Raw genomic sequence first — 56,013 nt, 5'->3', positions numbered from 1 at the left:
CTGAGTAACAGCATTACCAACACAACACGAGATTCTGGAGGAACATCATGGGTAGAGTTGCATTGGTCACCGGCGGATCGCGCGGGATTGGCGCGGCCATTTCGAAGGCTTTGAAAGGCGCAGGCTATGAGGTGGCGGCCACCTATGCCGGCAATGACGAAGCCGCGGCCAAGTTCACCGAGGAAACCGGCATCAAGACCTACAAGTGGAACGTGGCCGACTATGACGAATCGAAAGCGGGCATCGAGAAGGTCGAGGCCGACCTGGGCCCGATCGACGTGGTGGTGGCCAACGCCGGCATCACCCGCGACGCGCCTTTCCACAAGATGACGCCCGAACAGTGGCACCAGGTCGTCGACACCAACCTGACCGGCGTGTTCAACACCGTGCACCCTGTCTGGCCCGGCATGCGCGAGCGCAAGTTCGGCCGGGTGATCGTGATTTCGTCGATCAATGGCCAGAAAGGTCAGTTCGCCCAGGTCAACTATGCCGCCACCAAGGCCGGCGACCTGGGTATCGTCAAATCGCTGGCCCAGGAAGGTGCACGCGCGGGCATCACCGCCAACGCGATCTGCCCGGGCTATATCGCCACCGACATGGTGATGGCGGTTCCGGAAAAGGTGCGTGACTCGATCATCGCGCAAATCCCGACCGGCCGCCTGGGCGAGCCGGAAGAGATTGCCCGCTGCGTCGTGTTCCTGGCATCGGACGATGCCGGGTTCATCAACGGCAGCACGATTTCCGCGAATGGCGGTCAGTTCTTCGTCTGAACCTCAGGCACATGCATCGAGGGGCCGTGCCGCGAGGCGCGGCCCTTTCATTTTGACGCTCAGCAGACCCGTCAGCACGGCCACGACCGCGCGGAAGGCCTCAGCCCGCGCGGCATGGGCGCGGGCATAATGCGATTGCATTTCTCCGGTGGTTGCAGTTTCCAGCATGGCGAACCTCATTTCGTTCAGAATTTCCTATGCGTTCAACATATTTTCCCTGTAAAGAAAGAACAAACGAGACTTATTGCTTCCATGGGCAAGAAATTCTTAATCATATGAGCGACCGCCTTCCACCCCTGACCGCCTTGCGCGCCTTTGATGCCGCTGCCCGTCACATGTCATTTTCCCAGGCTGCGGCCGAGTTGCATGTGACCCCGGCGGCACTGTCATTCCAGATCAAGTCACTCGAAGAGCACTTGGGCGCACCGCTGTTCCGGCGGCTGACCCGCCGCGTGGAACTGACCGAGGCCGGCCGCGCGCTGGCACCGGGTGCGAAGGACGGGTTCGAGACGCTGGTGGCCGCATGGCGGGCCGCGCAGCGGGTGCTGGACAGCACAACACTGACGTTGACGGCAGGACCGGCCTTTACCGCCAAATGGCTGGCGCCACGCATCTACGAGTTTGCCCGCGCCCATCCCGACATCGACCTGCGGTTTGCCGCCAGTCTGCGCCGCATGGATTTCGAGAGAGACGAAATCGATGTGGCGATCCGCTTTGGTTACGGCCCCGATCCGGGGCTTTATGCTGTACCGCTGCGCCGCGAATGGGTGACGCCGGTGATGACACCGGAACTGGCTGAAAAATACCCGACACCCGAAAGCCTGACAGGGGCACCGTTGATGTTCGACGATTCGATCGACTTCCTGGATCCGCCCTGCGACTGGCCGACGTGGTTTCGCGCCGTGGGGGTGAATTTTGTGCCAAAGCATGGCCCGCATTTTTCCCAGGCTGACCATGCTGTCGATGCCGCCGTGGCAGGTGCCGGCGTGGTTCTGGGGCGGCGGGCAATGGTCCTGAAGGAAATCGCCGATGGCCGCCTGGTCGCGCCCTATGGCGTGGCACTGGAATCGAAGGCGCGGTTCCGGTTCCTGTGCCGCGAAGGCGCAGAGACGCAACCGCGCATCGCCGCGTTCCGCGACTGGGTGCTTGCGGAGATCGAGAAAACCGCGTTTATCTCCGAGCGCCTGACCATCATCCCTGTCGAGGACATCCCTTCCCCATGACCCGGTCCACAGCCACGGCCATTGGCTTTGTCGCCGTCCTTCTATGGGCGTTGCTGGCGCTTCTGACGGTGGGCAGCGCGCCGACGCCGCCCCTTCTGCTGAACGCGATCTGTTTTGCCATCGGCGGGGCAATTGGCGTGATCTGGACCTTTGCCACCGGCGGTTGGGGCAAGCTGCGCGGCATCGGATGGCGCGTCTATGTCTTTGGTACGCTGGGGCTTTTTGGTTATCACGCGCTGTATTTCAGCGCGCTGCGGCTGGCACCGCCCGCCGAGGCGGGGCTGATTGCCTATCTCTGGCCGTTGCTGATCGTGCTGTTTTCCGGGCTGCTGCCGGGCGAGCGGCTGCGCGCGGGGCATTTTTTCGGCGCGGTGATGGGGTTTGCAGGCGCGGCACTGATCATCGGTGGTGGCGCGGGGTTTTCCGGCGGGGCCCTGCCCGGCTACCTTCTGGCGCTGGGCTGTGCGCTGACGTGGTCGGGATACTCGGTTCTGTCGCGCCGATTGGGCCATGCGCCAACGGAAACCGTGGCGGTGTTCTGCCTGGCCACGGCGGTGCTGTCCGCCGGGTTGCACATGACGATGGAAGAAACGGTATGGCCCAAAGAAACGCTGGGCTGGGCCTCGGCGCTGGGCCTGGGCCTTGGGCCGGTTGGCCTAGCCTTCTACGTCTGGGACATCGGCGTGAAGCGCGGCGATATCCAGCTTCTCGGCGTCGCGTCCTATGCGGCGCCGCTCTTGTCTACACTGATCCTTGTCCTGGCCGGCATTGCCGCGCCAAGCTGGGTTCTTGCCGTTTCGGCCCTGTTGATTACCGGCGGCGCGGCTCTGGCCGCGCGCGCCAGCATGACAGGCTGAGCCTTATTCCGCCGCCACGTCGAGGCGGGCGATCTCTTCCTTGATCCGCAACTTCTGCTTTTTCAGTTCGGCAATCTCGGCGTCCGAGGTCCCGGGCGCGCGCTGAAGCGCTTCGACCTTGTCCGAGAGGGTCTGGTGTTTCTTCTTCAGTTCCTCGACATGCGAACTCAAGCTCATTGGCATCCTCCTCTCATGTAAAAGCCATGTAACAAGTGCAGCACAAAATTTGCGACCTGTCACGCATGATCCGTATCCAATTCGCGGATACACTTTGAGATGTAGGTAAGATTTCAGCCGGGAAAAGGCAGCGCCGCGCCGTCACGCAGCACCAAGCGAATGTCTTCGCTGTAATTTTCGCGGTCGCCATCGTGCAGCGGGGCGTCATGCATGACCAGCCCGGCATGCAGGCGAAAGGCCGCGCGACCCTCCTTGCGGGCGCGCAGGATCACCAATTGGCTGTCGCGTCCGGGTCGGGGAATCAGCGGCAGGAGCTGAAGCGACCCGAGCCTGTCGCGCGCGGCCGCGAGGATCTCGGGCAGGCGGTCGGCGCGCTGGATGAGATGCAGGTACCCCTTCGGCACGAGCCGGCGCGCGGCGGCGTCGATCCAGGCCGAGAGCGGCGTGGGCCCCCCGAGCGCGGTTTCGCGGGCCCCATCCGGCGCGGCGGTGCCTGAGCTGCGGTCGAAGTAGGGCGGGTTCATGATCACGTGATCGAACCGCCGCGATTTCAATATGGCAGGCATCGCGGCGAGATCGCCCTCGACCACCTCGAACGGGATGTCGTTTTCAGCACTGTTGCGGCGGGCCAGGGCCGCGAAGGATGGTTGAAGTTCGAGCCCGACCAGCGTGAGCCCGGGCACACGCGCCCCGAGGCACAGCGCCGCCGCCCCTGCCCCGCAGCCCATATCGAGCACCGATTGCCCGAGCTGTGCATTCACGGATGCCGCCAGCAACACCGGATCGACCCCGGCGCGATAGCCTTTGCGCGGCTGGTAAAGCTGTAGCCGCCCGCCCAGGAACCTGTCGCAGGTCAGATCATCCATCGGTGTCGATGCCATTGTCGTGCATCACGCGCAGCGCCGCATCGAAATCGTCCGACGGCACCATCAGGCGGCGCGGCAGAATACCGATCGAACCTTCCAGAACGCTCATGTTTACGTCCATTTCAAAGGCCGCTATACCCTCGCCCTGAAGCAGCGCCTTGGCGAAGGCGATTATGGTCGGGTCATTGGTGCGCAGGAGCTGTTTCATGATGGGGACATAAGGGCATGGCCCGGCATTTGTCGAGCCTTGCGAACGGGAGTGTGATGGCCGTGGATCAGATGGTCAGCAAACCGCATGAACGGCTGGCGGCGCATCTGAGCGCCGAGATGGACGCCGTGAACACGTTGATCCGCGAACGCATGGCAAGCAAGCACGCGCCGCGCATTCCCGAGGTGACAGCGCACCTGGTGGAAGCCGGCGGCAAGCGCCTGCGCCCGATGCTGACGCTGGCGGCGGCGGATATCTGCGGCTATGGCGGCCCCTACCACGTGCATCTGGCCGCGACGGTCGAGTTCATCCACACCGCGACGCTGCTGCATGACGACGTCGTGGATGAAAGCGCCCAGCGGCGCGGGCGGCCCACGGCGAACCTGCTGTGGGACAACAAATCAAGCGTTCTGGTCGGCGATTACCTGTTTTCGCGCGCGTTCCAGCTGATGACCGACACCGGCAACCTGCGGGTCCTGCGCATCCTGTCGGATGCCTCGGCCACAATTGCCGAGGGCGAGGTGCTGCAGCTGACCGCGGCGCAGGACCTGCGCACCGATGAGGGCATTTACCTGCAGGTCGTCCGCGGCAAGACGGCGGCGCTGTTTTCGGCGGCGACGGAAGTGGGCGGCGTGATTGCCGGCGCCCCCGAGCCGCAGGTGCAGGCGCTTTACGACTACGGCGATGCGCTGGGCATCGCTTTCCAGATCGTCGATGACCTGCTGGATTATGCTGGCGACACCTCGGCCACTGGCAAGAACCTGGGCGACGATTTCCGCGAGCGCAAGCTGACCCTTCCGGTGATCAAGGCGGTTGCGAAGGCCGATGCCGAAGAGCGCGCCTTCTGGCAGCGCACGATCGAGAAGGGCGACCAGCGCGAGGGCGACCTTGAACACGCCATGGCGCTGCTCGACAAGCACGGCACGATCGAGGCCACGCGGGACGATGCGCTGATGTGGGCCGGCAAGGCCAAGGCGGCGCTGGAGCAGCTGCCCGCGCATGACGTGCGCGACATGCTGCGCGATCTGGCCGATTACGTGGTGGCGCGGATTTCCTGACGGGATGGTGGGGTGAAACCCCACCCTACGGCCTAGCTGAACGCTTCGGGTTTGGCCTCGCGCGCCATGTGGTCCAGCACGGCATTCACGAATTGCGCTTCCTTGCCTTCGGGGAAGAAGGCGCGGGCGACATCGACATATTCGGTGATCACCACCTTGGGCGGCGTCGTGGTTTGCGTGAGTTCCGCCCCGGCGGCGCGGAAAAGCGCGCGCAGGGTGGGATCAATCCGGTTGATCGGCCATTTCGCCACCAGGGCGCGGTCTGTCATCTGGTCGATGGGCGCCTGGTAGTTGACCGCATTGTCCATGATCTGGCGGAAGAGATTGACATCGCCCTCGATCATCTCACCCTCGTCATACTCGGCGCCAAAGCGGTAATCCTCGAACTCGGTGATCACCGCCTCGACCGTCTGGCCCGATTGCTCCATCTGATACAGCGCCTGCACGGCATAAAGCCGCGATGCCGATTTCATCTTGCGCTTCTGATTGCCCGAGAGCGTCATGCCTTGGGGGTGTCCTTTGTATCGCCTGCGATCTGGTATTCCTCGCGCTCGGGGATGAAACCCACCCCCTTGCGGGCGTTGCCCCACTTACGGGTGAGCGCGATGAGATGCAAGGCCGCCGCGGCCGCGCCCGCCCCCTTGTTCATCTGCGCCGGATCGGCCCGCACGTCGGCCTGTTCGAAGTTTTCGACCGTCAGGATGCCGTTGCCGATGCACAGGCCCTGAAGCCCGAGCATCTGGATGGCGCGGCTGCTGTCATTGCAGACGGTTTCGTAATGCGTGGTCTCGCCCCGGATGACACAGCCCAGCGCCACGTAACCATCGAAATTCGACAGCCGTTCGGCGATGCCGATGGTGGTGGGAATTTCCAGCGCGCCCGGCACCTCGACGATCTCGCAGGTGCCGCCGCCGGCTTCGATCTCGGCCGTGGCGCCCGCGATCAGGTTGTCGGCGATGTCGCGATAGAAGGGCGCCGCGACGATCAGCAATTTCACCGGTTTGTCGAATTCGGGCCGCGGCAGGGTGTAGTGGGATTCGGCCATGTCATGAGCCTCCGTTATGGATCGGGCGGGTGCCGACGATCGACAGCCCGAAAGCTTCGATCCCCAGGTAGCGCGTGCTGGGCGAGTCGGTGAGCAGGATCAACTCCTTGAGGCCCAGCGTCGCCATGATCTGGCTGCCAAGCCCCGTGCGCTTGACGATCTTGGGGCCCTGGTCCTCTTCGCCCAGATCCAGCTTCGGGTGCGGTTCGCGGAAGAGAAGCACCGCGCCGCGGCCTTCTTCGGCGATGATCCGCATCGCCCGGGGCAACTCGTCCGACGGGCTGGGCCCGAGGCCGAGGATGTCTTCGAGTTCGTTGAGCGCATGCGCGCGCACCAGCACCGGCTCGGGCGTGGTGATATCGCCCTTGATCAGCGCGATGTGATCGGTGCCGGTGATTTCGTCGGTGAAAACGCGCATCTGCCACTCGCCGCCATGTTCCGAGGTCACCGTCCGCGTGCGGGTTTCGCGCACGAGGTTGTCGTGCTGGTGGCGATAGGCAATGAGGTCAGAAATCGTGCCGATCTTCAGATCATGCCTTTTGGCGAATTCCACCAACTCGGGCAGGCGCGCCATGGTTCCGTCTTCGTTCATGATCTCGCAGATCACCGCCGAGGGGTTGAGCCCCGCCAGGCGAGAGATGTCGACGGCGGCCTCGGTATGGCCGGCACGGACCAGCACGCCGCCTGTGCGGGCGCGCAGCGGGAAGACATGGCCGGGCGTGGCCAGGTCGGCCATGGTGTTCTGTTCGTTTATGGCGGTCTTGATCGTCAGCGCCCGGTCGCCGGCGGAAATGCCGGTGGTCACGCCCTCGCGCGCCTCGATCGAAACGGTAAAGGCGGTTTCCATGCGCGAGGAATTGTTCACCGCCATCATCGGCAGGCCCAGCCGGTCGATCCGTTCCGCCGTCATCGGCAGGCAGATCAGGCCGCGGCCATGCGTGGCCATAAAATTCACCGCGTCGGCGTCCGCGAACTCGGCCGGAATGATCAGGTCGCCCTCGTTCTCGCGGTCTTCGTGATCGACGAGGATGTACATCTCGCCGCGGCTGGCGCCCGCGATGATCTCTTCGATCGGCGTGATCGCGCCGCGCAGGGACGCCTCGACGGCGCCGGGTGTGTCATAGGCTGTGGACATGGGTCTTCCCTTTCGCCCCGCCTGTTAGCGCAGGCAGGGCGGCTTGGCCAGAGCGTCCGAACGTCATGCGCCGGGCGTTCAGCCCCTGAACTGCCAGAGCGCGGGGATGAAGCGATACGCCTCCCCATCGCGCACCACGTGGCCCGCGCCCGGGAAGGGGAAGTGATACCCTAGGAGTGCGATACCGTCGGCAGCAGCCATGTCGAGCATCGCCTTGCGGCTGGCGACCGTCGCCTCGGGGTCGGCATCAATGCCGTTGTACCATTCGGGATGCGCGAAGTTGAGCCAGCCATGGCTGAGCGCGTCGCCCGTGGCGATAAGCTGTTTGCCCCCCGACTCGACCCGCAGCGACATGTGGCCTGCGGTGTGGCCAAAGCTGTTCATCACGCTGATGCCCGGGGCGATCTCGTCGCCATCGGTCACGAAATTCCATTCCACCCCGTCGACATTGATCGAATTCACCGCGCCCACGACGAATTGCTGATCTTCGGGCGCGACCTTGTTCGCCAGGTCATCCTGCATCCAGTAGGCATGCTCGGCCTCGCCGATGAAATACGCGGCATCGGGAAAGATCGCCTCGTCGAAATCATCGCGGATGCCCCAGATGTGATCGGGATGGGCATGGGTGATGAACACGTGGGTGATCGAGGACGGATCGATGCCCGCGGCCTCCATGTTGGCGACAAGCCGCCCGGTGGTCGAGAAGAAACGAGAGCCCGAGCCCACATCGACCAGCACCTTGGCGTCGCCCAGTTCCACGAAAACGTGGTTTGTATGGGCGTAATTCTGTTCGGAATTCAGGTAATGCGCCTTAAGGAAGTCGACCACCGCGCCTTCCCCTGCATTGACGCCCAGGCCATCGACGGGCTGGGTGAAAAAGCCATCCGAAATCACCGTGACCTGCGCCTCGCCGAGGGTAAACCGGAAATGCGCGGGGTTGGCGGCAGCGGGTGCCCCAAGCTGGGCCCGGGCCGCGGCTGGCAGCGCGAAGGCGGGCGCCACGGCGGCGAGTTTGAGAAGATCCCGGCGGGTTGGGCGAATGAGTGTCATGGCGTCTCCTCCTGTGAGCGTCAGCACATTATGAAGAGCCTGCGCGGCAACGCAACACGTTTCGTGAATATGTCCACGCTCGTGCTTCATCTTGCCGGAAATATCCCGGGGGTCCGGGGGCAGCGCCCCCGAGCTTCACGGCGTCACGCGCAGCGGCTCAGGAAAATTCCTGCAACCGCGCGACATAGCGCGCCAGCGTGTCGATCTCGATATTGACGCGGTCCCCCACCCTGGCCTGGCCCCAGGTGGTGGCTTCCTTGGTGTGGGGGATGAAATTGATGCCGAAATCGCTGCCCGACACCTCGTTCACGGTCAGCGAGGTGCCGTTGAGCGCGACCGAGCCCTTTGGCGCAATGAAGCGGGCAAGTGCCTCGGGCGCACGCAGCGTGACCCGCGTGCTGTCGCCCTCTTCGCGCATCGCGACGATCTCGGCTACGCCGTCGACATGGCCCGACACGATATGCCCGCCCAGTTCGTCCCCCACCTTGAGCGCGCGTTCCAGATTGACGCGCCGCCCGCGGTCCCAGCCGCCCAGGTTGGTTTTCGACACGGTTTCGGCGCTGATCTCGACATCGAACCAGTCCTCGCCCAGGGCGATCACGGTCAGGCAGACGCCATCGCACGCTATCGAGGCGCCGATGTCGATCGAGCCGGTGTCATAGCCCGTGGCGATGCGCGCGCGCAGGTCGCCCCGCTGTTCCAGGTCGCGAATGGTGCCGATATCTGTGATGATCCCGGTGAACATGCCCGTCCTCCTTGCTTGTCCGAGCACCTACCCCGCAACGCGCGCCGGTGCAAGAAAGCGCTGTTCAATCAGCCGTTTCAGGGCCATATTTTGGCCGAACTCGCAGGGTAGAAGGGAAAAACGCCATTCCGAGTTATGTGAGATCCATGGGTGTGATTACCGGCGAGCAACGCGTTTTCCTGTTCCTGCAAGGGCCGCACGGGCCGTTTTTCCACCGGCTGGGAAAAATGCTGCGCCTGGCCGGGGCCCGCGTGTGGCGCGTGGGGTTCAACGCGGGCGACCGCGCGTTCTGGCGCGATCGCGAGAGTTACATCCCCTATCTCGGATCACAGGAGGACTGGCCCGAGCGGTTCGACGAAATCCTCGCCGAAAAGTCCGTGACCGATATCGTGCTTTATGGCGATGTGCGCCGTATCCATGCCGAAGCGATAGCGCGCGCCAAGGCGGCCGGGCTGGGCGTGCATGTCTTCGAAGAAGGGTACATGCGGCCCTATTGGGTGACCTACGAGCGCAACGGATCGAACGGAAATTCGCGCCTGATGGAGATGAGCGTGGCCGACATGCGCGCGGCGCTGGCGCAGTCCGACCTCGATGCCCCTCTGCCGCCGGCCAAGTGGGGCGACATGCGCCAGCACGTGTTCTACGGGGCGCTTTACCATTTCTTCGTGATGTTCCGGAACGGCGGATATCGCAACTTCCGCCCGCATCGCGATCTGCCGGTCGCGCGCGAGTTCCAGCTTTATCTCAAGCGGCTTTTGCTGATGCCGGCACAGGCGATCGAACGGCGCATCGCCACGCTGCGCATTCGCGGCGGCGGGTTTCCCTATCACCTGGCATTGCTGCAGCTGGAACATGATTCAAGTTTCCAGCGCCATTCGCCGTTTTCGACCATGCCCGAGTTTCTCGACGTCGTGATCCGCGGTTTTGCCGAGGGCGCACCGGGGCATCATCACCTTGTGTTCAAGGCGCATCCGCTGGAAGACGGGCGCGTTCCGCTGCGCCAGGAGATTCGCCGCATGGCGCGCGCCCACGGCGTGCGCGACCGGGTGCATTACGTGCGCGGCGGCAAGCTGGCCCAGCTTCTTGACGATGCGCGCAGCGCGGTGACGGTGAACTCGACCGCCGCGCAGCAGGTTCTGTGGCGCGGCATCCCTCTCAAGGTTTTCGGCAGCGCCGTCTATGACAAGCCGGAGTTCGTATCGACCCAACCCTTGCCCGAGTTCTTCGCCAGGGCCGAACGCCCCGACAGCAGGGCCTACCAGGATTATCGCCGCTACCTTCTGGAAACCAGCCAGGTCGCCGGCGGTTTCTACTCGTCGCGGGGGCGCCGGCAGCTCTTGCGCATGGTCGTCGACATGATGCTGTCGCCGGAAGATCCCTATGATGCGTTGAAACAGGGCACCGCGGCGCCGCGGCAACAGTTGCGGTTGGTCAACTGAGCGACACAAGCGCTAGCGCTTTATTTTTCACGTGAGATCGGCTAGCTTGGCTTCAATTACAGCGTGCAAAACGTTGAATCCGAGGCAGAAAAATAACAGGTCGAGGAGACCGAGCAGTGAAACCCGTCAATTCCCGTTGGGCGAAGTCCGTCGCCTTCATCGCCGCTTTGGCGGTTGTTTCCTCCTGCGGGTTGCCGCGCGTCGGCCCCAACAAGCGCGAAATTTTCGAAGGTTCGGTGCAACGCAGCGGCGATGCTTTCATCGTTTCGGTGAATGACCGGGTGACGCGGGCCACGGCCGTGGTGCCGGCGCTGGGCTTTACCGACGAGTTCAAGAAAGCGGGCGTGATAGGGTCGGACACGATCCGACCGGGCGACACGCTGGGCCTGACGATCTGGGAAAACGTCGACGATGGGCTGCTGGCGGGCGAAACCGCGAACTCCACCATCCTCGAAGAAGTCCAGGTTGATGGTGCGGGTTTCATCTTCGTGCCCTATGCCGGCAGGATCCGCGCCGCGGGCAACACACCCGAGGCGATCCGCCGGATCATCACCCGCAAGCTGGAAGACCAGACGCCCGATCCGCAGGTCGAAGTCCGTCGGCTGGCCGGTGACGGCGCCACCGTAAGCGTGGTGGGCGCCGTGGGCGGCCAGGGCGTGTTCCCGATCGAACGGCCGACCCGGACCCTGGCGACCATGCTGGCACGCGCCGGCGGCATCACGATCGAGCCGGAAATCGCCCAGATCACCGTGATCCGGGGCAGGATGCGGTCGAAAATCTGGTTCCAGGACCTGTTCGAATATCCCGAATTCGATATCGCGCTGCGCGCGGGTGACCGGATTCTCGTCGAGGAAGACAGCCGGTCGTTCACCGCACTTGGCGCAACCGGCTCGCAAAGCCGAGTGCATTTCGAGAGCCAGACGCTGAGCGCGGTCGAGGCGCTGGCGCAGGTGGGTGGTCTTCTGACCGCGAGCGCCGATCCGACCGGCGTGTTCGTGTTCCGCAACGAGCCCGACGAGATCGCCAACACCGTTCTGGGCCGCAACGATCTGCAGGGCGCGCAGCGGATGGTTTACGTACTGGACCTGACGCAGCCGAACGGCATGTTCCTGGCCCGCGATTTCAGCATTCGCGACGGCGACACGCTCTACGTGACCGAAGCGCCGTTCACCCAGTGGAACAAGACCATTTCGGCCATCACCGGCACGCTGGGTTCGGTTGGCACGGTCAGTTCGGGCATCTCGACGTTGAGCGGCGAATAAGCCTTGGCCGACACGCCGAAAGACTTGGCCGCCGGGGCGGATACGCCCCGGCGGCTTTACTATTTCAACGCGGGCTTCCTGCGGCAGCGGCGCGTGCGCCGGATTGTCGAACTCGCCGGATACGAACTTCGGCTCGGCAAGCCGGCCGAAGACGACCTGATCGCGGTTTGGGGCCATTCACCTTATGCGCAACGCGGCGAGGCGGTGGCCGATGCGACAGGCGCCGGGATTGTGCGGATCGAGGATGCCTTCCTGCGCTCGCTTTTCCCCGGGCGCACGGGAGATATGCCGCTTGGATTGCAGATCGACCATCGCGGCGTGCATTTCGATGCCATGGAACCTTCCGATCTCGAACATCTGCTGGCCAACCACCCGCTGGATGATACTGCGCTGCTGAACCGCGCAAAGCGCGCGATCGCGCGGCTGCGCGAGGCGCATCTGAGCAAGTATTTCGCCTTCGATCCGGATACTCCGGTGCCAGACCCGGGCTATGTTCTGGTGATCGACCAGACCCGCGGCGATGCCAGCGTGAAATACGGGCGTGCGGATGCCAACAGCTTTCGCGAGATGCTGTACTATGCGCAGGAGGACAATCCCGGCGCGCGGATCGTGATCAAGACCCATCCCGAAACGGCCAAGGGGTTTCGCGAGGGTTATTTCGGGGCGGACGATGCCAATGACCGCATCAGCCTTTTCACCGACAGCGCCAGCCCCTGGGAACTATTCGATGGGGCGGTGGCGGTTTACACGGTTTCAAGCCAGATGGGGTTCGAAGCGATCCTTTCGGGGCACAAGCCCATTGTTTTTGGCCAGCCGTTCTATGCCGGATGGGGCCTGACCGAGGACCGCCACCCGCACCCCCTGCCCCGTCGCGGTCGCAACCTGACACGGGCGCAGCTGTTCGCCGCGGCGATGATCCTGCACCCGGTCTGGTACGACCCCTACAACGACGAGCGGTGCGAGCTGGAAGAGGTTCTGGCCACCGCCGAAGCCATGGCGCGCGAATGGCGCGAGGACAGGCAGGGCTGGACCGGGGAGGAAATCAGGCTGTGGAAGCGGCGCCCGTTCCAGCGGTTTTTCGGGCACCACAAACCGATGACGTTCCGTGGATCGGACGCGACGCGGCGCCGCATGATCTGGGCCGGCAAGGCCGAGGCCGGGCGTGACATCGTGCGGGTCGAAGACGGGTTCCTGCGGTCGCGCGGGCTGGGCGCCGAACTGGTGCCACCGCTGTCTCTCATCTGTGATGATCTTGGCATCTACTATGACCCGTCGCGCGAAAGCCGGCTGGAGCAGTTGATTTCGGAGCGCGCCGATCTGCGCCCCGATCAGCAGGCGCGCGCGCGGGCCCTGATCGACCGGCTGATCGAGGAGCGGGTGAACAAGTACAACCTGGGCGGTGAAACGCCAGCCCTGCCGAAAGGGCATCGCATTCTGGTACCCGGGCAGGTCGAGGACGACGCCTCGATCCGGCTGGGGGCGGGCGAGATCGACACGAACCAGGCCCTGTTGCAGGCAGCGCGGGCCGCGAACTCGGACGCGGTGATCCTCTACAAGCCGCATCCGGATGTCGAAGCCGGGCTGCGCGAGGGCGCACTGAGTGACGAAAGCCCTGCCGATCTGGTGCTGACAGGTGCCGATCCGCTGGCCCTGCTGGACGAGGTGGACGAGGTCTGGACCATGACATCGCTTCTGGGGTTCGAGGCCCTGTTGCGCGGTGTGAAGGTGACCGTCACCGGCGCGCCCTTCTATGCCGGTTGGGGGCTGACCCGTGACTTGGGCAAGGTGCCACCACGGCGCATGGCGCGGCCAACGCTGGAAGGGTTGGTGCATGCCGCGCTGATCGATTATCCGCGCTACCTGGACCCGGTGACGGGCCTGCCCTGCCCTGTGGAACTGGCCGTGGCGCGGCTGGCCACGGGGAACATCCCCCACCCGGGACGGGTGAACCGACTTGTTGCGAAACTGCAGGGCCTGTTCGCGGGTCAGGCGGGACTTTGGCGATAAAAAACCCGGGGCCGTTCCTCTCGGCCCCGGGCTGCACTCACCGTCCCTCGTGAGTGGTTTCAGAGATCGCCGTTTGCACCGGCTTCCATGATCTCTTCGAGTGCCTCGCGGATCTTGATCGCGCCTTCGCGCAGTTCGGGGCTGATCTTGTTGGGGTTGGGCGAGGTATCGAGCCAACGCACGTCCCAATCCAGCGTCATCAACCAGATATCTCCGTTATTGTCCTCGAGCACGGTGATCCGGCAGGGCACGAAGGCGCCGAACTCGGGCACGTAGTCAAGGATGTCGCGCATGGTCATCACGTCGCAGTAGCTGACCATTTCCAGCCGGGGCGAAGTCTCCCCCGTGATCGCCTCGATCACCTTGTGCGGGGTGTTGTGGCCCACCTTCTTCATGTTGAGGAAGTTGGCGCGCAGGTCCATCGACTCGATCACCTCGTCGAAGCTGAGGCTTGAGTCGGCCTTCTTCTTGGCCACCATCATGTTGATCATCTGGCGCAGCGACATGGGGTTCCCCATCATCGTCGACTGCATCATCTTCATCTTGGCCTCGGCGGTGATCACATCCGGCGTGATCTGATTGGCGGCGCGATCGGGATCGAGTGGCGGCGCCGGCATGGTCCAGCCGCCTTCGGGCACCCAGCCCGGCCCGACGCCCGCGTCGGGGCCGGCATAGGTGACCGAATTGTCATATTCCTTTTCCTCGGCCAGCGCCGGCTGAACGAGAAGCACGATGGCCGAGGCAGCAGCCGCAATCATTCTGGTCATGCAATGCATGGTCTTGCCTTTCGATAGTCTGTTGAAAACGGCGTGCCCCTCGGCTGCAGGAGCGCGGGCACGCCAGACCGTTCCGTCAGTTGCTGTCGTCGGTCTTGGGCGCCATGCCCTCGCCCGCCTTGGCCATCGCGGCGGGCATGGCCATCGACATCTGGAACATCGCCGTCATCATGCCGGCCATCATTTCGGGATCCATCATCTTCATCATGCTGTCCATGAACTTGGGATCCGTCATCATTTCCATGTAGCCGGCCATCATCTGCGGATCGGCGAATTTCATCATCGCTTCCATCATCTTGGGATCGAAGGCGATGCGCATCCACGCGTTCATCATTTCCGGATCGGCCATCTTCATCATGGCATCCCACATCGCGGGGTTTGCCATCATGCCGACCATGGTTTCCATCATCTCGGGCGAGGCGAAGGCCATCATGGATTCCCACATCTTGGGGCTCATGAAGACCTGCATCATGGGCTCCATCATCTCGGGGCTGGCGAATTTCATCATCGCTTCCATCATCTGCGGATTCATCGCGATGTTCATCCACTGCGTGAAGAGCTCGGGATCCATCATATCGCCCATCGAGGACATCATGGCGTTGACCATGTCGGGGTTGAACATGATCTTGACCCAGGCCTCCATCATCTCGGGGCTCATCATCTGAGTCATGCCCTGCACGAAGGCGGGGTTCGAAAACGCCTTGGCCCACTCGGTGGTGTTGGCATAGCTGTTGTCCGATTGGGCGTGCCCCATCGTGGCCACGCTAATGGCGATTGCCGAGACAACCCCCCGGGTAAAAGTCTTGATACGCATTCCAGTCCTCCCTGACGGGGGCAATCGCCCCCAAAAGTCGGCGCGGCCGGCTCCGTTCCTCCCTCGGAGTGCCCGGCGCACCTATCAAGACAAATTAATGCATATAGATAGACGAATTTGAAATAAAAAAACAGAAATGCGCCTTTAATCGTTATAAGTTGTCTTTTCGATACCTGTTTAATTGTGTTCCCTGACAACGACTTAACCTTGCGTCAAGCGCCTGCAGGATGGCTGAAGATGCGAAAGAATCCGCCTGAAACCATGCGCGGCACGGGCCGAAATCCGCGAATCCGACGTTCAGCGACGGCACCAGCGGTGCAGAACATCGCCCCCCAGCGCGCGTGTTTCGACCAGGTCGAAGCGTTGTGCCTCGTCCAGGGTGGCAAGGCCCATGGCGCCGATGGCCGGCAGCCCCTCGGCGCCGATGGCGAGACCGGCAGTGAAGCCAACGAGTTCGTCGACCAGATCAGCGGCCAGAAGCGATGACGCGATGGCGCCGCCGCCTTCGCAGAACACCCGGGTGATGCCCTGTGCGCCCAGCGCCTGAAGCACGGCGGCAAGATCGAGCTGGCGGCCTGCAAGTGCACAGGGCAGAAGCGTGGCGCCGATGCCCTCCCAGGCTTCTCTCAGCGCGCTATCGGCATCGGGGCCATGCACGAGCCATAGCGGAACGTCGCGCGCGGACTTAGCCAATTGGCTGATCAGTGGAAGATCGAGAAGCCGCGACACAACGATGCGCACCGGCTGATGCTCGACCCCGAGATCACGAACGGTCAGTGACGGATCATCGGCACGGGCGGTGCCGCCGCCGATCATTACCGCGTCGTGCTGGGCGCGCATCGCATGCACCGCGCGGCGGGCCTGTGGCCCGGTGATCCACTGGCTATGGCCGGTGGCGGTGGCGATCCGGCCGTCGAAACTGGTGGCCAGCTTGAGCGTGACAAACGGGCGTCCCTGTTCGGTGCGCAGGAAGAATCCGGCGTGATCGCGCCCGGCCTCGTCAACGAGCACCCCGGTGGTGACCGAGACGCCGGCGGCGCGCAGCATGGCAAAGCCCTGCCCGGCCACCCGCGGATCGCTGTCGGCCATGGGCGCGACTACGCGGGCAATACCGGCCTCGGCGAGCGCCGCGGCGCAGGGCGGGGTTTGCCCGTGATGCGCGCAGGGTTCGAGCGTGACATAGGCGGTGGCGCCGCGCGCGGCCTGGCCCGCCTGGGCAAGCGCGATGGTTTCGGCATGCGGCCGTCCGCCCGGCGCGGTCGCACCGCGCCCGACGATACGCCCATCGCGGACGATGACGCAGCCCACCGCCGGATTGGGCCAGGTTCGGCCCTGCCCGCGCCGGCCCAGCGAAAGGGCCAGCGCCATGTAGCGTGCGTCGGTCTGGTTCACTCTTCCGGTTTCACGTCGGGACGCAGTTCGCTGACGAATTTGTCGAAATCATCCGCCGCCTGGAAGTTCTTGTAAACGCTGGCAAAACGCACATAGGCCACGGTGTCGATCCGGGCGAGCGTTTCCATCACGATCTCGCCGATGACCTTGGACGAAATATCGGTTTCGCCCATGCTTTCCAGCCGCCGCACGATACCCGAGATCATCTGGTCGATCCGCTCGGGATCAACGGGGCGTTTCTGTAGGGCGATCCGGATCGAGCGTTCAAGCTTGTCGCGGTCGAAATCCTCGCGCCGGCCATTCGACTTGATCACCACGAGATCGCGCAGCTGCACACGTTCATACGTGGTAAACCGGCCCCCACAGGCCGGGCAGAACCGGCGACGCCGGATCGAAACATGGTCCTCGGCGGGCCGGGAATCCTTCACTTGGGTATCGATATTTCCGCAAAACGGGCAGCGCATGGCCGTCCCCCTTTATTCTTGTCTCTGCCTCGGTCATGGGGTTCGTGCCCCACTTATCCACAGGCACTATAGGGGAGCCTCAATAGTTTGGGTAGAGGGCAAATGATGCCCCAAGATGAAGGATAGTGGGATTGTTGCAGCGATGTTCCCCCAAAGGCGCGCAATCCGCCGAATTAGTCCGCCAGAAAATGCGCGGCAACGGTGCGCGTATGACGCGCGTCGCGATGTTCGAACAGGTAGATGCCCTGCCAGGTGCCCAGAACAGGACGGCCAGCGGATACCGGGATCGACAACGACACCGGCATCATCGCCGCCTTGATATGGGCAGGCATGTCATCGGGGCCCTCGTAGGTATGGGTCAGATAGGCCATCGACGGATCGGTGGTGGGCGGCACAAGGCGCGCGAAATAGGCGCGCAGATCGCTCTGCACTTCGGGATCGGCGTTTTCCTGGATCAGCAGGCTGCACGAGGTATGGCGGACGAAAAGCGTCAGCAGCCCGTCGCCCTGCCCCGCCACCCAACGCGTGACATCGCGGGTGAATTCGTAAAGCCCCTGACCGTGCGTCGATATCGAAAACCGGGTTTGCATGGAGCCAGAATGAAGCCTGATCCCCATACGCACAAGCCTGCGCGACACCGTCCGTTCGGGAAAGCTGCCTACTCTTGAATGCCTTGCAGGTAGTAGACGAGCGCCAGGATACGGCCCTGCACGATCTCTTCGGCCTTGATACCGGGGTGCACGGTGTAGGCATAGGAGTCTTCCTTGAAGAGCCCGCCCCAGACCGGCATCTCCGTACTGCCATGGCCCTTGATCTCGCGCCGGCCGTCAATTGCCTGATAGACCTCGGAGAACGGGAAAACACCATTGTTGTTCTTGGCCAGATGCTTCAGGTTTCCGGGTTTCTGCGCAAAGAGGTCGGCCACCGGTCCATCTCCGGCACCATCCGCACCATGGCAGACCGCGCAGTTTTCCATAAACGACGCCTTGCCGATCAGCGTCTCCTGCGCGACTGCGGGGGCGGCCAAAAGCCCCAGCGAAGCGGTTGCCGAGACGAGGGCGAATGCGAGTTGTGATTTCAAAGACATCAAACAGTCCTCCCGAGGGGTGTTTCTTTTCAAATGCAATCGGAAAAGCCGGGTGATGATCGGCGAATACTGACCACGGCATAAGACTAGCGCCCGCAGGCAGCGCAGGTGTTGATCGCGATCAATAGAAGACACGAAACCCGGACGCCCGCCCAACTCCGTGCAAAAGGGCGGTGAAGGCGTTCGGCGCTCAGCCGCTAGGGAATGTCGATCTCGTAGACATCCGCGCAGAAACTCTCGGCATGGGCGGTGCGCAGGTTGAAGCCCTCGGCGCGGATCCGCACCGAGTAATTTCCGCCCGTTCCGAGACGCGGCCCATTGGCAAGGTCCAGAGAGGGTTGCGTGGTAAAGGCAACCGCCCGGCGCCCGGGATGCGTGGTGCTGGGACCATAGGCGCGCAGGACATATACCCGGTCATTGCCACCAGCGCCCTGCATCTGGCGCGCATACTGACCGGCAGCGCACCAGAATTCCCGCGGGCCCGATCCAACACCCGAGACAACTTCGAACCCGTCCGGGACCAGGTTTACCGTGAGACCATTGACAGCGGTGAAGGCATGGCCGGGCGCGGCAAAGGCCGTGCCGAGGATGAGGGCGGCAGGCAGGATACGCATGGCAGTCTCCTGAACCGGGAAGGGACGGGTCTACTATCATGCAACGGGGCGGTTGCGTTCAAATCACTTTTCCTTTGGCACCGGGTCGAGCCAGCCGACATAGCGGATGAGCATCCCCAGAACCGGCGCGCGCGCCGAGACATCGAAATGGACACGGCCGTTTTCGCCAGCACGCTCATGGGTGGCGCTGCGCGGCAGCAGGATGCGCGGCAGGCGAACACCCATCACCCAAAGGCGCGTGATGGAGAAGTGCAAAGTATCGTCGCAGACCGTGGGGCGCATGGCCACGCGCAGCGCGCCGAAACGTTCGATCACCTCGCCCCGGTCGGAATCGAACCGCAAGGTGGACGCGGTGGGATGACCGCCGAAGCCCCGCAGCCAGCGGCTTTCCCCGGGACCGATATGCATGGCCAGCCGGATCGACTGATCCTGCGCGGCGGGGGGAAAGCGGCCCAGCCACAGCGCAAGGCGGATCAGGGGGCCACGGCCCCGCATGATCGTGCAGCGCCCGTGATAGCGTTTTTCGCCCGTACCGCCGTGAAACTCCAGCAGGGCGGGCGCAACGGACAGGCCATGATATTCGATCGCCTTCAGGAACGGATCCCCGCTCATCCCCATCCCCCGGGCAGAAAGCGGGCTTTCAGCGCATCGTCGGGAACAAGGCATTCGTCATATCGCCCGAATATGCGATAGCGATTGCGCGCAATCAGGTGATAGATTGAATCCTTGATGATCCGCGGCAGGAAGCGGAGCGGATAGAATGCCCGCCAGGGCCCGCCGAGTGCGCGCATCGCGTGGGCAAAGGCATCGCCACGCTGATGGATCTGGCCACGTGTGATGACGATGTTGGTTTCAAACTCGTCCACCGGCAGGTCGAGCGCCCGGTAAGGCCTTGATCCAAAAGGGGATTGCGCCAGGGCAAAAGAGAAACGCGCGGTCCGGTCATGGCGCAGGACAAAGCGGAAAAATCCCGAGCAGAGCACGCATTCGCCATCGAAAACGATCAGGTTGCGCGTGCCGATCTCGTCGCGCAGATCGGGCGGCAGTGAAGAAACCCGGTGCATGGGTACCGGGGTGGGCAGAATGCCCACCCTACTGGTCGAGGAAGCTTCGCAGCTTGCGGCTGCGCGACGGGTGCTTGAGCTTGCGGAGTGCCTTGGCCTCGATCTGGCGGATACGTTCGCGGGTGACGCTGAACTGCTGGCCCACCTCTTCGAGCGTATGATCGGTGTTCATGCCGATGCCGAAACGCATGCGCAGCACGCGTTCCTCGCGCGGCGTCAGGCTGGCCAGAACGCGGGTCGTGGTTTCCTTGAGGTTTTCCTGGATGGCCGAATCCAGCGGCAGGATCGCGTTCTTGTCCTCGATGAAATCGCCCAGCTGGCTGTCTTCCTCGTCGCCGATGGGCGTTTCAAGGGAGATCGGCTCTTTCGCGATCTTCATCACCTTGCGCACTTTCTCGAGCGGCATCTGAAGCTTCTCGGCCAGCTCTTCCGGCGTCGGCTCACGGCCGATTTCATGCAGCATCTGGCGACCGGTGCGCACCAGCTTGTTGATGGTTTCGATCATGTGCACCGGGATGCGGATGGTGCGCGCCTGGTCAGCGATCGAGCGGGTGATCGCCTGACGGATCCACCAGGTTGCATAGGTCGAGAACTTGTAGCCGCGGCGGTATTCGAACTTGTCCACCGCCTTCATCAGGCCGATGTTGCCTTCCTGAATGAGATCCAGGAATTGCAGCCCGCGGTTGGTGTATTTCTTGGCGATGGAGATCACCAGGCGCAGGTTTGCTTCGACCATTTCCTTCTTGGCCTGGCGCGCCTCTTTCTCGCCCTTCTGGACCTGGTTCACGATGCGGCGGAATTCGCTGATATCAAGGCCGACATACTGGCCGACCTGCGCCATGTCGGCGCGCAGTTCCTCGATCTTGTCGGTCGAGCGGTCGATCAGAGCCTGCCAGCCCCGGCCCGACTTGTCGCGCATATCATCCAGCCAGGTCGGATCCAACTCGCGGCCACGGTATTCGTCGATGAACTCGCGGCGGTTGATGCGCGCCTGGTCTGCAAGCTTAACCATCGCACTGTCGATCTGCATGATCCGGCGGTTGATGCCGTAAAGCTGGTCGATCAGCGCCTCGATCCGGTTGTTGTGCAGGTGAAGCGAGTTCACCAGTTCGACGATTTCCGAGCGCAGTGCCTGGTAGGTGGTCTCGTCCTTGTCCGAGAACGAGCCGTCCTCGTTCAGGGTGGCCGAAATCCGGCTGTCCTGCATCTCGCTGAGTTTTGCGTAGTCGCTGGCGATCCGGTCGAGCGTTTCCAAGACACGCGGTTTCAGCGCGGTTTCCATCGCGGCCAGCGACATGTTAGCCTGTTCTTCCTCGTCGTCGTCGTCTTCCTTGGCAATCGGGTTGCCATCGGCATCGAGCTCGGGCTCGTCCGATTTTTCCTTGGATTTCGGCGCGGCGGAGACATTTGCGGCTTCGACGACCGGTTCGTCGTCTTCGCCGTCCTCGTCCAGCTGATTACCAAAGGTGGTTTCCAGGTCGATCACATCGCGCAGAAGAATGTCCTCGGACAGAAGTTCATCACGCCAGATGGTGATGGCCTGGAAGGTCAGCGGGCTTTCGCACAGCCCCGCGATCATGGTGTTGCGGCCGGCCTCGATCCGCTTGGCGATGGCGATCTCGCCCTCGCGGCTGAGCAGTTCGACGCTGCCCATTTCGCGCAGATACATGCGCACCGGGTCGTCGGTGCGGTCAAGCTTTTCCTGGCTGCCCGAGCCGAGCGTCAGTTCGCCTTTCTGGCCAACTTCGACCACCGCGGTATTCTTCTGCTCTTCTTCCTCGGCCTCTTCGTCCTCGATGATGTTGATGCCCATCTCGCTGAGCATCGACATCACGTCCTCGATCTGTTCCGAGCTGACCTGATCGGGCGGCAGAACCTGGTTGAGCTGGTCGTAGGTGATGTAGCCCTTCTCGCGCGCCTCGGCGATCATCTTCTTGACCGCGGTCTGGCTCATATCCAGCGAAACTTCGGCGTCCTGGTCTTCGGATTTGCGGTCGTCAGTGTCCTTGGCGGCCATGAAATGCTCCTGCTCAGTCGATTCGGGCTCCGTCGCGGCGGACGGGTGATTCGCAATTATGGCGAATCATGGGGGCTTGGAAGTGATTCGGCCACCCGTTTACCCTGTTTTCTTTACCTATTCCTCACCAAAACGCGCTAGCGTTGCCGTTTGGCATTGGTGATCTTCTCCAAAAGGGCGTCAAAAGCGCTGCGTTCGTCACGGTTGATTCGCAGCCCGTTGTCTCCCACGTCGTATTCCGTCTTGTCCTCCTGCTGGCCGTGTGTGGCACGGTTGCGGGCTTCGGCGGCCTGCCCCAGGCGCCAGGTCAGGGCCTCGTCGGCGGGGCCTGAGAGATCCTCCGCGGCCTCGTCGATCTCGGCCTTGAGGCCGCGGATCGCTTCGAGCTTGGCAAGCTCCTCGGAGACGGTCATCCGCGCGAGATCGGTATCGCCGGCATGGCGCAGGGCGGGCACGACGCGGAGATGGGGCTGGGCGAAGAGTTTTTCAAGCGCCGCCTCGCCCAGTTCCGCAGACATTGCCTCGGGCCCCGGGGCAGTATCTTCGGCCAGGAGGCGCAGCATGCGGTTGCGCAGGGCGTCGTGGTCGGGATCCAGACAGCTCATCGCTTCGACCTGGGCCTCGAACTCGGGCGCGATCGACGGTTCGGAAATCAGCACGGCAAGGATCACCGCCTCGCGCAGATGGTCCTGCGCGGCATCGCCGGCGGCCACCAGAAGCGACGACTTGGTCGCGGTCTGCACCTGTGGCTCGGGGCGCCACTTGCCACGCGGCGTCCATTCGCGGCGGGGATTGAACAGCTGCCAGCGCATCTCCTTGATCGCCTGGCCGTAATGCTGGCGGATCGAGGGATCGCGGATCAGTTTTATCTTTTCGCGCAAGGCCTTATCCAGCGCCGCCTTGCGTTCGGGGCTGTCGAAGTCGCGGCCTTCCGTCTCGCGCTGCCACAGGAGGTTGACCATCGGGATGGCCTGGTCGAGCAGCTTCTGAACGGCCCCTGCCCCGCTCTGGCGGATCACGTCGTCGGGGTCTTTCCCCTCGGGCATGAGGGCAAAGCGCAGCGACTGGCCCGCCTCGAGAAGCGGCAGGGCGAGGTCGATCACCCGCATGGCGGCGCGCAGGCCGGCAGTGTCGCCGTCGAGCGCGATGATGGGTTCGGGCGCGATGCGCCAGAGCATCTGCAACTGGTGCTCGGTGACGGCGGTGCCCAGGGGCGCGACGGTGGCGCCGAAACCGGCCTCCGAGAGGGCAATCACGTCCATGTAGCCTTCGGCCACGATGAGCGGCGCGCCGCGCCCCGCGGCCTCGCGCGCGGGGCCGTGATTGTAGAGCGTGCGGGACTTGTCGAAGAGCAGAGTTTCGGGTGAATTCAGATACTTGGCGTTATCGTTGGGGTCCATCGCCCGGCCGCCGAAGGCGATGCAGCGGCCGCGCGGATCCCGGATCGGGAACATGATCCGGTTGCGGAACGTGTCATAGGGTTTGCCGCCCTCGCGGGTCGAGGGCTTGGCCAGGCCGGCATCGAGAATGAGCTGTTCCGCCACGCCCTTGCCGCGCAGGTGATCCCACAGGTTCTGCCAGCCATCGGGCGCGAAACCGATCTCGAACCGGTCCTGAGCCGCCTGGTCAAGCCCCCGTTTTTGCTCGATATATTCGCGGGCCGGGCCGGCGGCGCCGGTGCGCAGTTGCAGGCGGAAAAACTGCACCGCCTGCTCCATCACCTCGGCCAGCTCAGACCGGCGGTCGGCCTTTTCCTGCGCCTGCGGGTCGCGGGCGGGCATCTGCATGCCGGCCTCGTGGGCGAGGATTTCCACCGCCTCCATGAAGCCGACATTCTCGGTTTCGCGGACGAAGGAGACGGCATCGCCCTTGGCATGGCAGCCGAAGCAATAGTAGAATCCCTTGCGGTCATCTACATGAAAAGACGCGGTTTTTTCCTGATGGAACGGGCAAGGCGCCCACATGTCGCCCTTGGCCTGGTTGGATTTGCGCATGTCCCACATGACCTTGCGCCCGACCACCTGGGAGAGCGAGGTGCGGGTGCGCAGTTCATCAAGGAAACCGGGCGGCAGCGACATGGGCGATTACGAATTTTCTGCGAAAATTCAGCTCCTTACGGTTTGTAGGCGTTGCATTGTTCGATGAAGGCGGCGGGCACGTCCTGTTTCAGGTCCTTGCGGTTGAGTGTGTAGACGAAGCCGACGAGGAACGGCACGGCGGGGGCCATGCCCTCGTCTATGGTTTCGAGAATGGCCGTTTTGGCCTTCGCCTCGGAGCGGAATTTCTTACGCATTTCAACCGCTTGGGAAACGATCTCGCCCTGTGCGGCGCAACGCTTCTCGCGTTCCTTCTGGGTTTCCGCCAAGGCCGGCGCGGCCATGGACAGGATCGTGAGAGCGGTAAGAATACGGCGCATGAGACCTCCTGCAGGGGATTCGGATCAGGTTTGTTTTACCGCATAATATGGAGCAGCGCACGGCGGGGTTAAAGGCGCGGCGGCGCGGCAAAAACCGGGGGGTGACGCGCGGCTGACATCCGGCTGACATCCGTGCACCGCCGCAGCGCGGCATTTCTTAACCCGATATTCAGTAAATACGGCGCGCGCTGCGCCCACGACATGCGGGGGTGAACCCAGCGCACGCTTGACACCCGCCGGGACGGTGCGTTGACAACATCGAAACCTGCGCCTGCATGCGCGGGATCAGAGGCGACCCCGCGCCGCGACCGATTGCATCGCAATTTCCAGATCATGCACCAGCGTCGCCGCCATCGACCTGAACACCATGAGCCCGTAACGGTTTTCGCCCGTGCGCATGAGAACGCCGCCCATATGCGCGATTTCGGTGCGCGCGGCGTGGCCCTGTTTGAACACCGATGGCCGCAGATCGAGCGGGGTGAGCCGCGCCAGCACGTCGCGCGCACCGTCGCCTTCCAGCGCGACGCAGGTCCAGGCATCGGTCTGGTCGGTCATCGCCGCGCCGGGGATCGGCGCCAGCGGCGGGCCCAGCACCAGCGCCTGTCCGACCCCGGACCAGACCGCGCGGGCGTGCGCCTTACCGGTGGTGCGGTTCGGTTTCGGAAACGCCGCGCCCATCTGCACCTTGAGCGCGTCCGAGACGGCGCTCTCCTGTCCCTTGAACGGCGCGAGCGAGGTGATCGCATCAAACGCGATCTCGGTCACAGTGACGCTGCCGATGGTCAGCGGCAGGAGCCCGTCGCAGGGGGATTTGGCAAGAAGATCAGTCACGGGCGCGCCCTCCTTCCGGGTCAAAGAAGACCGGGTTGCAGACCTCGCAGGTGGTTTCCACACCGCGCAGGTGATCGACCATGCGGACGGTTTCGCCGATCCGCTCGGGCCCGCGTTTGAGGAAACCAAGCCCGATGAAATGGCCCAGCGTGGGCGAGAAGCCGACCGAGGTGACATAGCCCTGGTCGTTTTCGCGCGTGGCCTCGGCCCCGTCGTTGAAAAGATGCGCCCCGGCGGTGAGCTGTTTCACCGCGCCGGTGGGTTTGAGGCCGACAAGGCGTTCGCGGTCTTCGTCCATCAGCCCGGGCCGTTGCGAGGCCGTCTTGCCGATAAAATCCTTTTTCTTCGACATCATGCCCTGCAGCCCGACATCGAAGGCGGTGGTGCGGCCGTGGATCTCGGAATGGGTGATGAAGCCCTTTTCGATCCTGAGCACGTTGAGCGCCTCCATCCCGTAGGCGCCGCCGCCCAGCGCCTCGGCCCTGGACTTGAGCGTGCGGAAAAGGCTGTCGCCGAAGCGCGCGGGCACGGCGATTTCATAGGCATGTTCGCCCGAGAACGAGATGCGGAAGAGCCGCCCCGCGACGCCGCCAAGCGTGATGTCGCCGCAGCCCATGAAGGGGAAGCTTTCATCGTCGATCGGCGCATCCAGCAGCCCGTTCAGAAGCTCGCGCGATTTCGGGCCGGCAACGGCGAATTGCGCCCATTGCTCGGTCACCGAGATGATCTGCACGTCGAGATCGGGGCGCAGGCCCTGGCGGACGAGCTCAAGGTGGCGCATGACCTGCCCGGCGGCGGCCGTGGTGGTGGTCATCAGGTAGTGATGTTCGGAGAGCCGCGCGGTGGTGCCATCGTCCATCACGTGCCCGTCTTCGCGCAGCATCAGCCCATAGCGGGTGCGGCCGACCTTGAGCGTGGAAAACATGTTCGTATAGACGAAATCGAGGAATTCGGGGGCGTCGGGGCCCTGAATGTCGATCTTGCCCAGGGTGGAGACATCGCAGATGCCGACGGCATTGCGGACATAGCCCACTTCGCGATCGCAGGACTGGCGCCAATGCGTTTCGCCGGGGGCCGGGAAATAGCTGGGCCGGTACCAGAGCCCCGCCTCGATCATCGGCGCGCCGGCCTCCTCCGTGGCGGCGTGCGAGGTGGTGAAACGCTGCGGCGCGAAGCCCTTGCCCTGCGCGCCCGCGCCGATCGCGGCCATAGTCAGCGGCACGAAGGGCGGGCGGTAGGTAGTGGTGCCGGTTTCGGGAATGCTGCGCCCGGTGGCATCGGCCAGGATGGCGAGCGCGTTGACGTTGGAGTTCTTGCCCTGGTCGGGCGCCATGCCCTGGGTGGTGTAGCGCTTCATGTGCTCAACGGACGCGTAGGATTCCCTGGCTGCGAGGTTCACATCCTTGACGGTGACGTCGTTCTGGAAGTCGAGCCAGGCGCGGCCCTTGCCGGGCACGGACCAGAGCGCGGTGATGGAATAGGGGTCATCCTCGGCCTGCGGGATCTCGGGCTTTGCGGGCTTGAGGCCCAGATCGGCAAGCGCCTCTTGCGCGGCGTCGGCCCCCTGGGCGAGGCATTGCGCGGTGGAAAACGCGCCGTTGGCCGATCCGGCGGCGGCAAGGCCGGGGACCATGCCCGGTTTCGGCACGAAGGCGACGATCTTTTCGTCCCATGCGGGCCGGCCGTTCATGTGGCAGGCAATATGCAGCGTCGGGTTCCAGCCGCCCGAGACGGCCAGGCAATCGGCCTGCACCTTCTCGATGCCCGACTGGGTGGCGATCGAGACGGCTTCGAGCCCCTTGCGCCCCTCCGAGCCGCAGACCTGGCCGTGGTAGAACGGCACGTCGAGATCGGTTTTCGCGCCCGGGCGCGCGTCGATCAGGGCGGCGACGTTGATGCCGGCGGCGATGAGATCGGCGGCGGTGCGATGCGCGCTGTCGTTGTTGCCGAACACCGCGACCGAGCGGCCCGGCGCCACGTTCCAGCGGTTGAGATAGGCGCGCACGGCGCCGGCCATCATGATGCCGGGGCGGTCATTGTTCTGAAACGCGACGGGGCGTTCGAGGCTGCCGGCGGCGAGGATCGCGCGGCGCGCGACTATGCGCCAGAAACATTCGCGCGGGGCCTGGCCGGGGCTGGCGACATGCATCGAAACCCGTTCCAGCGCGCCATAGGTGCCGCCATCGAACACGCCGGTGACAGCGGTGCGGGGCATCAGGCGGACATTGTCCATTTCCGCCAGTTCGGCCACCAAGCCAGCGGCCCATTCGCGTCCGGGCTGGCCGCCGACCTCTTCGTTCTCGGCATTCAGACGCCCGCCCATGACCGTGTCTTCATCGGCCAGGATCACGTCGGCGCCCGCCCGCGCGGCGGTGAGCGCGGCCATCAGGCCCGCGGGCCCGGCGCCGACTACCAGCAGGTCGCAATGGGCAAAGGCCTTTTCATAGCGGTCCGCGTTGGGCTGGCCGGAGAGCGCGCCAAGCCCCGCGGCACGGCGGATCGCCGGTTCGTAGAGTTTTTCCCAGAAGGCGCGCGGCCACATGAAGGTCTTGTAATAAAAGCCCGCGCCGAAGAAGGGCGCGGCCAGATCGTTGAGCGCCAGCAGGTCCCAGTCAAGGCTGGGCCAGCGGTTCTGCGAGTGCGCCGCGAGCCCGTCGTGAAGTTCGAGCGTGGTGGCGCGGAGGTTGGGTTCCTGCGCGGCGCCGGTGCCCAGTGTCACCAGCGCGTTGGGCTCTTCGGACCCGGCGGTCATGATCCCGCGCGGGCGGTGATACTTGAAGCTGCGCGCGACCATGCGGATATCGTTGGCCAGAAGCGCCGAGGCGAGTGTGTCGCCGGCAAAGCCCTGGTAGGAATGGCCGTCGAAGGTAAAGCGCAGGGGTTTGCCGCGGTCGATGAGACCCCCGCCATTATGGCTGCCGCTGATCCTCATTTGCCCGCCCCTTTCACCGCGCTGGCCAGCTCGACCGCGTGGATGTCATGCGTGACGGTATCGCGCGTCACCACGAGCCACGCCGCGCAGCCGGTTTCATGATACCAGAGCTCGCGCGTGGGGCCGGCGGGGTTGTCGCGATTGTGGATATAGTCGTTCCACACGTCCGGCCCGGCCTCGGGATCGGGACGGTCGAGTGCCAGCGCATCACCCTGGTAGGTGAATTCGCGCCGGTCGCGGGGGCCGCAATGGGGACAGTTTATGCGCATCTGATTGTTTCCTTTCCCGGGCCTAGCACCGCGTCAGCCGGCCACCGGCCAGCATCTCGCGGCGGGCACCGTAGAACACGACCTGAATCTCGCCGCCCATATCGACGAATTTGCGGGTACCCGTGCCACGGCGGCAAAATTTCCGCCCCATGTCCTTGATGGCGATCTGCTGGAAATTGGCCTGTTGCCCGCGCGCATAAGCCAGCATCACCGGATCGACCACCGTCATATCGAACATCACGATATCACCATGCTGGCGCACCTTGCGCAGCACGATACCGTCGGCAATCAGCTTGCCCTCGCCCCTCTTGGCGTTGGCAACGACAGCTTCGATGATCATCTGAAGCTGAGGGCTGGACGCCTTTTCCCTTGCTGAAACCGGCGTCAGCAGAACGCAGGCAGCCAGCGCCACGGCAAGGACATGTCGGAACAGGGAAAACACGGGCAATCCTCCTTGGGCTTTACTCAGTGCAGGTTGTGCTGAGAGCCGGTGCCCTCTTCATCGAGAAGGCCCCTGCCCGTCTCGAACCGGTCGAGCCGGTAGCGCGCGGCAACCTCGTGCGGGGTGTCGGTGGCCATCAGGTGGGCCATGCACCAGCCGGAGGCCGGCACTGCCTTGAACCCGCCATAGCACCAGCCGGTATTCAGGTAGAGCCCCTCGATATGGGTGCGGTCGATGATGGGCGAGCCGTCGGGTGACATGTCCATGATCCCGCCCCAGCTGCGCAGCATCTTCGCCTTGCCGATCATCGGCATCAGGGTCATGCCGGCCTCGATCACGTGTTCGGCGGTGGGCAGGTTGCCGCGCTGCGCATAGGAGGCGTAGAAGTCGATATCGCCGCCGAAAACCAACCCGCCCTTGTCGGACTGGCTGATATAGAAATGGCCCATTCCAAAGGTCACCACGTGGTCGATCACCGGTTTCAGACCCTCGGTGACGAAGGCCTGCAAAACGTGGCTTTCGATCGGCAGGCGCATACCGGCCATCGCCGCCACCTGGCCCGAGCGGCCGGCGACGACCATGCCGACCTTTTTCGCGCGGATCGCGCCGCGGGTGGTCTGCACGCCGGTCACCTTGCCGTTCTCGATGTCGATGCCCGTCACCTCGCAATTCTGGATCAGGTCGACGCCGCGCTGATCGGCGCCGCGGGCATAGCCCCAGGCCACCGCATCGTGGCGGGCGGTGCCGCCGCGCGGGTGGTAGAGCCCGCCGTAGATCGGGAAACGCGCATTGTCGAAATCGAGATAGGGCAGCATTTTGCGCACACCTTCGCGATCCAGCAGGATCGCGTCGTCGCCCTGGTTGATCATCGCGTTGCCGCGCCGGGCCGCCGCGTCGCGCTGGCCGTCGGAATGGAACAAGTTGATGATGCCGCGCTGCGAATGCATCACGTTGTAATTGAGGTCCTCCTCAAGCCCTTCCCAGAGCTTGAGCGAGTGGGAGTAGAACTCGGAATTGCCGGGCAGGAAGTAGTTGGCGCGCACGATGGTGGTGTTGCGGCCCACGTTGCCGCCGCCGAGATAGCCCTTTTCCAGCACGGCGATGTTGGTCATCCCGTGGTTTTTCGCCAAGTAATAGGCGGTCGAGAGGCCATGCCCGCCGCCGCCGATGACGATCGCATCATATTCCGATTTGGGTTCGGGATCGCGCCAATGCGGGGTCCAGCCCTTGTTGCCGGTCAGCCCTTCGCGGATGATCTTGAGCGCGGAAAAGCGCATCGCTGCCCCCTGTCGTCACCATCGCGGCGGGCCTGCACGGCCCGCCTGTCGGGGGCAGGTTATCAGCCGTCCACGGCACTGCAACCAAGGTTTTCGACAGAAACTGGCCCGGGCGCGACAAAGCGACCGGACCATTGATTTAATCGTTTGCAACCAATACGAAACTTAGCGGCAAAGGTTGAGCGTGTTAGCCCAAACTATTTCAGTCGGACACGGACAATGCTTCGCTTTGTGCGATCCGAAAATATTGAGCATTGAAATTGTTTTCCATCCCAGCCGTGTTGCAGAATGCCATAACCATGTCTGTTGTGCCGGAGATTGTCCCGCCCGATATGATGGAAGCGCCTTCGATACCATTCGCGTCAGACGAAAACTGAACGTTGCCTTGCGCAATGATCTGGCCTCCGTACATGCTGAGGTATTGCGGGAATTCTACTCCACCATAGGTTACAATTTGCGCGTCGCCTCCAACAGCACAGCTATCATCACGACCGAGGCGTACACCCGAAGCACCAGTCACCGATTTTTCGGCAGTGTTTGAGTTGATAATGACTGCGTCTTCGAGGCTAACGTTTTCACCTAGCGCAAGATTGCAATTGGTTCTTATGACCACTTTGCTCAATTTCGTTGCAGCGTGAATTTTGGCAGACTGCCCAGACGACGTACAGTTGATTTCGTATATTCTCCCAGGGAGGAATACTGTGTCATCGAGCTTCTGTTGCCTGTCAACCGAAACCGGCGTGCTGTTGCTGATATAGCTTCTGTAATAAGGTGAAGTAGAATCTCCCACGCCCTCTGAAATTTCGTCGATACGATCGAGAATTCGGATTTGATATCCACCCTCGCGCAATGCCTGTTCAAGTCCTTCATTGGTTTCAAACCCATCGCTGGGCAACACAAGCTGATCGGTATCCGGCATCGAAACGATCGACCCAGCCTCAAACACGTTGTAGCTGTTGACCGAGACGTACGTATTTGAGTGCAGACAGAAGTAGGACTTGTATGTATTACTCGACGTCACGTTGATGACGTCCTCGGCGACAAACCCTTCGCGGAAGCAGGTTGGGATAAACGTTTCATAGACGGTGTAACGTTCCAAATCGAAGGCATCGAAACCGATGATTTTCAGAAGAAAGGTCGAAACCGCGTTGCCGCGTGCCCCACTTCGTGTTGCGACCACACGCACTGCGTCACGCGAAGACTCTTCAATCTTGAATGTCTCCGTCACTGGGTCCCATGTTCCGAAATCAATATCGCTTGTTTTGAGCGCGTCCCCGTGAATATCCGTTGGGAGCACTTTCGCTGCAACATCCATCGCCTGGGCAAGGGCATAACTCTGCGAATTCAACTCTCGGTTGTACAGGGCCGCATGTGCAACGGATTCGGTGGCGGCCTTCATACGAGTTTGACGCGCCATCCCATTGTTGAAATCAATCGCCAAACCGCTCAGTATCGACGCTATCAGCACAAGGAACAGCGACAAGATCGTTGTAGTTCCCCGCTCGTCGCGGCGGAAGCTGCACAGGATTGAGCAGAAAAATTTGGGCATATCTTCAGTACTCCACAAAGTGGCTCGAACTCACGCCTATCTTCGTTTCCGAAAAATAGTCGTCTAAGAGAGTGAACGGCATCAATTCAGTCGCCGGCACTGACAATTGTGTTGTGATGATCCCACTGGAAAGGTCTGTACTTATCGTGGGGTTAACGTTCATGTACGCGATTTTTTCAGCCACGTATTCAATAACACCCGCCTCCGTTCGGATGCGCCCCATTGAGAAGGACCGGTTTGCATCCTGCACGATGCGAAGCATCTGCGACTCTTTGTAGAACACCATCGAAACGTTCATCGTTATTATGATGATGAATACGAAAATCGGCATCCAGATAACGAACTCAATCGTCTGACTGCCGGACTCCGATTGCCAAAACCGGCGAGGCCATTGACTGATTTTCTTTACCAGAGTGTGCATTTTCGTTTCCTGAGCCTCCTGCGCAGGGACGCGACTTGACTTTCCAGGAAACTACGAGGGGTTTGTGGCGCGTTTCAGACCGAATAGAGATTTTTTTTAGCATCTGGGGAAATTGCGTGGCGCACCTTGACACAATCCTGCCTAATTCCAGATCGAAAAAGCGCAAATAAGGCAAAAAAAGGACGCTTCGGCAGCCAATTCCCAAGCATAATTCAAGGTCCCTCCTGGAGACCGTGGCAAAAGCTCGCTTAGTCATTTTCTACCGACACTGCATCAGATAAAGCTTCAAAGCCCCTTTGCGCGGTAGGAGGCTGCGACACGGTCAATCGCGACTAGATAGGCGGCGACGCGAAGATCGTCGACATCATCGCGGTCGTGCCAGACCTCGCGCATCGACTGGTAGGCGGTGCGCATCGTGTCATCGAGGCCCGAGCGCACGAGTTCGAGCTCGTCGGCGCCGCGCAGGTATTTGTCCTTGAACTCGGGCCGCAGGGTCCAGGCATCGCCGAGATAGCGATCGAGCCGCTCCAGCTCGTCGACGACAAGCTGGTGGCGCGCCTCTTCCTGGCGGCGCTGCATCCGGCCGAAACGGATATGGCTGAGGTTCTTGACCCATTCGAAATAGGACACGGTCACGCCGCCGGCATTCGCATACATGTCGGGGATGATGATCGTGCCCTTCTTGCGCAGCACCTCGTCGGCCCCGGCGGTGACAGGGCCGTTGGCGGCCTCGATGATCAGCGGCGCCTTGATCCGCGCGGCATTGTCCAGCGTGATCACCGCTTCGAGAGCGGCGGGGATCAGGATATCGCAGTCCTCTTCCAGAACGGCGGCGCCCTCGGCGGTGTGGGTGGCATCGGGGAAGCCGGCGACACCGCCATGCTTGGCCAGCCAGGCATGCACCGCCTCGACATCGAGCCCATCGGGATTGAACAGCGCACCGTCACGTTCGATGATGCCGGTGACGATGGCGCCATCCTCCTGCTGGAGGAACTTGGCCGCATGGTAGCCCACGTTGCCCAGGCCCTGGACGATCACCCGCTTGCCGTCGAGCGAGCCCGACAGGTTCGCCTTCTTGACGTCCTCGGGGTGGCGGAAAAACTCGCGCAGGGCGTATTGCACGCCGCGGCCCGTCGCCTCGACCCGGCCGGCAATGCCGCCGGCGTTCAGCGGCTTGCCGGTCACGCAGGCGCGGCTGTTGATGTCGGTGGTGTTCATCCGGGCGAACTGGTCGGCGATCCAGGCCATTTCACGTTCGCCGGTGCCCATGTCGGGGGCGGGCACGTTCTGGGCCGGGTGGATCAGGTCGCGCTTGACCAGCTCATAGGCGAAACGGCGCGTGATCAGTTCGAGCTCGTGCTCGTCCCATTCGCGCGGGTCGATGCAGAGCCCCCCCTTCGAGCCGCCGAACGGCGTTTCCACCAGCGCGCATTTATAGGTCATCAGCGCAGCCAGCGCCTCGACCTCGTCCTGGTTGACGGCGGTGGCGAAGCGAATACCGCCCTTGACCGGCTCCATGTGTTCGGAATGAACCGAGCGATAACCGGTGAAGGTATGGATCTGGCCGCGCAGGCGCACACCGAAGCGCACGGTATAGGTGGCGTTGCAAACCCTAATCTTTTCTTCCAAGCCGGGCGGCAGGTCCATGATTGCGACAGCGCGGTTAAACATCAGATCCACGCTTTCGCGGAAACTCGGCTCGTTTGCGGGGGACATGCAGGCCTCCTGTTTGCACAAATTTCGGACGCGACTCGCACCCGTGGGGTACAAAATGTCGCACCTTCGCGCAGAATTGCAAATCCGGGTTTCCAAGTGCTGAAGAAACACGGGCCCGCCCGACTCATCGACACACCCGGCGCGACACATTCGATTCCAATTGTCCGAATACCCGTGACAATCCGCGCGGCACCGGCGGGATTACCCGCCGCGCCCTGACAATGGCGCTATTAACTCCCTGTTTTTGACTAATTTCTGCCATGTTCCACGATCATATAGATACTCGGATTAATGCGTATCGACCGTGGGTGGGTCGACGCAGTTTGGACCAGGGTGAGAGTATGCTTGAACCTGCAAAGCACCGGATTTCGGCCCGGAACACGTCGTGTTCCGAAAACGGTCGTGGCATGGCCCGTACGAGGGTCAGGCGGTTTGCGCGCGACGAAAGTGGCGTGATGATCGCCTTTTCGATCTTCTTCTTCCTGATCATCCTGCTGATCGCGGGCATCGGGGTGGACCTGATGCGCTATGAAATGCAGCGCACGCGGCTGCAGGCGACGCTGGACCGCGCCGTACTGGCCGCCGCCGACATGCAGCAGGAACTGGACCCGGTATCGGTGGTGCAGGATTACATGTCCACCGCGGGGTTCGACGATGTCACCCTGAGCGATCCGAACGTGGCCGACGGGCTGAATTACCGCATGGTGGATGCCACGGCGACGATGCCGATGCAGACCCAGTTCATGCACATGATGGGGGTCGACACCCTGATCACCCCGGCCGTCGCAGGCGCCGAGGAAAAGATCGAAGGCATCGAGATCGCGCTGGTGCTGGATATCTCGGGCTCGATGAACTGGAACGATCGCCTGATCAATCTCAAGCCGGCCGCGCGCGAATTCATCGACACGGTCACGAGCCTGACCGAGGCTGGCGACGTTTCGGTATCAATCATCCCCTACAACACGCAGGTCAACGCGGGCGCGGCTCTGCTGGGCGAGTATAACGTGAGCGACGATCACGACATGTCGTACTGCCTGAACTTCGAGGCCGCCGACTTCAACACGACGGCAATGCCGACGAACCACACTTACGAACAGACGGCGCATTTCGACATGTTCTCGTATGCGACGGGAAGCTGGCCGCCGCAGGCCAGCGACATGCCAACACCGGTCTGCAACACGCAGACAGGTTCGGAAATCACCGTGATGGAGACTGATGCCACCACGCTGAAGAACAAGATCACCGCGCTCAGCGCCTATGGCAACACGTCAATCGATATCGGGATGAAATGGGCCGCGGCGTTGCTGGACCCCGGCACGCAAGGCGTCATCCAGAACCTGATCGACGGTGGGCATGTGGGCGCCATCAACGTCGGCCGCCCGGTCAGCTACACCGCGCCGGATATCCTGAAGGTGATCGTGGTGATGACCGACGGCCAGAACACCAACCAGTACATGCTGCCCGATGACAAGCGCGACGGGAACTCGGATATCTACGTGGACACGGCGACCGGCCGCATCTCGATCTGGAACGGCGGGCGTGACCGGTTCTTCTGGGTGCATGACAGGACCTGGAACACTAAGGCCTACGGCAACCATCTGTCGGGTAGCGATACAGCTCAGCGCCTCGATTACGATGAGCTCTGGGCTTACAACTCGGTCGCGACGAACGCCCGGTACAATTACGGCCCGATGTATCAAGCGCAGGGGTCATCTTCGAGCATCGCCTGGTCCGACTGGTATACGAACATGCCGGACATCAACCCCGGCACCGAGAAAGACATCCGGCTGCAGAACATCTGTCGCGCGGCCAAGGACAACGGCGTGATGGTCTATTCTATCGGCTTCGAGGCGACAGTGAACGGCAATGACCAGCTGCGCGCTTGCGCCAGCTCGCCCAGCCACTTCTTCGATGCGAACGGCACGAACATCACCGACACGTTCCAGGCCATCGCCGTGTCGATCGCACAACTGAGGCTGACCCAATGATGCGCTTTGCCGACATCCCCCGCAAGCTGCGCCGCTGGCGCCGCGACGAGCGCGGCACCGCGACGGTGGAATTCGCGATCATGTTCCCGATCTTCGTGACGCTGTTCCTGTCGGCGGTCGAGCTGGGCATGATCAGTTTCCGCCACTCGATGCTGGAGCGCGGGCTGGACATGGCGGTGCGCGACATCCGGCTGGGCACCGGCGAGGAGCCGTCCCACGACGAGATCAAGCAGGCGATCTGCGATTTTGCCGGCGTTCTGCCCAGCTGCACGGACAACCTGCGGCTCGAGATGATCCTGGTCGATCCGCGCAACTACACGCCGCCCCAGGCCGAAGCCGACTGCATCGACCATTCCGAAGAGGTCACGCCGCTGCGCAGTTTCGTGCATGGCCGATCGAACCAGATGATGCTGATGCGGGCATGTTACGTGTTCTCGCCGGTCATTCCGACCGCTGGCCTGGGCTATCACCTGAACAAGGATGGCGCGGGTAACGCGGCGATGTTCGCCACTTCGGCCTTTGTACAGGAGCCGCGCGGATGATGAGCCCCCTTCGCCTGTTTCGTGCCCGCCTGGGCGCCTTTGCCGCCGAGACCCGCGGTTCGGTCACGGTTGAGGCTGTGATCATGCTGCCGGCCCTGTTCTGGGCCTATTGCGCGCTTTACACATTCTTTGACGCCTACCGCTATACCGGCGCAGCGCATAAGGCGGCCTTTACCGTGTCGGACGCGATGTCGCGCGAGACCAACCCGATCAATGACGACTACCTGGACACCACGCACGAGCTGCTGGGCTTCCTGACTCGCTCGGGCAACCCGCACCGGCTGCGGGTGACGGTGGTGCGCTATGACGAGCAGACTGACGACCATTACGTGGAATGGTCGCAAACCCGCGGCCCAATTTCCGGGATCACCGCCCAGGACGCCAGCGACTGGGACGACAAGCTGCCCGGCATGGTGGACGAGGAGCGCCTGATCGTGGTCGAGACATGGACCGACTACCAGCCGCCCTTCAACATCGGGCTGAGCGAGTCGACGATCCAGACGTTCGTCTTTACTCGCCCACGCTTTGCCCCGCAGTTGCTTTATGACGCCAACGCTTAGTTTTTCGCCTAGGATAAGGAATGAACGCTCGGCGGCGCAACTTCCCGACCACGCTCCTCGGGCTCGTCATCGACCAATTCGGATGGGAAACCATCAGCCAGCACTTTGAGCCCCGTAGCCTCTTCCAACCGTTCGATAATGCGGTCCGACTGGGCGCGCTCGCCATAGCGCGCCTGGCCGTCGCGCATGATGTCGATGATCTGCGGGCTGATTTCCAATGGTACGCCATTGTCCTCGGCGATCTTCTGGAAAAGGCCGATATCCTTGAGCACCAGGTCCATGGTGAAATCGACACAGCGGGAGCCCGACAGGATCAGCTGGCTTTCGGTCTCGTGCACGAAGGACGTGCCCGAGCTGATCTTGATCGCCTCGTAGGTGGTGGCCATGTCGAGCCCCGCGGCCTTCATCGTCACCAGCGCCTCACACAGCGTCAGCAGGTTCGCGGTGGCGAGGTAATTGGTCATCACCTTGAGCGTCGAGGCCGAGCCCAGTTCGCCGGTATGCAGCACCCGCCGGCCCAGGATGGTCAGGATCGGCAACACGGTCTCAAACGTGGCACGATCACAGCCCGCGAAGATCGAGATGTTGCCGGTGGCCGCCCGGTGGCAACCGCCCGAGACCGGGCAATCGACGGCCGCGCCGCCCGTCTCGATCACCCGCTTGCCCAGCCGCGTCACCTCGCCCGCGTCGGTGGTGGACATTTCCAGCCAGATCTTGCCGGGACCGATATGCGGCAGCATCTCCTCCATCACCGCGGCGCAGGCCGCCGGGCTGGGCAGGCAGGTGATGACCACGTCGTTGTCCTGCATCATCTGCGCCGCACTGTCCGCCGTGCGCGCGCCCCTTTCGGCAAAGCCCGCCACCAGCGCCGGGTTGAGATCGTGCACGGCCAGGTCCATGCCGTTGCGCAGAAGGCTTCCCGCCAGCTTGCCGCCGACATTGCCCAGCCCGATGAAACCGATCTTCATGTTCCGTCCTCCCATCTCTTTCGCCGCAGACTGGCGGCAAGACCGGCGCGAAAACCGCCTGCTTGCGACGCTTTGCATGCCGGTTTAGCGTCATCGCATGACATGGCCGTCCAATGCCCCGCCCCGCCGCGATGGCGATACCGCCGCCGGGATCGAGATCACCGACGGGTTCGAGCGGTTTTCCCAGCGCAACGACATTTTCACCCGTGCCTTCTGGGACGACAGCGTGCGCAGCAGGCAGACGGATGCGTTCTTTGCCTCCTACCGGATGGAGGCCGCCCCGCGGCGCGGCGACGGGTTCACCCAGCGCGATTTCGCGCTCAGGAACGCCGCTTGGTATGTCTCGGACCTTGTGTCGAAGCGTTCGGCGGCCGAGGGCGTGCGCGAAGGCTTCCAGGCGCCGATCCGGGGCGACACGCCGCTGGCGCCCGAGCCGGTCGCGGTAGACGACCCGGCGGCGATGAGTGCCGAAATCAAGCGCATCGCGCGGTTCTTCGGCGCCGATCTCTGCGGCATCACCGGCTTCGACGAGCGCTGGCTCTACGCCGCCCGCGTCGATGTGCGCGATTTTTCCGAGGCGCCCAACGACCTGCCCCAGGGGATCACCTCGGTCATCGTTCTGGGCCACGAGATGGAGGAAAGCCTGGTCGCCACCTACCCTTCGGCGCTGGCGGGCGCGGCGACGGGGCGTGAATACAGCCACGAGGCCGCGATCGTGATGCAGCTTGCCGCCTATATCCGCAATCTCGGCCACGAGGCGGTGGCCTCGATGAACGACACCGGGCTGGCCATTCCCTACGCGGTGCAGGCGGGCCTGGGCGAATATGCCCGCAACCAGATGGTGATCACGCCGGAATACGGCCCCCGGCTTCGGTTTTCCAAGATCTTCACCTCGCTGCCGCTAGCCCATGATGCACCGCGCCGGCCCGGCGTGGCGAAATTCTGCGACATCTGCACGAAATGCGCCGATGCCTGCCCGGTCAAGGCGCTGCCTTATGGCCCGCCAACGGATGCAGGGCCCAACATCTCGGCCATCCGCGGCGTGCGGAAATGGACTTCGGACGCGGAAAAATGCTTTGGCTTCTGGGCGAAACTGGCCTCGGACTGCGCGATCTGCATGCGGGTCTGCCCGTTCAACCGCGATTTCCGCAAACCCCGCCACCGGCTCTGGCTGCGGCTTGCGCTGTCGCGGTTCCGCAGGCTCGCGCTCTGGCTCGACCGCAAGCGCGGCAAACGGGTGAAACCCTCGGAGTGGTGGCAGGCCCCCTGATCTCCAGCATCGATGACTTACGCCTCTGGTTCAGGGCAACAAAGCGCACAGCTTTCCTCTTCTCTAGTCGCAGTACCAAGTTGTCGCCACGATCTTGCCAAAGTTTCGCACGCTTCCACCTGTATCCAAGTTTCGCATCTTAGCGTTCCTTGTGCCGCCAAGCTGCCGTGGAGGCGACGCGCGATGCTCAGGTCTCAGGTTGGTTTTGAGAACAGTGGCACTGAAACGCCGCCAAGATCCGCCTCCTGAAACATTGGCTGCCTGGAAACCTGCCTATTAGGCCTTCCCAAGATTGAGAAGTCCGGCGCCAAGACAATGGCTGCTGGAGAAACAAATGTCTGCCAACGTTTCTTTTTTCAAAAGACTGCTAAGAAATATGTCCTTGTCGCTTTCGCTCGTGATGATACCAAGCGGCGTTGCCCTGGCCGAAGGTGGTCGGGATATTGCTGAACCAACCGTTAGCAAGGCGATCATTTCCACATCCAACACGCCGCGTGAACTTGAAAGGCGCTACGCGGCTGGTCCTCCCCGGCATATGAAAATCTATCTGACCGGATACAGCTTCTGGGATAACACCCCTCGCGGTACGGCGCGCATTGCCCACCCGGTTATCCACAAACATGCCGGCGGCATCGGAACCTACGACGACCCGGTCACGGTTGCTGTTGGACATAAGAAAGTCGGCAGTCGTAGTCGGCCTGATTTCCCTGTCGGTACGCGCATATATTTCCCGAAACTTAAAAAGTACGGAATTGTGGAAGATCTTTGCGGAGACGGTCCGAAACCGCAGAACGGACCTTGTCATTCGGGTTACCGCGGTCTGGTCTGGCTCGACATTTACGTTGGTGGCAGATCGCTTAGCGAAGCGGCAACGGATTTGTGCATGCGCTCGATTACAGGCGTACAGAGCGCCATGATGAACCCCGCGCGCGGGTTGCCTGTTCAAAAAGGCGAAATATCGCTGTCGAATTGCCGCCAAGGCTGAACCCCCTGTGCAAGAGCGCACAATACCCCTGCCCCGCGCGACATAGACGCAATCCCGCCGTCGCCCTATCTGTTCTCCACACGCGATCAGGACGGAGAAAGCCCATGTCCCTCAGACCCACCTTGGAAACCCGCAAGGCCATGCCCACGATGGAAGGCGCCGGGGTGCACCTGCACCGCGCCTTCGGCTTCCAGGACCCAAGCGAGCTGGATCCGTTCTTGCTCTTCGATGATTTCCGCAACGAACGCCCCGAGGATTTCCTGCGCGGCTTTCCCTGGCATCCGCATCGCGGCATCGAAACCATCACCTATGTTCTGTCCGGCACGGTGGAGCATGGCGACAGCCTTGGCAACAAGGGCACGCTGGGCGCGGGCGACGTGCAGTGGATGACCGCCGGGTCCGGCATCCTGCACCAGGAGATGCCCAAGGGCAACGCGCAAGGCCAGATGCACGGCTTCCAGCTCTGGGCGAACCTGCCCTCGAGCCTGAAGATGACCGCGCCGCGCTACCAGGATGTCGAGGCCAAGGAGATCCCCGAGGTGATTGACGACGACGGCACCCGCGTGCGCGTCGTCGTCGGCGAATTCTGGGGCAGGCGCGGCCCCGTGGACGGCATCTCCGCCGATCCGCAATACCTGGATATCTCGGTGCCGGCGGGGGTGAAGAAGACCTTCAAGGTCGACACCTATCGCCGGGCCTTTGCCTATGTGTTCGAAGGCGCGGGCGCCTTTGCCGACGCCTCGAAACCCACCGGCGTGCTCTTGGAAAAGGAAGTGATGGGCGAAGAGGTGAACATCCGCGACATGAGCGGCAACCGCACGCTCATCCGCTTTGGCACCGGCGACGAGGTGACGGTACAGGCCGGCGAGGAAGGGGTGCGCTTCCTGCTGATTTCCGGCGCGCCGATCCAGGAGCCGGTGGCCTGGCACGGCCCGATCGTGATGAACACCCGCGAAGAGCTGCAACAGGCCTTCCGCGAGCTTCAGAACGGCACCTTCATCAAGCCCGCGCATTAACCGCGCGCACCCGAGGCGCAGGCCCGGACCGGACCGGGCCGCGTTGACACGAGCCAATGCGGCCCGGAAACCGTTTGACTACCCTGTTCGGCACATCACGGTTCAGGCAGGGGCGTCGACGTCGGGCGCTTTTGCGACCCGGGAGGACGCGCCACGTGCAGATCCAGCCTTTTGAAATTCCTTGTTGTTTTACTGGCTATTCTGGTCGGCTGCGTCACCGCCCCCATGGCCCGCGCCTCGGATGCCGAAGACCGGCAAAAGGCCGTGCTGATCACCGGGGCCACCTCGGGGATCGGGCTCAGGATGGCCGAAATCCTGTCGCAGAACGGCTTTTTCATCTATGCCGGTGCGCGCAAGCCCGAGGACATCGAGCGCCTGAACCGCATGGACAACGTGCGCGCGGTGCTGGACGAGGTCCTGGAGGCCGAGCGCGCGGCCCGGGCCGCGCCCCCGGCCCGGGGGATGAGCCTGCATGAAGCCGCGTTCAGCGGCGATCTGGAGGCGCTGCGCGCCGCGCTGGCGCAGGGCGCCGATCCCGACGCGCCCGATGCCACCGGCGCAACGCCGCTGATCGTGGCGACGACCTTCGACCATCCGGCTGCGGTCGAGGTGCTGCTCTCGGCGGGGGCCGCGATCGACAAGCCGAACGGCGACGGCTCGACCCCGTTGCACATGGCGGCGTTGCTTTGCCGTGAAGAGATTCTGCGCACGCTTCTGGCCAATGGCGCCGACAAGACATTGCGCACGAAGTCCGGGTCGACCGCGCACGACATCGTGACGGTGCCCTTCGACCAGATCAAACCGCTCTATGATTACCTGGGCGCGGCGCTCGAACCCTACGGTCTGACCCTCGACCAGGAGCGGATCAGGACGGAACGCCCGGTTATCGCCGGGATCCTCTCGGCGCCCTAAGGCCCGGCGCGGGGCATGTTCTGCGATGTTCCCGGTTGATGAGGCGGCGGGTGGGGCGTTAACTCCGCAGAGATGAAACCCAAGATTCTAAGCACCCTGCCCGGCTATACCCGCAGCGCCTTCCTGGCCGACGCGCTGGCCGGTGTCACCGTGGCGCTGGTCGCGCTGCCGCTAAGCCTGGCGATTGCCATCGCTTCGGGCGCCGACCCGGCGACCGGGTTCGTCACCGCCATTGTCGCGGGCTTCCTGATCTCGGCGCTGGGCGGCAGCCGGGTGCAGATCGGCGGACCCACCGGCGCCTTCATCGTCGTGGTCTATGGCGTCATTGCCGCGCATGGCATGGACGGGCTGATCCTGGCGACGCTGATGGCGGGCGTGATCCTGACCGTGGCGGGCTATCTGCGCGCCGGTCGGCTGATCGCGCTGGTGCCGGAGCCGGTGATCAACGGCTTTACCATCGGCATCGGCGTCATCATCGCGGCCAGCCAACTGAAAGACCTGATGGGGCTGCGCATGGCCATGGTGCCGGCCGAGTTCCTGGCCAAGCTCGAAGCGTTGTGGATGGCGCGTGGCACCCTGTCCTGGTCCAGCCTGATGATCGGGGGGCTGACCATGCTGCTGATCGTCGTGCTGCGCCGGGCCTTTCCGCGGTTTCCCGGCCTGATCGTGGCGATTGCGGCGACATCGGCGCTGGTGGCGGGACTGGGACTCGAGGTGGATACGATCCAGTCGCGCTTTGGCGATCTGCCGCGGCACCTGCCCGCCCCGGCCCTGCCCGAGATCAGCTATGCGCGGATGGTCGAACTCTTGCCCTCGGCCGTGGTGATCGCCTTCCTGGCCGGGGTGGAATCGCTTTTGTCGGCGATTGTCGCCGACCGGATGGTGGGCGGCGCGCACCGGCCCAACGCGGAACTGCGGGCGCAGGGGGTGGCCAATATCGCCTCGGCGCTCTTTGCCGGCCTACCGGCGACCGGGGCGATTGCCCGGACAGCGACCAACGTGCGCGCGGGCGGGCGCACGCCTGTCGCGGGGATCGTGCATGCGCTGACGCTTCTAATGATCCTGTGGCTGGCCGCCCCACTGGCCGGGAGGATCGCCATGCCCGCACTGGCCGGCCTGCTGATCCTGACCGCCTGGAACATGAGCGAACCGCATCGCTGGCGCGGCTACCTGAAGGAGCGGCGCTCGGACATTTTCCTGTTGGTCATCACCCTGGCGCTGACCGTGCTGGTCGACCTGACGGTGGCGGTGGGCACCGGCGTTGCGCTGGGCCTCGCGCTGCGGTTGCGGCGGCGCGGCGTGCCCGAGGGCGAGTGGACTCCGCGCGACCACTAGGATCAGGGCGCGGTCGTCGCGCCGGCGTCCCTGCCCGGCGCCGCGCCCTGCACGACAAACGCCCCGCGGACCGGTCATCGCTTGCCCGGAAAAGACGGTAAAGCGGCACGCCTCGCAGGACATATCTCGCCTTCCCGCATCGGCAAATCCTTCACTCCGGGACATTTTTTCCGGAACGGGCGGAAAGCATGGTATAGTTGAACCGGGGTCAAGCTGACCGAGCCAGCGGGGACATCAACTGTGGGCACGCCCGGAAACGACCGGATCTATGTACTAACCCGGGTCGTCGCCGGCGTAATCATTCCGTTCCTGGTGCTGGCATTTCTCATCCTCTACTTTTTCCCGGAAGAGTCGGGAGAGAGGTTTGCCTACCGCATCACGCCCCCCGCGATGGCCGCCTATATAGGGGCGGGGTATCTTGGCGGCGCCTACCTTTTCGCGCACGTCCTTGCCGGGAGACGTTGGCACCGCGTGGCACTTGGGTTTCCACCGGTGACCGCCTTTACGATCAGCATGCTGCTCGTGACCTATCTGCACTGGAACCGCTATTCCGTCGATGACTTGCCGTTCCAGTTATGGCTTGGGCTCTACGTCGTAACGCCGGTGCTTGTCCCGGCGATCTGGCTATACAACCGGGGCGCCGATCACCTCCGGCCCGAGCCCGGCGACGTCGAGGTCGCCCGTGCTTTCCGTATCGCCGTGCGCCTGTTCGGTCTGGCGATGGCGGCGATTGTCATCGTGGGGTTCACGCGACCCGACGCACTGATGGCGTTCTGGCCGTGGCGGCTCTCCGAACTCACGGCCCGCTTGTTGTCCGGTTGGGGCGCTTTGCTGGCCGTTGCCAACATATATATCTCGTTCGAAACGCGCTGGAGCGCCTGGCGCGTCGGTGTCGAGAGTATCGCGTTGTGGCATGCTCTTTTTCTCGTTTCGGCCTTCATGCACCCCGAGGACTTTAACGGGGGCAGGCTCGCGAACTGGTACGTGTTGAGCGTGATCGCCGTTCTCGTGCTGATGGCGATTGCCTATGTCGCGATGGAGACGCGGCGGCGCCGCAACCTGAAGCGACCGGCCTGATCCAGCGGGCATCGAACGGCAACGCCAGGCATCGGCCCCGGCCCTTGGCGCTCACGCGGAAACCGCCTTGCGCACCATGTCCCAGTAAAGCGTTTCGACCTCGTCCAGCGACAGCCGCCCGCGCGGGCGGTACCAGGTGTTCACGCCCGTCAGCATGGCGATCACCGCGTAGGTTGCGATGCGCGGATCGGGGACGGCAAACACACCGGCGGCGACGCCGTCGCGCAGGATGGTTTCCAGCTCATCCTCGTAAGCGTGGCGCAGCCCTTCGATCTCGGCGAAATTCTCCGGCGTCAGGTTGCGCAGTTCCATGTAGGCGATGAACACCTCGTCGGGGCGCTCGATATGAAAGCGGATGTGGAACCGGGTGAAGTTCTCCAGCCGGGTCATCGGATCGGTGGCGTTGGCCGCCTCTGCTTGGCGCGCGGCCAGAAGATCGTCCATGTGGCCGCGCATCAGCTCGTAAAGCAGGGACTGCTTGTCGGGCGTGTAGTTGTAGAGCGCGCCGGCCTGCAGCCCGACCTCGGCCGCGATCTGGCGCATCGAGACCGCGGCAAAGCCATGCCGGGCAAAGAGTTTCAGCGCCGCCGCGCGGATGCGCGGGCCGGTGATATCGGAATGCGAGCCTTGGGTGCGTGCCATGGGCAAAGATTAACTGAACAATCGTTCAAATCAAACCCCGCGCTTGCGCATGCGCGCGCGCTGCGGCAGGAAGGACGCATGAGAGGCGTTGCGATCATCATCGTGCTGGCGACCCTGGCCGGCTGCTCGGAGTTTCCGGAGCTGGACGACGCTGTATCGCCCGAGATGGATCAGGCCGACTATCCCGCGCTTGTCCCGGTCGAGCCGCTGATCGCGGCCGCGCAGGGCGCACAGATCACCGAAGAGACCGGCGCGTCGGTCCTGGGGCGGGTTGCGGCCCTGAAGGCCAAGGCGGCCGGGCTGAGCGGTACGATCGTCGATGAAGCGTCGCGCAAGCGGATGCAGATCGGCGTGCCGCCGATCGACGAGAGCTGAACCCCCTTCGCCCGCCTGCCCCGTTTTGGCGCGTTGCATGTGTCCGCGCCCCGCGATACATGGCCTAGACACAGTATCAATGACCTTCTGGAGGCCCCGATGAGTGAATCCCTGCGCCTTGGTATTGCCGGACTGGGCACTGTCGGCACCGGTGTGATCAAGATTGTCCGCCAGAAGGCCAACCTGCTGGCCGCACGCGCCGGGCGCCCGGTGGTGATCACCGCCGTTTCGGCCCGCACCCGCGACAAGGATCGCGGCGTGAGGCTGAACGACTATGCCTGGGAGGACGATCCGGTCAAGCTCGCCACGCGCGACGATGTCGATGTGTTCGTCGAGCTGATGGGCGGCAGCGACGGGCCGGCCAAGGCCGCGACCGAGGCCGCGATCGCCGCCGGCAAGGACGTGGTCACCGCCAACAAGGCGATGCTGGCCCATCACGGTCAGGCGCTGGCCGAAGCCGCCGAGGCCAAGGGCCGCGTGATCCGCTTCGAGGCCGCCGTCGCCGGGGGCATCCCGGTGATCAAGGCGCTGACCGAGGGGCTGGCCGGCAACGAGGTCACCCGGGTGATGGGCGTGATGAACGGCACCTGCAACTATATCCTGACACGGATGCAATCGGCCGACCTGACCTATGACGCGGCCTTTGCCGAGGCCGATGCGCTGGGCTATCTCGAAGCCGATCCCGAGCTGGACGTGGGCGGCATCGACGCGGGCCACAAGCTGGCGCTCCTGTCGGCGATCGCCTTTGGCTGCCAGGTGAATTTCGACGGGGTCGAACTGGAAGGCATCGGCGCGATCACCATCGAGGACATCCATGCCGCCGCCGACATGGGATACCGCATCAAGCTCCTGGGCGTGGCGCAGATGGGCGCGCGCGGGCTGGAGCAGCGGATGAGCCCCTGCCTCGTGCCCGACAATTCGCCCCTGGGCCAGCTGGAAGGCGGCACCAACATGGTGGTGATCGAGGGCGATCACGTTGGCCAGATCGTGCTGCGCGGCGCCGGCGCGGGCGAAGGCCCGACGGCCAGTGCCGTGCTGGGCGACGTGATGGACATCGCCCGCGGCATCCGGCCGGCCACCTTTGGCCGCCCGGCGGTGGAACTGGCTGCGGCCAAACCGGCCAAAGGCGCCACCCCCGCGCCCTATTACCTGCGCATGACGCTGGCCGACAAACCCGGCGCGCTGGCCAAGATCGCCACCGTCCTGGGCGAGGCCGGCATTTCCATCGACCGGATGCGGCAATACGGGCACGAGGACACATCGGCGCCGGTGCTGATAGTCACTCACAAGACCCCGCGCCGCGCGGTCGAGGAGGCGCTGGCGGCGATGGCGAAGCTCGACGTGCTTCTGGGCACGCCGGTGGCGCTGAGAATCGAAACCGTCTGAGGCGGGCCCGGCGGCGGCGCCCGCCGACGCGGTTCTCCGCTGGCAAACCCGCTTGCCCCGCGCGCTGCCCGCGTCTACCTAGGACGGCGACGTTTTTTTTTCCAGGGAGTGCCGGATGTCCGTGACCGATTTCGACGACCAGATGCTTTCACTGGGCCTGGCCCGCGTGTCCGAGGCGGCGGCGCTGGCCTCGGCCCGGCTGATCGGGGGCGGCGATGAAAAGGCCGCCGACCAGGCCGCGGTGAACGCGATGCGCGAGGCGCTGAACGCGCTGCCCATCCGTGGCACGGTGGTGATCGGCGAGGGCGAGCGCGACGAGGCGCCGATGCTTTACATCGGCGAGGAAGTCGGTGGCGGCGCGGGACCGCAGGTGGATATCGCGCTGGATCCGCTGGAAGGCACGACCCTGACCGCAAAGGACATGCCCAACGCGCTGACCGTGATCGCCATGGCGCCGCGCGGCACGCTTCTGCATGCGCCCGATGTCTACATGGAAAAGCTGGCGATCGGGCCGGGCTATGCGCAGGATGTGGTCAGCCTGGAGATGCCGCCGGCCGAGCGGGTGAAGGCGCTGGCGCGCGCCAAGGGCGTGAAAATGGCCGAGATCACCGTCTGCGTGCTGGAACGCCCGCGCCACCAGGCGATGATCGACGAGCTGCGCGGCACCGGCTGCGCCATCCGCCTGATCACCGATGGCGACGTGGCGGGTGTGATCCATTGCGCCGAGACCGAGGCGACCGGCATCGATATCTACATGGGCTCGGGCGGGGCGCCCGAGGGGGTGCTGGCGGCCAGTGCGCTGAAATGCATGGGCGGACAGATGTGGGGGCAGCTGCTGTTTCGCAACGATGACGAGCGCGGCCGCGCCGAGAAGGCCGGGATTTCGGACCTGAACCGGGTTTATGCCCGCGACGAACTGGTGACGGCGGACGTGATCTTTGCCGCCACGGGGGTGACCGACGGGTCGATCGTGACCGGCGTGAAGCGGCGGCCCGCGCATCTGGAAACCGAGACGATCCTGATGCGTTCGAAGAGCGGGTCGGTCCGGCGGATGCAGTACCGCGTCCCGGCGTAAGGTTGATCGAGCGGCGGGATTGAGGGGCCAACCCCTCAAACTCCCCGGGATATTTGGGGCAAGATGAAAAGGCGGATCGGGTGAGTTTTCTGGGCGTTGAGGCATCGATTACCGGCCGCGCGTGGCTGGGCCCCGGGATCGAGACCGACCGGGCGGCCGAGGCGCTGGTGCAGGCCACCGCGCTGCCGCGTGCCGTGGCGCAGGTGCTGGCACGGCGCGGCGTGGATGCGGCCGGCGCCGCAGGCTTCCTGGCGCCACAGCTGCGCGAGCTTTTGCCCGACCCGCGCAGCCTGAAGGACATGGAAGCGGCCGCGGCGCGGTTCCTGGCGGCCGTCGAGGGCCGCGAGCGGATCGCGGTTTTCGCCGATTACGATGTCGATGGCGGCAGTTCCGCCGCGCTGCTGATCGACTGGCTGGACCAGGCGGGACTGCGCCCGACGCTCTATGTGCCCGACCGCATCGACGAAGGCTATGGCCCCAACGCGCCCGCGATGGCGGCGCTGGCCGAAGCGCATGAGCTGATCATCTGCGTCGACTGCGGCACGCTGAGCCATGACGCGATCGCGGCGGCACAGGGTGCGGATGTCGTGGTGCTGGACCATCACCTGGGCGGTGAGACCCTGCCGGACGCGCTGGCGGTGGTGAACCCCAACCGGCAGGACGAGTCAGGCGACCTGGCGCATCTCTGCGCGGCGGCGGTGGTGTTCCTGATGCTGGTCGAGGCCAACCGGCAATGGCGCGAGGGCAAGGGCCGCGCGGGGCCGGACCTGATGGCGATGCTGGACCTGGTGGCCCTGGCCACGGTGGCCGACGTGGCGCCGCTGGTGGGGGTGAACCGCGCCTTCGTGTTACAGGGGCTGAAGGTGATGGCGCGGCGCAAGCGCCCCGGCCTTGTGGCGCTGGCCGACGTAGCGCGGATGGACACCGCGCCCGCCGCCTATCACCTGGGGTTCCTGCTGGGGCCGCGGGTGAATGCCGGCGGGCGGATCGGCAAGGCGGACCTGGGCGCGCGGCTGCTGGCGACCCGCGATCCCGCCGAGGCGCAGGCCCTGGCCGAGCGGCTGGACCAGCTGAACACCGAGCGCCGCGAGATCGAGGAGGCGGTGCGCGCCGCCGCGATGGAGCAGGCCGAGGCGCGCGGCCTGGATGCGCCGCTGGTCTGGGCGGCGGGCGAAGGCTGGCATCCCGGTGTAGTGGGCATCGTCGCCAGCCGCCTCAAGGAGGCCACGAACCGCCCCGCGGTGGTGATCGGGCTGGACGGCGACGAGGGCAAGGGCTCGGGCCGGTCGGTTTCGGGGATCGACCTGGGCGCGGCGGTGCAGCGGCTGGCCTCGGAGGGGTTGCTGCTGAAAGGCGGCGGGCACAGGATGGCCGCGGGCCTGACCGTGGCGCGCGATGCGCTGGAGGCGGCGATGGCGCGGCTTTCGGAGCTTCTGGCGAAACAGGGCGCCGACCGGCTGGGCCCCAGGGATTTGACGCTGGACGGGGTTCTGATGCCCGGCGCGGCAACCGTCGAGATGGTCGAACAGCTGGAAACGGCCGGGCCGTTCGGCGCCGGCGCGCCCGCACCGCGGTTCGCCTTTCCCGATGTCGCGATCAGCTTTGCCAGGCGGGTGGGCGATAGCCACCTGAAAGTGAGCTTTGGCGACGGTCTTGGCTCGCGGCTCGATGCCATCGCCTTTGGCGCGTTCGACGGACCGCTGGGCCCGGCGTTGGAGAGCCATGGCGGGGCGCGATTCCACCTGGCCGGACGGCTGGAACTCAACCATTGGCGCGGGCGGGTCAGCGTGCAGTTGCGGCTGGAGGATGCCGCGCGTTCCACCGCATGAGCCCGCAAAAGCGGCCCCTGCATTTTTTCTCGCCGAAGTGAACTTTCCGCTTGCACGGACCCGCGCCTTTTCCTAGATAACGCCTCACGCTTCGGCATGGCCCGTTCGTCTATCGGTTAGGACGCCAGGTTTTCAACCTGGAAAGAGGGGTTCGATTCCCCTACGGGCTGCCACTTATTTTAGCTAAAACTTTGAATTTTTTAGGGAAAACGGGGATTTTCAAAAACATATCCCCCAACACATCCCCCATCAAAGCAAAGCCCGCCCCGGAACAAGCTAGAATCTAGCAGGGTCGCTCCCCTCATTCTTCGCCCATAGAATCTGCTAGTTTGCGCACCTCGCGTCCGAGGGCGTTCACCAGTTCACGCAGTGCGACAGCCTCATGGCTTCGCGCACCATGCTTCCAGTTCGGGTGCGCTGGCCCAGATTGAGCGCCACCACCCGCGCCGTGCATTCGGCATACTTTCCAACCGCGAACGGCGGGGGCGCGGCAGGGCTTCCCTGTGCGCTTGGACTTCGCCCGGCATCTAGGTGCACTGTGCATCGCAAGCTTCTTGGCCATGATGGTTTTTTTTCACTCGCACGGGAACGCTTCTCGATATGCTTCCCAAACAAGATAACGTGCCGGCTCATGGCGCGATGCTGGGTTTTCACTGAGATACTTCACAACCACATCGCGGAGTTGCTGGTTGGATGCGTCTGACGGTACACAATGATGAAATACGCTATTGGCAAAGGCGTTAAATTCGCTTGTCTCCATGGTGGCACCAACCCCTTGCGCAAAAAGTAATCCGCCCCAGAATTGCCCTTCTATGTGACCAACCAAGTATCCCAAACAAAACCCAAGCAACGCTGGGTCTTCGGAAGTGCATGCTTCATAGAGGCCATTCCCGGGAACACTCTGAGCTGAGGTGGGTTGCGGTGTGATTAGGAGGTTCAACAAAGACGCTAAAAGGATGGATCGCATAATTACCCCGTTCAATTGCCTGTTGACGACGTAGCATACAGTGCATGAGGTCAGTGTCACTTTTCTTGCTTCCCCCTCCCCCCGTGATGAACGTTCCCGACAATGGCCTGCCCGCCATCCTCCACGTTCACATGCTGGACCGTGACAGTCTGGTTGCCACCGTTGCGATACTTTCGCAGGGCCTCGACCTGCGAAGTATAGGTGCGTGCCAGCTTGTTGGAGCCGGTGTAGTGGGCCTGCACCTGCGGGATCGTCTCCGCGTTCGCGAGCCAGCGGGCAGAACGCACCATCGCGACATGGGTCGAGGCCATCTGGACGGCCAGCATCCGTTCCACCGCATCCCGGGGTTCCAAATCCCGCACAATAGACAGCATGAATTGCCGCTCATCATTGCCGGGGCAGTCATCACTGGCCTCTTTTCTCCCCAGCACCTTGAGGCAATGTGTCATCAGGGCTTCGGCCTGTTTATCGTCAGGCGTATTGAAGATTTCCTGCAGGGCTTCCTCACGGCTCATCTCAACGCGCTGCCCGGTTTCCGGGGTGCCTTTCACGGCTACGCATGACGAGGTCTTCGCTTGTGCCGGCGTCTTGCTCATGGCCTCAAGTCCTTGCTGGGAGTCGCTTCGAATTATCTATTTGGAGACCCGTGCGCCGAGGTTCAAACGTGGTAATATAATACCGCATCGTACCCGCGTCAGCAACTCCCCCAGCTCTTTCAAACAAGCAAGTTATAGGCGGGTCACTGCCTTGCAGTCTTAGTCCGAGCGCATATAGTCGGATCGGGTTGTGTTTTGCGTTCGCGCTTTTCTGTTTCTTAAGACTGGAGAGCGCCGATTACGAAGCCTTTAGGATCATCACGAATGGCAGAACGTGTTTACAGGCAGCGTTTGCCCGATGGTACGCTTTATCAACTGCGCGACGTCATGCAGTCCCGTGCAGTGGGCAGCCTTCACAAGTCTTATCAATTCACCAAAACTTCCTTGGAAGTTGCAAGCCGATGGGACGCAGGTATCTACGCGATCTGTGTAGGGGAGGAGGTTCTGTATGTGGGCCAATCCCGAAATGCATACTATCGGGTTTTCGAGAGTGTCCGCGAACGACTGGAAAATCCGCAAGCAATCGCAATACGGTTTTGGCCTTGTGATCCAACCGAGTTGGACGAGCGTGAACATGAGGCGATCAGCTACTTCAAGCCAGTTCTGAACAAGGCGAAGACGACTGAGGCGAGAACAATTAGGCATACATGGAGTAAGCCACAGAGGATTGAGCTGCAAATTCGAGAGCAGGGCATCCTATGTCTCGGCACTATCGAGACCTGAATAAGCTTTGGATCGAGGGTGAATACCTTCCGATGATCACAGATCTAGAAGCTTTGCGCTCGGGAAAGTTGCGACGGACTCGCCTGTTGCCCTAGTTGGCGTTAGCGGGCAAAGCCTCTCCAAACGAGATCACTTCAAGCAGAATCGAACCGCTGCTCTGGCCGAGTGGCGCGGTCTCTGCGCGGCATGAGGGGCAGTGCTACTATCCCTGCAGAGACGAGTTCGAATTCGTCTGACAGCACCCGTCTGACAGCATCAATCCAACATCACTGTTCGATAGACTTTCTCGTCGACAATTGATGACCCGGTGGCGCTGTCGATTTGGCGCTTGATTGAAGCCCGCCTGTCGTTGAGGCGGTAGACTGACCGCGCGGCTGCGACGAAACGTTCGCCAAACTCGGCATCCGCTTCCAATTGGCGCAATTCGTCTTCCAAGTCCCAAAGCGCGACGTTCACCTCGTCGAGTTCGCTGCGCAAGTTATCCAAAGGCGGCAACCTGTCTCGGGCAATCGAGTCGAGGGCATCGAATTGTTGTCGGATGTTGGCATATTGCAAACGGTCGCGGACGCGTTTGAGTTTGATGGTGAGGATGGATAGCTTGTCGATGAGCTCTCCGGCCGACACAGGAACCATCAACTTCACGGGCAATCTCCATTGCGCCAGCGTGCTACCGCTGCGGTCAGGCGATCACGCAAATCGTTGAAGACAGCTTCCCAACAAAAAGGTGTTTCCTGACGAAACAGCGTCATCGACGGATACCAAGGCGTCCATTCACCTGATTTGCCATAGAGCCAGAAGGGTTCCCAGTGCAAAATATTCCAGACGGTTTTTCCCATCGAACCAGCAAGATGAGCAGTTAAGGTGTCGATTGTGATGACCAAATCCATCTCGTTAATAGTTGCAGCACAGTCCGCGATGTCACGATCATCACTAGCGGCGTCCAACATCACCGACGCGGTGCCATCCTCGAAGTAGGCACCCAGGGCTTCGCCTTTGTACAGCGAGAATAATTGCACATCGGCCACATCTGCGAGCGAGGCAAAAAATTCATGCGGTACCGATCTCTGCGGATTGCGGTCAAATCCCGGTGCCCCATGCCAAGTGCAACCTACGCGAAAACGTTGACGGTGTGGAGCGGCGATAGCGGCCGCGCGGGAAATAGAGTCCTTGGGAAGGGCCAATTTCGCCGGATGCGGGATCTCGGATCTGAAATGAAAATAGTCGACCGGTATGTCCAGCAAGCTTGTCCAGAAATCGTAGTGGGTTCCCTTGCATAGCTTGGTTATGACAGCATCAGCTCCCAGAACGTGCTGCAAAACGCGCAAGAGCGGCTTGCGCACGATCAAGTGCACCGAGGCGCCAAGTTCTTTGAGATATGGGATAAAGCGGGCAAAACAAATCGTATCGCCAAGCCCTTGCTCGAACAAGACTAGTATAGTCCTGCCCTCCAGCGATTGTCCCGTCCAGCGTGGTACATCGATATCCGGCAGCTTGGTGAGCCCTGCCTCGCGCCTTGCAAGGTAGTGAAAAAAACCTGTTTCATAGTCGCCAATAGTGAGGTTCAAGATCCCGTATTCCAAGCGGATTTCCGGGGCTGCTCCGTCCTGATCGATAGCCTCTGAAAGCAAGGCTTTGGCTTCTTCTGGCCGGCCGCTGTTGTGCAAACTCCTCGACAGCAAAGCTAGATGTCTTGCTTCGTGCGGATGAGCCGAGACGAGGTGCCGGCGCAGTTCGACCGCTTCGAGATGCTGGCCAACATCGTCGAGCGAATTTGCCAGATTGTTGGCAATTGCGTCACTGTCGCCTTTTAGGGCCCTAGCGCGTCTTTGAGCCCTCAATGCAGCTTCGAACACGTGGTGCTGCCGATAGATTGCACCAAGATTTGTCCAGATCTCAGCGTCATCGGGTGTGTAAATCAGGGCACGGCAATAGAGGTTGCGCGCGGAATCTAGGTCACCTTCATGATGCTTGTTGATCGCAGCAATTTTGAGGTCTTGGGGACTGTCTTCGATGGTCACCATTGGAAGAGGCATTTGCGTTTCCTCGTTTACTCAAGAATGAACGACTTCTTGCCAGCCGGCAATACCACCGGGTAGCCTTACAAGAAGTTCACAGTATCTGTTCGTTTCCAAGATATCTTTTTGGGTTAGGGGATCATCCATGGCGATCATCATTGGCGATGGCTTTGACGAAACGCTCGAAGGTACGGCCGCAGATGATGAAATCTACGGCCTTGCCGGCAATGACCAATTGTATGGCTATGATGGAGTTGACACGCTTTATGGTGGCGCCGATGGCGACGAAATCTTCGGTGGTAACGGCAATGACTTGATCGTACAAACCAATGACGGATCGCTAAACCTTATCGACGGAGGTGCCGACGATGATACGCTGGATCTTAGTGGCTCATCCGCCGGCTGGATCATCGACATGGGCAGTGGTTCAGCGACATCCGGCACCACCCAATTGCAGATCACGAACGTCGAGATACTGATCGGTTCCAACTTTGATGACAGCATCGTGGCTAGAAGTGATACCATTCGCATTGATGCGGGCGATGGGAACGACACGCTCGTCGGGGCTGACAACGGCGGCTACATTTCTCTCTATGGGGGCGCGGGCGATGACACGTTGTATCTCAGCAATGGAGACGATCTTCTGTTTGGCGGCTCGGGTAGCAACACGTTCCTGTTCACCGATGCTGCTGGCACCTATGTCAACGATTTCATCTTCGGCACCGGCAGTGCCGACGACACGATGGTGTTCGAAGCCCAGGCCAATGGCGACAGTTTCGACCTGAATGGGATCGAGATCGGCGGGGTCGAAGGGCTGACCTTTGCCGCGGTCGGCAGCAATATGGACGTGACGGTTGAGCTTGACGCAGACGAACTGACACTCACTGGTACGGAACTCGCGAACGATGTGCTGGTGACCGGAAACGATGCGGCAGGCTCCACCGAGACAATTCTCATCGACCTTGCCGCGACGTCCGGCACGGAGGATGAGATTGATCTATCGGGCTGGCAGTTCGCCGACTGGGGCGGTCAGGGTGAGACGGTGCAGATTGTCGGCAGCAGTCGCAATGAGACGATCACCGGCACCAGCCAGAATGATATTATTGAAGGAGGTGATGGCGCCGACATCATCTACGGCGGCGACGGCAACGATAGGCTGTCCTATTCAGGTTTGACCGGCGCTAGCCTCTACGGTGGCGCGGGCGATGACACCCTGATCGGCAGCGGAACGTCTTCCCAGGATCTTCTGTTTGGCGGCTCGGGTAGCAACACGTTCCTGTTCACCGATGCTGCTGGCACCTATGTCAACGATTTCATCTTCGGCACCGGCAGTGCCGACGACACGATGGTGTTCGAAGCCCAGGCCAATGGCGACAGTTTCGACCTGAATGGGATCGAGATCGGCGGGGTCGAAGGGCTGACCTTTGCCGCGGTCGGCAGCAATATGGACGTGACGGTTGAGCTTGACGCAGACGAACTGACACTCACTGGTACGGAACTCGCGAACGATGTGCTGGTGACCGGAAACGATGCGGCAGGCTCCACCGAGACAATTCTCATCGACCTTGCCGCGACGTCCGGCACGGAGGATGAGATTGATCTATCGGGCTGGCAGTTCGCCGACTGGGGCGGTCAGGGTGAGACGGTGCAGATTGTCGGCAGCAGTCGCAATGAGACGATCACCGGCACCAGCCAGAATGATATTATTGAAGGAGGTGATGGCGCCGACATCATCTACGGCGGCGACGGCAACGATAGGCTGTCCTATTCAGGTTTGACCGGCGCTAGCCTCTACGGTGGCGCGGGCGATGACACCCTGATCGGCAGCG

At 62.9% G+C, this 56,013-nt stretch carries 57 protein-coding genes and 1 tRNA gene; 23 read left to right on the top strand and 35 right to left on the bottom strand.

What is annotated here, in order from left to right; all coding sequences use genetic code 11:
* Window positions 1-47: 47 nt before the first annotated feature.
* Window positions 48-770, top strand: a complete 723-nt coding sequence (gene phbB, locus E0501_RS19685) for an acetoacetyl-CoA reductase (RefSeq protein WP_137703127.1) — start codon at window positions 48-50, stop codon at window positions 768-770.
* Between the two features lie 3 nt (window positions 771-773).
* Here the strand turns inward: phbB and E0501_RS21220 are convergent, their stop codons facing one another.
* Window positions 774-938: a hypothetical protein gene (locus E0501_RS21220; protein ID WP_161594671.1), complete on the bottom strand. Its 165-nt coding sequence runs from the start codon at window positions 936-938 to the stop codon at window positions 774-776.
* Between the two features lie 107 nt (window positions 939-1,045).
* Here E0501_RS21220 and E0501_RS19680 point away from each other — a divergent pair, with 107 nt between their 5' ends.
* Window positions 1,046-1,993: a transcriptional regulator GcvA gene (locus E0501_RS19680; protein WP_137703126.1), complete on the top strand. Its 948-nt coding sequence runs from the start codon at window positions 1,046-1,048 to the stop codon at window positions 1,991-1,993.
* Entirely contained in the window at window positions 1,990-2,850 is an 861-nt protein-coding gene (gene yddG, locus E0501_RS19675) for an aromatic amino acid exporter YddG (protein WP_137703125.1), read from the top strand. Before E0501_RS19680 ends, yddG begins: the two co-directional genes overlap by 4 nt.
* A 3-nt stretch (window positions 2,851-2,853) precedes the next feature.
* Here yddG and E0501_RS19670 read toward each other — a convergent pair whose 3' ends face one another.
* From E0501_RS19670 to E0501_RS19660, 3 genes are all read right to left on the bottom strand, one after another.
* Window positions 2,854-3,027, bottom strand: a complete 174-nt coding sequence (locus E0501_RS19670) for a YdcH family protein (protein WP_137703124.1) — start codon at window positions 3,025-3,027, stop codon at window positions 2,854-2,856.
* A 113-nt stretch (window positions 3,028-3,140) separates the two neighbouring features.
* Window positions 3,141-3,908 (bottom strand): tRNA1(Val) (adenine(37)-N6)-methyltransferase, encoded by a 768-nt coding sequence (locus E0501_RS19665; protein ID WP_137703123.1) that lies wholly within the window; start codon window positions 3,906-3,908, stop codon window positions 3,141-3,143.
* Complete coding sequence (locus E0501_RS19660) at window positions 3,886-4,101, bottom strand: putative signal transducing protein (protein ID WP_137703122.1); 216 nt, start codon at window positions 4,099-4,101, stop codon at window positions 3,886-3,888. The genes E0501_RS19665 and E0501_RS19660 overlap by 23 nt, the downstream gene beginning before the upstream one ends.
* Window positions 4,102-4,157: 56 nt before the next feature.
* Between E0501_RS19660 and E0501_RS19655 the strand changes: the two genes are divergently transcribed.
* On the top strand, window positions 4,158-5,159 hold the full coding sequence (locus E0501_RS19655) for a polyprenyl synthetase family protein (protein WP_137703121.1): 1,002 nt from the start codon (window positions 4,158-4,160) through the stop codon (window positions 5,157-5,159).
* Between the two features lie 32 nt (window positions 5,160-5,191).
* Here the strand turns inward: E0501_RS19655 and nusB are convergent, their stop codons facing one another.
* The 5 genes from nusB to E0501_RS19630 form a co-directional block, all read right to left on the bottom strand.
* The gene (gene nusB, locus E0501_RS19650) at window positions 5,192-5,632 is read right to left on the bottom strand and encodes a transcription antitermination factor NusB (RefSeq protein ID WP_407943473.1); all 441 of its coding nucleotides are present in this window, start codon (window positions 5,630-5,632) and stop codon (window positions 5,192-5,194) included.
* Window positions 5,633-5,658: 26 nt separating this feature from the next.
* On the bottom strand, window positions 5,659-6,204 hold the full coding sequence (locus E0501_RS19645) for a 6,7-dimethyl-8-ribityllumazine synthase (RefSeq protein WP_137703119.1): 546 nt from the start codon (window positions 6,202-6,204) through the stop codon (window positions 5,659-5,661).
* Between the two features lies 1 nt (window position 6,205).
* Window positions 6,206-7,339 (bottom strand): 3,4-dihydroxy-2-butanone-4-phosphate synthase, encoded by a 1,134-nt coding sequence (gene ribB / locus E0501_RS19640; RefSeq protein ID WP_137703118.1) that lies wholly within the window; start codon window positions 7,337-7,339, stop codon window positions 6,206-6,208.
* Between the two features lie 78 nt (window positions 7,340-7,417).
* Window positions 7,418-8,389 carry an MBL fold metallo-hydrolase gene (locus E0501_RS19635; RefSeq protein ID WP_137703117.1) on the bottom strand — a complete coding sequence of 324 codons (972 nt, stop codon included), beginning with the start codon at window positions 8,387-8,389 and terminating at the stop codon, window positions 7,418-7,420.
* 157 nt (window positions 8,390-8,546) lie between these two features.
* Window positions 8,547-9,134 (bottom strand): riboflavin synthase, encoded by a 588-nt coding sequence (locus E0501_RS19630; protein WP_137703116.1) that lies wholly within the window; start codon window positions 9,132-9,134, stop codon window positions 8,547-8,549.
* A gap of 146 nt (window positions 9,135-9,280) precedes the next feature.
* Between E0501_RS19630 and E0501_RS19625 the strand changes: the two genes are divergently transcribed.
* The 3 genes from E0501_RS19625 to E0501_RS19615 all read left to right on the top strand — a co-directional run bounded on the left by E0501_RS19625 (window position 9,281) and on the right by E0501_RS19615 (window position 13,842).
* A complete protein-coding gene (locus E0501_RS19625) occupies window positions 9,281-10,573 on the top strand; it encodes a capsule biosynthesis protein (RefSeq protein ID WP_137703115.1) in 1,293 nt (430 codons plus the stop codon).
* 116 nt (window positions 10,574-10,689) lie between these two features.
* The gene (locus E0501_RS19620; RefSeq protein ID WP_137703114.1) at window positions 10,690-11,835 is read left to right on the top strand and encodes a polysaccharide biosynthesis/export family protein; all 1,146 of its coding nucleotides are present in this window, start codon (window positions 10,690-10,692) and stop codon (window positions 11,833-11,835) included.
* 3 nt (window positions 11,836-11,838) lie between these two features.
* Window positions 11,839-13,842, top strand: a complete 2,004-nt coding sequence (locus tag E0501_RS19615; RefSeq protein ID WP_137703113.1) for a capsular polysaccharide biosynthesis protein — start codon at window positions 11,839-11,841, stop codon at window positions 13,840-13,842.
* A gap of 59 nt (window positions 13,843-13,901) precedes the next feature.
* Here the strand turns inward: E0501_RS19615 and E0501_RS19610 are convergent, their stop codons facing one another.
* From E0501_RS19610 to E0501_RS19515, 20 genes are all read right to left on the bottom strand, one after another.
* Window positions 13,902-14,609: a DUF302 domain-containing protein gene (locus tag E0501_RS19610; protein ID WP_161594670.1), complete on the bottom strand. Its 708-nt coding sequence runs from the start codon at window positions 14,607-14,609 to the stop codon at window positions 13,902-13,904.
* Window positions 14,610-14,694: 85 nt separating this feature from the next.
* Window positions 14,695-15,432 (bottom strand): hypothetical protein, encoded by a 738-nt coding sequence (locus tag E0501_RS19605; protein ID WP_137703111.1) that lies wholly within the window; start codon window positions 15,430-15,432, stop codon window positions 14,695-14,697.
* A gap of 297 nt (window positions 15,433-15,729) precedes the next feature.
* Window positions 15,730-16,824 (bottom strand): bifunctional diaminohydroxyphosphoribosylaminopyrimidine deaminase/5-amino-6-(5-phosphoribosylamino)uracil reductase RibD, encoded by a 1,095-nt coding sequence (gene ribD / locus E0501_RS19600; protein WP_268888898.1) that lies wholly within the window; start codon window positions 16,822-16,824, stop codon window positions 15,730-15,732.
* A complete protein-coding gene (nrdR, locus tag E0501_RS19595) occupies window positions 16,821-17,288 on the bottom strand; it encodes a transcriptional regulator NrdR (RefSeq protein ID WP_137703110.1) in 468 nt (155 codons plus the stop codon). The genes ribD and nrdR overlap by 4 nt, the downstream gene beginning before the upstream one ends.
* 173 nt (window positions 17,289-17,461) lie before the next feature.
* Window positions 17,462-17,878 (bottom strand): secondary thiamine-phosphate synthase enzyme YjbQ, encoded by a 417-nt coding sequence (locus E0501_RS19590; RefSeq protein ID WP_137703109.1) that lies wholly within the window; start codon window positions 17,876-17,878, stop codon window positions 17,462-17,464.
* A gap of 68 nt (window positions 17,879-17,946) precedes the next feature.
* Window positions 17,947-18,375 (bottom strand): c-type cytochrome, encoded by a 429-nt coding sequence (locus tag E0501_RS19585; protein WP_205123524.1) that lies wholly within the window; start codon window positions 18,373-18,375, stop codon window positions 17,947-17,949.
* A gap of 197 nt (window positions 18,376-18,572) precedes the next feature.
* Window positions 18,573-18,989: a hypothetical protein gene (locus E0501_RS19580; RefSeq protein WP_137703108.1), complete on the bottom strand. Its 417-nt coding sequence runs from the start codon at window positions 18,987-18,989 to the stop codon at window positions 18,573-18,575.
* 63 nt (window positions 18,990-19,052) lie between these two features.
* Window positions 19,053-19,601, bottom strand: a complete 549-nt coding sequence (locus E0501_RS19575; protein ID WP_161594669.1) for a DUF4166 domain-containing protein — start codon at window positions 19,599-19,601, stop codon at window positions 19,053-19,055.
* Window positions 19,598-20,053, bottom strand: coding sequence for a thiol-disulfide oxidoreductase DCC family protein (locus E0501_RS19570; protein ID WP_137703106.1), 456 nt, complete (start codon window positions 20,051-20,053; stop codon window positions 19,598-19,600). The genes E0501_RS19575 and E0501_RS19570 overlap by 4 nt, the downstream gene beginning before the upstream one ends.
* Window positions 20,054-20,081: 28 nt before the next feature.
* The gene (gene rpoD, locus E0501_RS19565) at window positions 20,082-22,070 is read right to left on the bottom strand and encodes an RNA polymerase sigma factor RpoD (protein ID WP_137703105.1); all 1,989 of its coding nucleotides are present in this window, start codon (window positions 22,068-22,070) and stop codon (window positions 20,082-20,084) included.
* Between the two features lie 137 nt (window positions 22,071-22,207).
* Window positions 22,208-24,148: a DNA primase gene (gene dnaG, locus E0501_RS19560; protein WP_137703104.1), complete on the bottom strand. Its 1,941-nt coding sequence runs from the start codon at window positions 24,146-24,148 to the stop codon at window positions 22,208-22,210.
* Window positions 24,149-24,183: 35 nt separating this feature from the next.
* Complete coding sequence (locus E0501_RS19555) at window positions 24,184-24,486, bottom strand: hypothetical protein (RefSeq protein WP_137703103.1); 303 nt, start codon at window positions 24,484-24,486, stop codon at window positions 24,184-24,186.
* Window positions 24,487-24,771: 285 nt separating this feature from the next.
* Window positions 24,772-25,317 (bottom strand): sarcosine oxidase subunit gamma, encoded by a 546-nt coding sequence (locus E0501_RS19550; protein ID WP_137703102.1) that lies wholly within the window; start codon window positions 25,315-25,317, stop codon window positions 24,772-24,774.
* Window positions 25,310-28,249, bottom strand: a complete 2,940-nt coding sequence (locus E0501_RS19545) for a sarcosine oxidase subunit alpha family protein (protein ID WP_137703101.1) — start codon at window positions 28,247-28,249, stop codon at window positions 25,310-25,312. Before E0501_RS19545 ends, E0501_RS19550 begins: the two co-directional genes overlap by 8 nt.
* Entirely contained in the window at window positions 28,246-28,518 is a 273-nt protein-coding gene (locus E0501_RS19540; RefSeq protein ID WP_137703100.1) for a sarcosine oxidase subunit delta, read from the bottom strand. The genes E0501_RS19545 and E0501_RS19540 overlap by 4 nt, the downstream gene beginning before the upstream one ends.
* A gap of 22 nt (window positions 28,519-28,540) precedes the next feature.
* Window positions 28,541-28,930, bottom strand: a complete 390-nt coding sequence (locus E0501_RS19535) for a hypothetical protein (RefSeq protein ID WP_137703099.1) — start codon at window positions 28,928-28,930, stop codon at window positions 28,541-28,543.
* A gap of 53 nt (window positions 28,931-28,983) precedes the next feature.
* Window positions 28,984-30,237: a sarcosine oxidase subunit beta family protein gene (locus E0501_RS19530; RefSeq protein ID WP_137703098.1), complete on the bottom strand. Its 1,254-nt coding sequence runs from the start codon at window positions 30,235-30,237 to the stop codon at window positions 28,984-28,986.
* 202 nt (window positions 30,238-30,439) lie between these two features.
* Window positions 30,440-31,786 (bottom strand): TadE/TadG family type IV pilus assembly protein, encoded by a 1,347-nt coding sequence (locus E0501_RS19525; protein WP_137703097.1) that lies wholly within the window; start codon window positions 31,784-31,786, stop codon window positions 30,440-30,442.
* A gap of 4 nt (window positions 31,787-31,790) precedes the next feature.
* Entirely contained in the window at window positions 31,791-32,207 is a 417-nt protein-coding gene (locus E0501_RS19520) for a TadE/TadG family type IV pilus assembly protein (protein WP_137703096.1), read from the bottom strand.
* Between the two features lie 285 nt (window positions 32,208-32,492).
* Window positions 32,493-33,923, bottom strand: coding sequence for a Glu/Leu/Phe/Val family dehydrogenase (locus E0501_RS19515; protein WP_137703095.1), 1,431 nt, complete (start codon window positions 33,921-33,923; stop codon window positions 32,493-32,495).
* Window positions 33,924-34,330: 407 nt separating this feature from the next.
* Between E0501_RS19515 and E0501_RS19510 the strand changes: the two genes are divergently transcribed.
* Genes E0501_RS19510 through E0501_RS19500 form a run of 3 tightly spaced genes read left to right on the top strand, consistent with a single transcriptional unit; the run spans window position 34,331 to window position 37,013 of the window.
* Window positions 34,331-35,911 (top strand): Tad domain-containing protein, encoded by a 1,581-nt coding sequence (locus tag E0501_RS19510; RefSeq protein WP_205123523.1) that lies wholly within the window; start codon window positions 34,331-34,333, stop codon window positions 35,909-35,911.
* Window positions 35,908-36,453 carry a TadE/TadG family type IV pilus assembly protein gene (locus tag E0501_RS19505; protein ID WP_137703093.1) on the top strand — a complete coding sequence of 182 codons (546 nt, stop codon included), beginning with the start codon at window positions 35,908-35,910 and terminating at the stop codon, window positions 36,451-36,453. The genes E0501_RS19510 and E0501_RS19505 overlap by 4 nt, the downstream gene beginning before the upstream one ends.
* A complete protein-coding gene (locus E0501_RS19500; protein ID WP_205123522.1) occupies window positions 36,450-37,013 on the top strand; it encodes a TadE/TadG family type IV pilus assembly protein in 564 nt (187 codons plus the stop codon). The genes E0501_RS19505 and E0501_RS19500 overlap by 4 nt, the downstream gene beginning before the upstream one ends.
* Window positions 37,014-37,021: 8 nt before the next feature.
* Here the strand turns inward: E0501_RS19500 and E0501_RS19495 are convergent, their stop codons facing one another.
* A complete protein-coding gene (locus E0501_RS19495) occupies window positions 37,022-38,059 on the bottom strand; it encodes an NAD(P)-dependent oxidoreductase (RefSeq protein WP_137703091.1) in 1,038 nt (345 codons plus the stop codon).
* Between the two features lie 19 nt (window positions 38,060-38,078).
* On the opposite strand from E0501_RS19495, the gene E0501_RS19490 reads away from it, so the two are divergent.
* The 6 genes from E0501_RS19490 (at window position 38,079) to E0501_RS19465 (ending at window position 44,576) form a co-directional block, all read left to right on the top strand.
* Window positions 38,079-39,251 (top strand): 4Fe-4S double cluster binding domain-containing protein, encoded by a 1,173-nt coding sequence (locus tag E0501_RS19490; protein WP_137703090.1) that lies wholly within the window; start codon window positions 38,079-38,081, stop codon window positions 39,249-39,251.
* A gap of 334 nt (window positions 39,252-39,585) precedes the next feature.
* Window positions 39,586-40,236 (top strand): hypothetical protein, encoded by a 651-nt coding sequence (locus E0501_RS19485; protein WP_235857917.1) that lies wholly within the window; start codon window positions 39,586-39,588, stop codon window positions 40,234-40,236.
* 104 nt (window positions 40,237-40,340) lie between these two features.
* Window positions 40,341-41,252, top strand: coding sequence for a pirin family protein (locus tag E0501_RS19480; RefSeq protein WP_137703089.1), 912 nt, complete (start codon window positions 40,341-40,343; stop codon window positions 41,250-41,252).
* A 225-nt stretch (window positions 41,253-41,477) separates the two neighbouring features.
* Window positions 41,478-42,164 (top strand): ankyrin repeat domain-containing protein, encoded by a 687-nt coding sequence (locus E0501_RS19475; RefSeq protein ID WP_137703088.1) that lies wholly within the window; start codon window positions 41,478-41,480, stop codon window positions 42,162-42,164.
* Window positions 42,165-42,236: 72 nt separating this feature from the next.
* Window positions 42,237-43,499 carry a SulP family inorganic anion transporter gene (locus tag E0501_RS19470; RefSeq protein WP_137703087.1) on the top strand — a complete coding sequence of 421 codons (1,263 nt, stop codon included), beginning with the start codon at window positions 42,237-42,239 and terminating at the stop codon, window positions 43,497-43,499.
* A gap of 240 nt (window positions 43,500-43,739) precedes the next feature.
* Window positions 43,740-44,576, top strand: coding sequence for a hypothetical protein (locus E0501_RS19465; RefSeq protein ID WP_137703086.1), 837 nt, complete (start codon window positions 43,740-43,742; stop codon window positions 44,574-44,576).
* 51 nt (window positions 44,577-44,627) lie between these two features.
* Here the strand turns inward: E0501_RS19465 and E0501_RS19460 are convergent, their stop codons facing one another.
* Window positions 44,628-45,218 (bottom strand): TetR/AcrR family transcriptional regulator, encoded by a 591-nt coding sequence (locus tag E0501_RS19460; RefSeq protein WP_137703085.1) that lies wholly within the window; start codon window positions 45,216-45,218, stop codon window positions 44,628-44,630.
* A 78-nt stretch (window positions 45,219-45,296) separates the two neighbouring features.
* On the opposite strand from E0501_RS19460, the gene E0501_RS19455 reads away from it, so the two are divergent.
* The 5 genes from E0501_RS19455 (at window position 45,297) to E0501_RS19435 (ending at window position 50,056) form a co-directional block, all read left to right on the top strand.
* A complete protein-coding gene (locus E0501_RS19455) occupies window positions 45,297-45,593 on the top strand; it encodes a hypothetical protein (protein WP_137703084.1) in 297 nt (98 codons plus the stop codon).
* A 99-nt stretch (window positions 45,594-45,692) separates the two neighbouring features.
* Window positions 45,693-46,979 carry a homoserine dehydrogenase gene (locus E0501_RS19450; RefSeq protein ID WP_137703083.1) on the top strand — a complete coding sequence of 429 codons (1,287 nt, stop codon included), beginning with the start codon at window positions 45,693-45,695 and terminating at the stop codon, window positions 46,977-46,979.
* A gap of 115 nt (window positions 46,980-47,094) precedes the next feature.
* On the top strand, window positions 47,095-48,054 hold the full coding sequence (gene glpX / locus E0501_RS19445; RefSeq protein WP_137703082.1) for a class II fructose-bisphosphatase: 960 nt from the start codon (window positions 47,095-47,097) through the stop codon (window positions 48,052-48,054).
* Between the two features lie 80 nt (window positions 48,055-48,134).
* Window positions 48,135-49,883, top strand: a complete 1,749-nt coding sequence (recJ, locus tag E0501_RS19440) for a single-stranded-DNA-specific exonuclease RecJ (RefSeq protein WP_137703081.1) — start codon at window positions 48,135-48,137, stop codon at window positions 49,881-49,883.
* 98 nt (window positions 49,884-49,981) lie between these two features.
* Window positions 49,982-50,056: transfer RNA gene (locus tag E0501_RS19435), tRNA-Glu, on the top strand.
* A 401-nt stretch (window positions 50,057-50,457) separates the two neighbouring features.
* On the opposite strand, the gene E0501_RS21845 is transcribed toward E0501_RS19435, so the two are convergent.
* Together E0501_RS21845 and E0501_RS19425 are read right to left on the bottom strand one after the other, a co-directional pair.
* Window positions 50,458-50,850 (bottom strand): Rap1a/Tai family immunity protein, encoded by a 393-nt coding sequence (locus E0501_RS21845; protein ID WP_161594667.1) that lies wholly within the window; start codon window positions 50,848-50,850, stop codon window positions 50,458-50,460.
* A 56-nt stretch (window positions 50,851-50,906) separates the two neighbouring features.
* Window positions 50,907-51,446, bottom strand: coding sequence for a hypothetical protein (locus E0501_RS19425; protein WP_137703079.1), 540 nt, complete (start codon window positions 51,444-51,446; stop codon window positions 50,907-50,909).
* Window positions 51,447-51,710: 264 nt separating this feature from the next.
* Here E0501_RS19425 and E0501_RS19420 point away from each other — a divergent pair, with 264 nt between their 5' ends.
* Window positions 51,711-52,169 (top strand): GIY-YIG nuclease family protein, encoded by a 459-nt coding sequence (locus E0501_RS19420; RefSeq protein WP_137703078.1) that lies wholly within the window; start codon window positions 51,711-51,713, stop codon window positions 52,167-52,169.
* Window positions 52,170-52,424: 255 nt separating this feature from the next.
* On the opposite strand, the gene E0501_RS19415 is transcribed toward E0501_RS19420, so the two are convergent.
* Window positions 52,425-52,802, bottom strand: coding sequence for a DUF6165 family protein (locus E0501_RS19415; RefSeq protein WP_137703207.1), 378 nt, complete (start codon window positions 52,800-52,802; stop codon window positions 52,425-52,427).
* 5 nt (window positions 52,803-52,807) lie between these two features.
* On the bottom strand, window positions 52,808-54,190 hold the full coding sequence (locus E0501_RS19410; protein WP_161594666.1) for a tetratricopeptide repeat protein: 1,383 nt from the start codon (window positions 54,188-54,190) through the stop codon (window positions 52,808-52,810).
* A 139-nt stretch (window positions 54,191-54,329) separates the two neighbouring features.
* Here E0501_RS19410 and E0501_RS19405 point away from each other — a divergent pair.
* Window positions 54,330-56,013 (top strand): calcium-binding protein (locus E0501_RS19405; RefSeq protein WP_137703076.1); only part of this gene is annotated, 1,684 nt, incomplete at its 3' end.

Origin of the sequence: Marimonas lutisalis, assembly GCF_005434965.1 — a bacterium.
GTDB classification, from domain to species: Bacteria; Pseudomonadota; Alphaproteobacteria; order Rhodobacterales; family Rhodobacteraceae; genus Marimonas_A; species Marimonas_A lutisalis.
This window is presented reverse-complemented; position numbering and strand designations above follow the sequence as displayed.

Bases quoted from the DNA above. Each gene is read 5' to 3' on its own strand.
- phbB (WP_137703127.1), top strand. From the start codon at position 48: ATGGGTAGAGTTGCATTGGTCACCGGCGGATCGCGCGGGATTGGCGCG.
- E0501_RS21220 (WP_161594671.1), bottom strand. From the start codon at position 938: ATGCTGGAAACTGCAACCACCGGAGAAATGCAATCGCATTATGCCCGC.
- E0501_RS19680 (WP_137703126.1), top strand. From the start codon at position 1,046: ATGAGCGACCGCCTTCCACCCCTGACCGCCTTGCGCGCCTTTGATGCC.
- yddG (WP_137703125.1), top strand. From the start codon at position 1,990: ATGACCCGGTCCACAGCCACGGCCATTGGCTTTGTCGCCGTCCTTCTA.
- E0501_RS19670 (WP_137703124.1), bottom strand. From the start codon at position 3,027: ATGAGCTTGAGTTCGCATGTCGAGGAACTGAAGAAGAAACACCAGACC.
- E0501_RS19665 (WP_137703123.1), bottom strand. From the start codon at position 3,908: ATGGCATCGACACCGATGGATGATCTGACCTGCGACAGGTTCCTGGGC.
- E0501_RS19660 (WP_137703122.1), bottom strand. From the start codon at position 4,101: ATGAAACAGCTCCTGCGCACCAATGACCCGACCATAATCGCCTTCGCC.
- E0501_RS19655 (WP_137703121.1), top strand. From the start codon at position 4,158: ATGGCCGTGGATCAGATGGTCAGCAAACCGCATGAACGGCTGGCGGCG.
- nusB (WP_407943473.1), bottom strand. From the start codon at position 5,632: ATGAAATCGGCATCGCGGCTTTATGCCGTGCAGGCGCTGTATCAGATG.
- E0501_RS19645 (WP_137703119.1), bottom strand. From the start codon at position 6,204: ATGGCCGAATCCCACTACACCCTGCCGCGGCCCGAATTCGACAAACCG.
- ribB (WP_137703118.1), bottom strand. From the start codon at position 7,339: ATGTCCACAGCCTATGACACACCCGGCGCCGTCGAGGCGTCCCTGCGC.
- E0501_RS19635 (WP_137703117.1), bottom strand. From the start codon at position 8,389: ATGACACTCATTCGCCCAACCCGCCGGGATCTTCTCAAACTCGCCGCC.
- E0501_RS19630 (WP_137703116.1), bottom strand. From the start codon at position 9,134: ATGTTCACCGGGATCATCACAGATATCGGCACCATTCGCGACCTGGAA.
- E0501_RS19625 (WP_137703115.1), top strand. From the start codon at position 9,281: ATGGGTGTGATTACCGGCGAGCAACGCGTTTTCCTGTTCCTGCAAGGG.
- E0501_RS19610 (WP_161594670.1), bottom strand. From the start codon at position 14,609: ATGACCAGAATGATTGCGGCTGCTGCCTCGGCCATCGTGCTTCTCGTT.
- E0501_RS19605 (WP_137703111.1), bottom strand. From the start codon at position 15,432: ATGCGTATCAAGACTTTTACCCGGGGGGTTGTCTCGGCAATCGCCATT.
- nrdR (WP_137703110.1), bottom strand. From the start codon at position 17,288: ATGCGCTGCCCGTTTTGCGGAAATATCGATACCCAAGTGAAGGATTCC.
- E0501_RS19590 (WP_137703109.1), bottom strand. From the start codon at position 17,878: ATGCAAACCCGGTTTTCGATATCGACGCACGGTCAGGGGCTTTACGAA.
- E0501_RS19585 (WP_205123524.1), bottom strand. From the start codon at position 18,375: ATGTCTTTGAAATCACAACTCGCATTCGCCCTCGTCTCGGCAACCGCT.
- E0501_RS19580 (WP_137703108.1), bottom strand. From the start codon at position 18,989: ATGCGTATCCTGCCTGCCGCCCTCATCCTCGGCACGGCCTTTGCCGCG.
- E0501_RS19575 (WP_161594669.1), bottom strand. From the start codon at position 19,601: ATGAGCGGGGATCCGTTCCTGAAGGCGATCGAATATCATGGCCTGTCC.
- E0501_RS19570 (WP_137703106.1), bottom strand. From the start codon at position 20,053: ATGCACCGGGTTTCTTCACTGCCGCCCGATCTGCGCGACGAGATCGGC.
- rpoD (WP_137703105.1), bottom strand. From the start codon at position 22,070: ATGGCCGCCAAGGACACTGACGACCGCAAATCCGAAGACCAGGACGCC.
- dnaG (WP_137703104.1), bottom strand. From the start codon at position 24,148: ATGTCGCTGCCGCCCGGTTTCCTTGATGAACTGCGCACCCGCACCTCG.
- E0501_RS19555 (WP_137703103.1), bottom strand. From the start codon at position 24,486: ATGCGCCGTATTCTTACCGCTCTCACGATCCTGTCCATGGCCGCGCCG.
- E0501_RS19545 (WP_137703101.1), bottom strand. From the start codon at position 28,249: ATGAGGATCAGCGGCAGCCATAATGGCGGGGGTCTCATCGACCGCGGC.
- E0501_RS19540 (WP_137703100.1), bottom strand. From the start codon at position 28,518: ATGCGCATAAACTGTCCCCATTGCGGCCCCCGCGACCGGCGCGAATTC.
- E0501_RS19530 (WP_137703098.1), bottom strand. From the start codon at position 30,237: ATGCGCTTTTCCGCGCTCAAGATCATCCGCGAAGGGCTGACCGGCAAC.
- E0501_RS19525 (WP_137703097.1), bottom strand. From the start codon at position 31,786: ATGCCCAAATTTTTCTGCTCAATCCTGTGCAGCTTCCGCCGCGACGAG.
- E0501_RS19520 (WP_137703096.1), bottom strand. From the start codon at position 32,207: ATGCACACTCTGGTAAAGAAAATCAGTCAATGGCCTCGCCGGTTTTGG.
- E0501_RS19515 (WP_137703095.1), bottom strand. From the start codon at position 33,923: ATGTCCCCCGCAAACGAGCCGAGTTTCCGCGAAAGCGTGGATCTGATG.
- E0501_RS19510 (WP_205123523.1), top strand. From the start codon at position 34,331: ATGGCCCGTACGAGGGTCAGGCGGTTTGCGCGCGACGAAAGTGGCGTG.
- E0501_RS19505 (WP_137703093.1), top strand. From the start codon at position 35,908: ATGATGCGCTTTGCCGACATCCCCCGCAAGCTGCGCCGCTGGCGCCGC.
- E0501_RS19500 (WP_205123522.1), top strand. From the start codon at position 36,450: ATGATGAGCCCCCTTCGCCTGTTTCGTGCCCGCCTGGGCGCCTTTGCC.
- E0501_RS19495 (WP_137703091.1), bottom strand. From the start codon at position 38,059: ATGCAAAGCGTCGCAAGCAGGCGGTTTTCGCGCCGGTCTTGCCGCCAG.
- E0501_RS19490 (WP_137703090.1), top strand. From the start codon at position 38,079: ATGACATGGCCGTCCAATGCCCCGCCCCGCCGCGATGGCGATACCGCC.
- E0501_RS19485 (WP_235857917.1), top strand. From the start codon at position 39,586: ATGTCTGCCAACGTTTCTTTTTTCAAAAGACTGCTAAGAAATATGTCC.
- E0501_RS19480 (WP_137703089.1), top strand. From the start codon at position 40,341: ATGTCCCTCAGACCCACCTTGGAAACCCGCAAGGCCATGCCCACGATG.
- E0501_RS19475 (WP_137703088.1), top strand. From the start codon at position 41,478: ATGGCCCGCGCCTCGGATGCCGAAGACCGGCAAAAGGCCGTGCTGATC.
- E0501_RS19470 (WP_137703087.1), top strand. From the start codon at position 42,237: ATGAAACCCAAGATTCTAAGCACCCTGCCCGGCTATACCCGCAGCGCC.
- E0501_RS19460 (WP_137703085.1), bottom strand. From the start codon at position 45,218: ATGGCACGCACCCAAGGCTCGCATTCCGATATCACCGGCCCGCGCATC.
- E0501_RS19455 (WP_137703084.1), top strand. From the start codon at position 45,297: ATGAGAGGCGTTGCGATCATCATCGTGCTGGCGACCCTGGCCGGCTGC.
- E0501_RS19450 (WP_137703083.1), top strand. From the start codon at position 45,693: ATGAGTGAATCCCTGCGCCTTGGTATTGCCGGACTGGGCACTGTCGGC.
- glpX (WP_137703082.1), top strand. From the start codon at position 47,095: ATGTCCGTGACCGATTTCGACGACCAGATGCTTTCACTGGGCCTGGCC.
- E0501_RS21845 (WP_161594667.1), bottom strand. From the start codon at position 50,850: ATGCGATCCATCCTTTTAGCGTCTTTGTTGAACCTCCTAATCACACCG.
- E0501_RS19425 (WP_137703079.1), bottom strand. From the start codon at position 51,446: ATGAGCAAGACGCCGGCACAAGCGAAGACCTCGTCATGCGTAGCCGTG.
- E0501_RS19420 (WP_137703078.1), top strand. From the start codon at position 51,711: ATGGCAGAACGTGTTTACAGGCAGCGTTTGCCCGATGGTACGCTTTAT.
- E0501_RS19415 (WP_137703207.1), bottom strand. From the start codon at position 52,802: ATGGTTCCTGTGTCGGCCGGAGAGCTCATCGACAAGCTATCCATCCTC.
- E0501_RS19410 (WP_161594666.1), bottom strand. From the start codon at position 54,190: ATGGTGACCATCGAAGACAGTCCCCAAGACCTCAAAATTGCTGCGATC.